The organism is Bacteroides sp. AM54-2NS, assembly GCF_003602935.1.
Classification (GTDB): Bacteria; Bacteroidota; Bacteroidia; order Bacteroidales; family Bacteroidaceae; genus Bacteroides; species Bacteroides xylanisolvens.
This window is the reverse complement of record NZ_QTMZ01000003.1, coordinates 1-57,671: the sequence shown is the minus strand read 5'-3', so window position 1 is coordinate 57,671 and position 57,671 is coordinate 1. Positions and strand designations below refer to the sequence as shown.

37 protein-coding genes, 11 pseudogenes and 3 riboswitches are annotated in these 57,671 nt (G+C 42.3%); of the genes and pseudogenes, 27 read left to right on the top strand and 21 right to left on the bottom strand.

From position 1 onward, the window contains the following. Positions 1 to 178: 178 nt before the first annotated feature. The 7 genes from DXA05_RS26925 to DXA05_RS02485 all read left to right on the top strand — a co-directional run bounded on the left by DXA05_RS26925 (position 179) and on the right by DXA05_RS02485 (position 3,239). Complete coding sequence (locus DXA05_RS26925) at positions 179 to 769, top strand: hypothetical protein (RefSeq protein ID WP_284515376.1); 591 nt, start codon at positions 179 to 181, stop codon at positions 767 to 769. Positions 770 to 782: 13 nt separating this feature from the next. Further along, a complete protein-coding gene (locus DXA05_RS02510) occupies positions 783 to 1,106 on the top strand; it encodes a hypothetical protein (protein WP_004303104.1) in 324 nt (107 codons plus the stop codon). After that, positions 1,103 to 1,369, top strand: a complete 267-nt coding sequence (locus DXA05_RS02505; RefSeq protein WP_128858719.1) for a hypothetical protein — start codon at positions 1,103 to 1,105, stop codon at positions 1,367 to 1,369. The genes DXA05_RS02510 and DXA05_RS02505 overlap by 4 nt, the downstream gene beginning before the upstream one ends. A 26-nt stretch (positions 1,370 to 1,395) precedes the next feature. Next, the gene (locus tag DXA05_RS02500) at positions 1,396 to 1,854 is read left to right on the top strand and encodes a phage holin family protein (protein ID WP_284515375.1); all 459 of its coding nucleotides are present in this window, start codon (positions 1,396 to 1,398) and stop codon (positions 1,852 to 1,854) included. Next, a complete protein-coding gene (locus tag DXA05_RS02495; RefSeq protein ID WP_128858717.1) occupies positions 1,851 to 2,345 on the top strand; it encodes an N-acetylmuramoyl-L-alanine amidase in 495 nt (164 codons plus the stop codon). The genes DXA05_RS02500 and DXA05_RS02495 overlap by 4 nt, the downstream gene beginning before the upstream one ends. Before the next feature lie 74 nt (positions 2,346 to 2,419). Next, positions 2,420 to 2,857, top strand: a complete 438-nt coding sequence (locus DXA05_RS02490) for a hypothetical protein (protein ID WP_128858716.1) — start codon at positions 2,420 to 2,422, stop codon at positions 2,855 to 2,857. Positions 2,858 to 3,053: 196 nt separating this feature from the next. Further along, positions 3,054 to 3,239 carry a hypothetical protein gene (locus tag DXA05_RS02485; RefSeq protein WP_128858715.1) on the top strand — a complete coding sequence of 62 codons (186 nt, stop codon included), beginning with the start codon at positions 3,054 to 3,056 and terminating at the stop codon, positions 3,237 to 3,239. Positions 3,240 to 4,131: 892 nt separating this feature from the next. On the opposite strand, the pseudogene DXA05_RS02480 reads toward DXA05_RS02485, so the two are convergent. The 3 genes and pseudogenes from DXA05_RS02480 to DXA05_RS02470 all read right to left on the bottom strand — a co-directional run bounded on the left by DXA05_RS02480 (position 4,132) and on the right by DXA05_RS02470 (position 8,635). Continuing rightward, positions 4,132 to 6,983, bottom strand: a pseudogene (locus DXA05_RS02480) (bifunctional fucokinase/fucose-1-phosphate guanylyltransferase). Between the two features lie 121 nt (positions 6,984 to 7,104). After that, positions 7,105 to 7,788, bottom strand: a complete 684-nt coding sequence (locus DXA05_RS02475; RefSeq protein WP_004299374.1) for an HAD family hydrolase — start codon at positions 7,786 to 7,788, stop codon at positions 7,105 to 7,107. A gap of 37 nt (positions 7,789 to 7,825) precedes the next feature. Beyond that, positions 7,826 to 8,635, bottom strand: a complete 810-nt coding sequence (locus tag DXA05_RS02470; protein ID WP_009038804.1) for a hypothetical protein — start codon at positions 8,633 to 8,635, stop codon at positions 7,826 to 7,828. Between the two features lie 247 nt (positions 8,636 to 8,882). Here DXA05_RS02470 and DXA05_RS02465 point away from each other — a divergent pair, with 247 nt between their 5' ends. Beyond that, positions 8,883 to 9,389 (top strand): DUF5035 domain-containing protein, encoded by a 507-nt coding sequence (locus DXA05_RS02465; RefSeq protein ID WP_004313491.1) that lies wholly within the window; start codon positions 8,883 to 8,885, stop codon positions 9,387 to 9,389. 179 nt (positions 9,390 to 9,568) lie between these two features. Here DXA05_RS02465 and DXA05_RS02455 read toward each other — a convergent pair whose 3' ends face one another. The 3 genes from DXA05_RS02455 to lysS form a co-directional block, all read right to left on the bottom strand. After that, positions 9,569 to 10,906, bottom strand: coding sequence for a glucose-6-phosphate isomerase (locus tag DXA05_RS02455; RefSeq protein WP_128858714.1), 1,338 nt, complete (start codon positions 10,904 to 10,906; stop codon positions 9,569 to 9,571). 114 nt (positions 10,907 to 11,020) lie between these two features. After that, positions 11,021 to 12,016 (bottom strand): NAD(P)H-dependent glycerol-3-phosphate dehydrogenase, encoded by a 996-nt coding sequence (locus tag DXA05_RS02450; RefSeq protein ID WP_008024959.1) that lies wholly within the window; start codon positions 12,014 to 12,016, stop codon positions 11,021 to 11,023. A gap of 26 nt (positions 12,017 to 12,042) precedes the next feature. After that, a complete protein-coding gene (gene lysS, locus DXA05_RS02445) occupies positions 12,043 to 13,770 on the bottom strand; it encodes a lysine--tRNA ligase (protein ID WP_004299379.1) in 1,728 nt (575 codons plus the stop codon). Between the two features lie 105 nt (positions 13,771 to 13,875). On the opposite strand from lysS, the pseudogene DXA05_RS02440 reads away from it, so the two are divergent. Then, positions 13,876 to 15,227: pseudogene (locus DXA05_RS02440) on the top strand (MATE family efflux transporter). Here the strand turns inward: DXA05_RS02440 and DXA05_RS02435 are convergent. Further along, on the bottom strand, positions 15,217 to 16,077 hold the full coding sequence (locus tag DXA05_RS02435; RefSeq protein ID WP_117683260.1) for a helix-turn-helix domain-containing protein: 861 nt from the start codon (positions 16,075 to 16,077) through the stop codon (positions 15,217 to 15,219). The pseudogene DXA05_RS02440 and the gene DXA05_RS02435 sit on opposite strands and share 11 nt — an antisense overlap. Before the next feature lie 179 nt (positions 16,078 to 16,256). Here DXA05_RS02435 and DXA05_RS02430 point away from each other — a divergent pair, with 179 nt between their 5' ends. From DXA05_RS02430 to DXA05_RS02420, 3 genes and pseudogenes are all read left to right on the top strand, one after another. After that, positions 16,257 to 17,327, top strand: coding sequence for an efflux RND transporter periplasmic adaptor subunit (locus tag DXA05_RS02430; RefSeq protein WP_022275942.1), 1,071 nt, complete (start codon positions 16,257 to 16,259; stop codon positions 17,325 to 17,327). Then, positions 17,324 to 20,460, top strand: a pseudogene (locus DXA05_RS02425) (efflux RND transporter permease subunit). Before DXA05_RS02430 ends, DXA05_RS02425 begins: the two are co-directional and overlap by 4 nt. Further along, complete coding sequence (locus tag DXA05_RS02420) at positions 20,457 to 21,827, top strand: TolC family protein (protein WP_044130663.1); 1,371 nt, start codon at positions 20,457 to 20,459, stop codon at positions 21,825 to 21,827. The pseudogene DXA05_RS02425 and the gene DXA05_RS02420 overlap by 4 nt, the downstream one beginning before the upstream one ends. Before the next feature lie 23 nt (positions 21,828 to 21,850). Here DXA05_RS02420 and DXA05_RS02415 read toward each other — a convergent pair. Together DXA05_RS02415 and DXA05_RS02410 are read right to left on the bottom strand one after the other, a co-directional pair. Beyond that, positions 21,851 to 22,095, bottom strand: a pseudogene (locus DXA05_RS02415) (DUF4248 domain-containing protein). 142 nt (positions 22,096 to 22,237) lie between these two features. Continuing rightward, on the bottom strand, positions 22,238 to 22,717 hold the full coding sequence (locus DXA05_RS02410) for an HU family DNA-binding protein (protein WP_004313515.1): 480 nt from the start codon (positions 22,715 to 22,717) through the stop codon (positions 22,238 to 22,240). Positions 22,718 to 23,046: 329 nt separating this feature from the next. Between DXA05_RS02410 and DXA05_RS02405 the strand changes: the two genes are divergently transcribed. Genes DXA05_RS02405 through DXA05_RS02395 form a run of 3 tightly spaced genes read left to right on the top strand, consistent with a single transcriptional unit; the run spans position 23,047 to position 23,668 of the window. After that, positions 23,047 to 23,313: a DUF3791 domain-containing protein gene (locus DXA05_RS02405; protein WP_004299387.1), complete on the top strand. Its 267-nt coding sequence runs from the start codon at positions 23,047 to 23,049 to the stop codon at positions 23,311 to 23,313. After that, positions 23,310 to 23,444, top strand: a complete 135-nt coding sequence (locus DXA05_RS02400; RefSeq protein WP_004299388.1) for a DUF3990 domain-containing protein — start codon at positions 23,310 to 23,312, stop codon at positions 23,442 to 23,444. The genes DXA05_RS02405 and DXA05_RS02400 overlap by 4 nt, the downstream gene beginning before the upstream one ends. 20 nt (positions 23,445 to 23,464) lie before the next feature. Then, the gene (locus DXA05_RS02395; protein ID WP_004299389.1) at positions 23,465 to 23,668 is read left to right on the top strand and encodes a DUF3791 domain-containing protein; all 204 of its coding nucleotides are present in this window, start codon (positions 23,465 to 23,467) and stop codon (positions 23,666 to 23,668) included. A gap of 35 nt (positions 23,669 to 23,703) precedes the next feature. Here DXA05_RS02395 and DXA05_RS02390 read toward each other — a convergent pair whose 3' ends face one another. After that, entirely contained in the window at positions 23,704 to 24,303 is a 600-nt protein-coding gene (locus DXA05_RS02390; RefSeq protein ID WP_008641083.1) for a DsbA family protein, read from the bottom strand. Positions 24,304 to 24,908: 605 nt separating this feature from the next. On the opposite strand from DXA05_RS02390, the gene DXA05_RS02380 reads away from it, so the two are divergent. Then, positions 24,909 to 25,706, top strand: coding sequence for a hypothetical protein (locus DXA05_RS02380; RefSeq protein ID WP_118050346.1), 798 nt, complete (start codon positions 24,909 to 24,911; stop codon positions 25,704 to 25,706). A 109-nt stretch (positions 25,707 to 25,815) separates the two neighbouring features. On the opposite strand, the gene DXA05_RS02375 is transcribed toward DXA05_RS02380, so the two are convergent. Further along, positions 25,816 to 26,544, bottom strand: coding sequence for a GntR family transcriptional regulator (locus tag DXA05_RS02375; RefSeq protein ID WP_004313528.1), 729 nt, complete (start codon positions 26,542 to 26,544; stop codon positions 25,816 to 25,818). 142 nt (positions 26,545 to 26,686) lie between these two features. On the opposite strand from DXA05_RS02375, the gene DXA05_RS02370 reads away from it, so the two are divergent. The 9 genes and pseudogenes from DXA05_RS02370 (at position 26,687) to DXA05_RS02330 (ending at position 41,480) form a co-directional block, all read left to right on the top strand. Beyond that, positions 26,687 to 28,417: a class I mannose-6-phosphate isomerase gene (locus tag DXA05_RS02370; protein ID WP_087317278.1), complete on the top strand. Its 1,731-nt coding sequence runs from the start codon at positions 26,687 to 26,689 to the stop codon at positions 28,415 to 28,417. Between the two features lie 33 nt (positions 28,418 to 28,450). Then, positions 28,451 to 29,549 (top strand): annotated as a pseudogene (locus tag DXA05_RS02365) (ROK family protein). Positions 29,550 to 29,588: 39 nt separating this feature from the next. Beyond that, a pseudogene (locus DXA05_RS02360) lies at positions 29,589 to 32,634 on the top strand (TonB-dependent receptor). 11 nt (positions 32,635 to 32,645) lie between these two features. Beyond that, positions 32,646 to 34,249: pseudogene (locus DXA05_RS02355) on the top strand (RagB/SusD family nutrient uptake outer membrane protein). Positions 34,250 to 34,278: 29 nt separating this feature from the next. Continuing rightward, positions 34,279 to 35,417: pseudogene (locus tag DXA05_RS02350) on the top strand (SusE domain-containing protein). A gap of 12 nt (positions 35,418 to 35,429) precedes the next feature. Then, positions 35,430 to 36,656, top strand: a complete 1,227-nt coding sequence (locus DXA05_RS02345; RefSeq protein WP_008024907.1) for a glycoside hydrolase family 76 protein — start codon at positions 35,430 to 35,432, stop codon at positions 36,654 to 36,656. A 3-nt stretch (positions 36,657 to 36,659) separates the two neighbouring features. After that, the gene (locus DXA05_RS02340; protein ID WP_008024905.1) at positions 36,660 to 37,856 is read left to right on the top strand and encodes a glycoside hydrolase family 76 protein; all 1,197 of its coding nucleotides are present in this window, start codon (positions 36,660 to 36,662) and stop codon (positions 37,854 to 37,856) included. Next, positions 37,857 to 40,232, top strand: a complete 2,376-nt coding sequence (locus DXA05_RS02335) for a GH92 family glycosyl hydrolase (RefSeq protein WP_008024904.1) — start codon at positions 37,857 to 37,859, stop codon at positions 40,230 to 40,232. Between the two features lie 78 nt (positions 40,233 to 40,310). Beyond that, positions 40,311 to 41,480 carry an MFS transporter gene (locus DXA05_RS02330; protein WP_008024903.1) on the top strand — a complete coding sequence of 390 codons (1,170 nt, stop codon included), beginning with the start codon at positions 40,311 to 40,313 and terminating at the stop codon, positions 41,478 to 41,480. Positions 41,481 to 41,482: 2 nt separating this feature from the next. Here DXA05_RS02330 and DXA05_RS02325 read toward each other — a convergent pair. The 10 genes and pseudogenes from DXA05_RS02325 to DXA05_RS02280 all read right to left on the bottom strand — a co-directional run bounded on the left by DXA05_RS02325 (position 41,483) and on the right by DXA05_RS02280 (position 55,715). Continuing rightward, positions 41,483 to 42,060 (bottom strand): annotated as a pseudogene (locus tag DXA05_RS02325) (Crp/Fnr family transcriptional regulator). 13 nt (positions 42,061 to 42,073) lie between these two features. Further along, positions 42,074 to 43,429 carry an MATE family efflux transporter gene (locus DXA05_RS02320; RefSeq protein ID WP_004312385.1) on the bottom strand — a complete coding sequence of 452 codons (1,356 nt, stop codon included), beginning with the start codon at positions 43,427 to 43,429 and terminating at the stop codon, positions 42,074 to 42,076. Between the two features lie 128 nt (positions 43,430 to 43,557). Further along, positions 43,558 to 45,270 (bottom strand): PKD-like domain-containing protein, encoded by a 1,713-nt coding sequence (locus DXA05_RS02315; protein ID WP_004312386.1) that lies wholly within the window; start codon positions 45,268 to 45,270, stop codon positions 43,558 to 43,560. Further along, complete coding sequence (locus DXA05_RS02310; RefSeq protein WP_128858713.1) at positions 45,270 to 46,889, bottom strand: PL29 family lyase N-terminal domain-containing protein; 1,620 nt, start codon at positions 46,887 to 46,889, stop codon at positions 45,270 to 45,272. Before DXA05_RS02310 ends, DXA05_RS02315 begins: the two co-directional genes overlap by 1 nt. A 34-nt stretch (positions 46,890 to 46,923) precedes the next feature. Continuing rightward, a pseudogene (locus DXA05_RS02305) lies at positions 46,924 to 48,080 on the bottom strand (DUF5074 domain-containing protein). Further along, a complete protein-coding gene (locus DXA05_RS02300) occupies positions 48,077 to 50,140 on the bottom strand; it encodes a TonB-dependent receptor (RefSeq protein WP_118220051.1) in 2,064 nt (687 codons plus the stop codon). The pseudogene DXA05_RS02305 and the gene DXA05_RS02300 overlap by 4 nt, the downstream one beginning before the upstream one ends. A gap of 136 nt (positions 50,141 to 50,276) precedes the next feature. Next, positions 50,277 to 50,495, bottom strand: a riboswitch (cobalamin riboswitch). 131 nt (positions 50,496 to 50,626) lie between these two features. Continuing rightward, complete coding sequence (locus DXA05_RS02295) at positions 50,627 to 52,312, bottom strand: putative transporter (protein WP_004312390.1); 1,686 nt, start codon at positions 52,310 to 52,312, stop codon at positions 50,627 to 50,629. A gap of 214 nt (positions 52,313 to 52,526) precedes the next feature. After that, positions 52,527 to 52,738: riboswitch (cobalamin riboswitch) on the bottom strand. A 78-nt stretch (positions 52,739 to 52,816) separates the two neighbouring features. Continuing rightward, the gene (locus tag DXA05_RS02290) at positions 52,817 to 53,572 is read right to left on the bottom strand and encodes an ABC transporter ATP-binding protein (protein WP_004299412.1); all 756 of its coding nucleotides are present in this window, start codon (positions 53,570 to 53,572) and stop codon (positions 52,817 to 52,819) included. Then, entirely contained in the window at positions 53,569 to 54,585 is a 1,017-nt protein-coding gene (locus DXA05_RS02285; protein ID WP_049702091.1) for an iron ABC transporter permease, read from the bottom strand. The genes DXA05_RS02290 and DXA05_RS02285 overlap by 4 nt, the downstream gene beginning before the upstream one ends. Continuing rightward, positions 54,582 to 55,715 (bottom strand): ABC transporter substrate-binding protein, encoded by a 1,134-nt coding sequence (locus DXA05_RS02280; RefSeq protein ID WP_164497218.1) that lies wholly within the window; start codon positions 55,713 to 55,715, stop codon positions 54,582 to 54,584. Before DXA05_RS02280 ends, DXA05_RS02285 begins: the two co-directional genes overlap by 4 nt. A 138-nt stretch (positions 55,716 to 55,853) precedes the next feature. Beyond that, positions 55,854 to 56,065: riboswitch (cobalamin riboswitch) on the top strand. Between the two features lie 63 nt (positions 56,066 to 56,128). On the opposite strand from DXA05_RS02280, the pseudogene DXA05_RS02275 reads away from it, so the two are divergent. After that, positions 56,129 to 57,312: pseudogene (locus tag DXA05_RS02275) on the top strand (ABC transporter substrate-binding protein). Between the two features lie 30 nt (positions 57,313 to 57,342). Next, positions 57,343 to 57,671 (top strand): iron chelate uptake ABC transporter family permease subunit (locus DXA05_RS02270; RefSeq protein ID WP_165861468.1); only part of this gene is annotated, 329 nt, incomplete at its 3' end.

Below are 57,671 nucleotides of genomic sequence, written 5' to 3'. Positions count from 1 at the left end.
AGCCGGATGGATTACCACAGCTGACGGTAATAAGATATATGCTTCTAAAGAGCTGGAAAACGGTAATACGCTTATATCTTATATCAACCAGGCGGCCGGAGAGACTACGATTCATTCATCTAAAATTAACCTTGAAGGTGCTGTTACAATCACCGCACTTCATAGTGATCTGCAGACAATGATTAATTCTAAGATTGATCGTGACGGATTGGGTAAGTTGGCATTTGAGGATGCGGTTGAATATGCGAAGTTAGGCACTACCATTGTGGTGGGCGGTTACCTAAATACTGACTTGATAAAAGTCCGTAGAATTGATGCAGAAGTAGGTTTTATTGGTGGCTTTACTATTGAGAGTGGCCGTCTTGTTTGGACACGTTCAGGGTACTTCGGTGGAACATCTCGCAGTTTGAAATTAGGCTCCGGAACATCAAAAGAAGGAGTTGTTAATGTCACTTTCAATGCAGAAACAGATGGGCGTTTTGGGGTCGCTGCTATCGGTTCAAACTCTGGTGGAGCTTGTATTTATGCCTCCAGGAATCTAAATGCATCAGATAGAAGCTATCCACAGGCAAATACAACGTATGCCGGCTTCTTTGATGGAGGTGTCTACGTGAAAGGAACATTGTCAAGTGAGTTGTGCTTAGCTGATAATTTTGGCTGTATTACATCTAGGGATGGAAATGGTGGGATTAACTATTACCAAGGTATTGATTTCGATTTTGGTAGTAATATGAAATTCAGAAAAGGGTTATTGGTATCAATCGCTTAATATATAAACAATTATGAAAATCAATTTAAACAGGCCTTTACTCGATTTTAAAGGCAATGAAGCTATTAAAGTAGTCAACGGTAAAGAGGTAAAGCAATATCTACGTGATATGGTTTCAGAGGCATTGTATGCAGCAGGTTCTAACCCTCAACAGGGTTTAGATATGTCGAAAAAATTGCGTGCGTATAAGATGTTACAACAGATTATTAACAATCGTGGCGTGCTTGATATAGAGACAGAAGATGCTACCTTATTGAAGGAAATTTGTGCAGACTTCTTTGTATCTGGTGCATACGGACAAATTTATGATTTAATAGAAGGAGGAAACAAAGAATGAACATTACAGCAACTAACAGCACCGCTGTAACTAAAGTTACAGAAAGTGTAAGTATCAAGTATAGAATGTCAACCCGTGGCACCGAAGCGGTGAAAGATATTACTGCCGAGATTGTCAGAGATGAAGCCACAGTAGGTTTCTTCAATACTTCGCGAAATGGAGTAACTGGTTTCTCGCTACATGAGGATCACGGGATGACTTCTGAAGAAGTGAAAAAGGTATTTCAGACAGCTATCGATGATTGTGGTGAGGTATTGAAATAAAGTATTAATATTTTAGATAAATGATTATGGAGTATTTTAAAAACTTACTTATTGGATTGGTTACCGGCATAGCTGCTTATCTCAATCCTATTTCTGGGGAGATCAAAAGTCTTATTGCTGTATTTGCCCTCAATTTCATTTGTGGGCTGCTTACTGCGCTCCTTATCAATCATGAAAGCTTTTCTTTTAAAAAGGCTTGGAGGTGCATTGTAGAAGCGACCATTTTCTTTGCCTTGGTTAGTTGTATCTATTTTATAGGTGAGCATAAAGGAAATCCGGAAGGTGCTCTGCAATGTGTCTCATTTATTACGTATAGCGTATTCTATTTTTACGGGGTAAATATTCTAAGGAATATCAAAGAGATTTTACCTAACTCTAGCAATGGTTATAAGGTAGTAGCCTTCTTGCATTATGTGCTAAGTGTCGAGTTTATAAAGAATATCCCTTACTTAACGAACTACTTACAAAAAGGAGGTGCAAAATGAAGGAAATTGATGCTATTATCATTCATTGTTCGGCTACAAAAGCCGGACAGGATTTGAGAGCTAAAGACATTGATCGGATGCACCGGGAAAGGGGATTCAACCAAATAGGTTATAACTTCGTCATTGACCTTGACGGAATGATAGAGAATGGTCGCCCGCTTTCCATCGACGGTGCACATTGTAACACTAAAGGTTTCTCGGAATCTTCGTATAACAGACACTCTATCGGCATTTGCTACATAGGTGGTTTGGATGCAAACGGAAAGCCCGCAGACACAAGAACGATCGCCCAAAAAGTGGCTTTGCGCGAGTTGGTTGCTAAACTCTGCAAAGAATATGAGATAATCGAGGTTCTCGGACATCGTGACACTTCGCCCGATCTGGACGGGTCCGGTGAAGTTGAACCGGCTGAATATATCAAGGCGTGCCCCTGTTTTGATGTTCGTTCCGAGTTTTCTAATTTCTTGCGTAATATAGTTGTCCGACCATGAGGCGGCTAGTTTATACTATCATATTGCTGACGTCAGCAATATGTTTCATATCCTGTGGCAGTCACCACTCGAACATGAAGCAGGATATTTCTACCGATCTTGCAGTTGTAAGCCATAAGAAAGATTCTACTTCTTCCGATAAGCAAGTAGAAATAATCGAAGCAGGCAAAGCTACTGAATCGGTTGAATCCTATGAAGTGAATTATGATACCGATAAACCTGTTGACCCAGTCACCGGTAAGCCACCAATAAAATCGGAGAAATGGGTAGGGGCAAAGAAAGAATCAGAGTTTCATAAGCAGGAGAATGTGGAACAAACTAATAATTCAGTTTCCAATGAATCAACGTCTTCCCGACAACAGGAAAACGTTCATCTGGAAGCTAGTAAACAAAAAGACGAATCAACCATATTAAAACAAATTGGATGGGCCGGAGTGGGAAGTGCTCTGCTTATTATATCTTGTATTATTGCCTGGTTAGTGTACAAGAGGAAAAAGAAGAAAGATAAATAACCAGACCTTCCGGGGGGGTGAAAGAAAAAGCCCCCAGCCGTTAGTAAAGTGCTCTAACCTACCTACTAACGCAACATGCGCTACCGCCACATGACTGGGGGCTAAAAGTCCTCTGCCATGACGGTAGCGCATTTGCGTTTTGTGTAGGAAGGTTAGAGACTACAAATATAGTTACTAACGGTAAACTTGCAAAATAATGAAGAGGAATAATGCCGACCGAGTATTAAATGAAAGACTTCGGGCAGGCGGAAAAGCATTAAAGTATGTACATAGTAAATTTGACGAGACGCAGACCTTTATTGGTAACTATTTGAAATTTCCTGAAATTCTGTCTCCTATGGATTTTATAGGTCAGATTTTAAAGAAAGATAATAATTTGTAGATTGTTGGGGTAATTTCTATCTTTGCACCAACACTGACGTCATAATCAGTGTTGCGTTAAATGAGCCGTCTGGGATGTGAATTTCGGACGGTTTTTCATTAAAGTTGCAAATGTTCTACTATTGTTCTACAAAGATGGTGTTAATAATATGTTAATCCATTTATTCATCGTAGATATAGCTGTATTTGATGTGAGATTCCGGTACCTCAGATAAGGGTTCGATTCCCTTCGGGTGTACTTTAAAGCCGTACTTGCAGAGAGTACGGCTTTTTATTATTGTATTTTCAGCCCATGTATGGTATATGATGTTACAGCACAGAGCTTTTTATCTTCGAATATTTTTATAGCATCCTTTTTAGTCATGACCTCTTGTATTTTGATTTTTTTCCTTGTTCAACCAGAATTGTCGCTTATGCAAATGTACAACTTTCACATGATATAAAAGCAGTAATAGATAAAATCTTGTGTTCCATATTATTATCCGTAGTTGCATAATTTAGTCTAAAGAGAATGAAAAGTTGTTTTAGATGATTGGAATCTCATAGAAAATGCTAACTTTGTAACGATGAAGAAGTAAAAAAAATGATGTTGATATAGTGTATTTATAGCTTTCCGGAAGTAGATATCTGACGATAAATTATATTAATCCCATAAATATAAATTAGAATGGAAGAAGCTAGAAAAAAGAAATGGGCTAGTGTGGCGCTGATTATCGGAGCTATTGGTTTTATCATTATTATGATTTACTTTACAGTTATTTCAAGTCTCAACATGTAAAACAGATCATTATGGCATTGAAAAATTGAAGCTTGGACATTTCGTTTGAATCTGTCCAAGCTTGTTTTTTGTGGTTCTGAATGAGATTGACCGGTAGTCTGGCAATGCCTCTTCTTTAGCTTCTTGAAACCTGAAGTCCCTTGTCAGAAAGCGTCATTTCTACAAAACGAGCGCGTGGGTTGGGAGCTTGTTCTGTCAATATCCGTCGGATTTGTCCGGCTGCTTGAGGGCCTTTGGCTACCATATATAAATAACCGCCACCACCTGCTCCGGGGAGTTTGTATCCTAGGGTATAATCCTTGATTTTCTCAATAATGGCTGCTACTGCCGGCGGATTGGTTCCGCAATCTAATGCCTGGTTTTGTATCCAGTTTTGCCGACCAATCGACCGAAACTATCGAAGTTGCTGCGCAGGATAGCTTCACTCATATCCATTGCATGGGCTTTCATCTCGGCTAGCAAACTTAGATGTGGACCGGAATTGAGGAACATGGAACTGACAATTTCCGCCAGAATACTTTTGGCAGTACGGGTAATTCCTGTATAATATAACAGATGGCAGTCGCGGTAGTCAGGATGAACAAAGAGTTGATCGGGCAACCAGCGCACTAATGGATGCTGTTCGAAACCTGCTTCGGATTGTAGTAGTTTAATGCCGGAAAACACACCGCCATATTGATCCTGCCAACCTCCTCCTGTGGTCAGTAGTTGTTCCAATATTAATGTGTAACTGCATATATCATTCTTATCCCAAGCCAGTCCGCAGAAATCATTGATTGCTCCGAGCACGGTGGAGGCCAGAATGGAACTGGTACCTAACCCCGAGCCAGCAGGAATAGCAGCCAACAGGGTAATTTCGATTCCCGAACCGAAGGCTTCCAGCTGTTTGGCTAAAGAAGGATAGGATTCTGTTGAGAATGCCGGCGCGAAACCTGCCAACGTAAGGGCGGCTTTGGGGATGGAAAATGGAGAACCCACTTTTTTGTAATCTTGCAGTTCCTCGTAATTTCGTATCACTTCCATTGCGCCCATATCAATGGAGCGAAGGGTAATATGATATTCTTTGCAGGGTTTAACGTATACTTGCAGCGGCGGTTGGCCGTTCAGTTCGATGGCAAGATTGACAACGCTTCCTCCTGAATAAAGAGAGTAGGGAGGGGTGTCCGTCCATCCTCCTGCCACATCAATGCGTACAGGGCTGCGGCTCCATACAATCTGATCGGAATAAACGTTGAGTGTGGGATGACTTTTACGTTCGTTCATCACTCCTAATAAACCGTCACGAAGCAGTTGGAAGGCTGCCTGTTCTTCTTTTGCGCAATCTTTGTCTTCACGTAGTTTCATGATGCGTGCACGAAGCATCCGGTTGTGTATCCGTAGCATGGGTGCGGCATCTTCTTGCAGGACATCGGGAGTATCCAGGTTGAAACGTACAAATTCGTTTGCGGCATCCAGTAAGTTAAGTTGATAGAATACGCTTTTTTCATAATTAGCCGCCAGTCCTTTCCAGTTCTCTTTACGGAAAGCGTTGCGCTGTTCATAAAGACGCTTGAGGTTGGCGCCTGCCGAGATTTCGTCGGCAGAAACTTTCTCTGCTTTGAGCCAACGTTTTTTCCCTTCTTCCAGTTGGGGTTCCGATGTCATCCAGCGCACTAATATGCCTAAATTTTCAACAGAAGTTACTTTGGGGAAGATAGATGCTGATTGTAAATCATCGGTGCGTCCTTTTATATCCTCCCAGGTAATTCCTCTTTCTTCCATCCAGCGGGTGAAAGGGATATTAAGATAGGTAGTCGTTGATTTGTCTAACGCTCCTTTGAACACATCATCCAATCCATACGGACGTGCAACAAAGTCATTGTCGCCGATAGGGATAATGTCGATGCAGACTCCATCCGGCAGGTTGATGTTCCATTGGTTTTCGGGAACTCCTGTTATTATTTGGCGGGAACCCAGTTTCCAGCCTTTTCCCACATGACTATTCTCAATCCATAAGTTGGCATTGTCTGCAGAAAGAGAAACTTGTGTGATAGAGTTCTGGATAAAGATAGCCGGATTCGGTTTTACTTTCCGGTGCATGATCCTTCTTTGATCGCGTACCTTGTCTTGTATGGCTAAAGTAGAAGAAATCAGTTCATGGCTTGTGCCATAATGATAGAATTCTCCACCGGGCAAAGGCAATATGGCTACGGATAACTGATTGATTTCTTCATCTTCCGTTTTGGGATGCTCTCCCAAAGCCAAGCCGTAGTCTGAGTATAAGTCATAATAATTAATATCATTGGTTCCTTCTTTTAATGACCGTTTCATCAATACTTCGATGGCGCGGTCACTCAAAATCCAGATACCGATGTCCATCAGGAAAAGATGAGTTTTCGATAATCCTTCTAACTCTTCAAGAGAAGGTTTCTGTAACATGAAGTCGAGAACCTCCGGCTTTTTCCGGTCGGAAACAAATACGCCATGATGGGTTGCCAAGGAAGGATTTACCCATAAGCCGTAGCACACTACGTCTGCATTCGGAATATCCTGGAGTGGCTTTTCCGAACGGATATATACATCTCCGCTTGCGATCAGCGTATTCAGACCGGCCGGAGCCTGATTCATAATCCTTTCATAGAGCGGGAGCTGCAATGATAATAGATTCTGTCCGAGTTTTTGTCCTCTTTCCCAACTGAAGATCGGGATCGGAGTCAATATTTTGCCGGAAGGTCCGTAGCTGGGCAGGCGACGGCTTTGTCCGCCTGCATGGAGCAATATTCTTTTTTCATCTCCTATCCAATTGCTGAAAGATTCTTGTGGCGCGAATGCCTGATGGCAGGCCTGCAATAACCATGTCGTTCCGCCGCCGGAGCCTAGTTTGCTCCCAATGGGGTCTGATGTACAAAACCAATCGGTATGGTTGACTTCTTCCAGTTCGTGGAAGCAATGGATCAAATTGGGTGGTAAGGATAATAACTTTTGCATAGTAGAATCTGCGTTGGCTAGATGGAATCTAAGTGAATTAAACTCCTGTAAAAATACGATTTATATTCCTTCTTTTCAATGTTTTTCTCCTGTTTTGAAGAATAAATTATCTTTTCAGCTTTTAGGTGTTCTTTTCAAACAGCGTATCCCAATGGTCGCTTAGTGCTTGCATGGATGGCAGTAGCAGATCGGCTCCGGCATCCAGCAATACTTGTCCGTCCAAAGGACCTGTATTTACAGCTATTGTAAAGATACCCGCATTGTGTCCGGCTTCCACTCCTAACGGAGCGTTTTCTACTACGATGGCTTCATCAGCTTTAAGTCCGCCTTTTTTCAATGCCATCAGATACGGTTCGGGATTGGGCTTACCATATTTTACATCGAACGCTGTAACCATCAATTCTTTACGAAACATTCCCGGATAGTTGTGCTCCAACCGTTCGAGCAGGGATAGTTGGCCGGAACCAGTGACCACCATCGGAATCAGTCCATCCTTTTTTACTTTTTGTAGCAACTCCCATGCACCGGGCATACGTTTTGCTTCGGGATACGAATTGAACAAAACACTTTTCTCCTGATAGATACTTTCTATTTCTTCTTGGGTAGCTTCTCTGCCCAGTTCACGTTGGAAAACAATATTAATAGTGGAGGCTCCTGTCCGTCCTTCGTGCATATATGCTTCTTCGCGACTAAGAGTGAGTCCGTGAGATTTCATTACTGTATGCCAGGCTTCCGAATGATAGGGCATAGAGTCAAAAAGTACGCCGTCCATGTCAAACAGGACGGCTTTCAGTTTCTTTTTCATACTTTGGTACGTTGCAGAATCTTTTTAAGATGATATTTTATTTTTCTATAAGCATTTTCTTTAGATCAGACAGAGGAATAATCACATCGTATTGCTGACCGGATTCCTTGCCGATATATCTGTAAGCTATGCTTTTATTGTTATCTATGCAGGTTTTGATGAATATCTGGGTGGCGGGATCGGTCTGACTTGCCAGTGTTGATACAATACCCTCTTTCACTTCTGCTGCGTTTTCTTCAATCTGGCTGATGGGACACAATTCTTCGTCCACACTGCATATATAAACAACCGATTCGCCTATGACCTCGATTTTTTCGACAATGACTTCTTCGCTGGCTTGCATCGGGAATTGCAGGTTCGCCATTTTCAGTTGTGCTTCAAGCTTTGTTTGTCCGCTTTGTGCCGGGTCGGCATTTGTATTAATCACTTCTTTCAGTTCTTCGGCGGTAAGTTCGCAAACCGCTTGTTCGCCCGACTTATTCCCTACAAATATCATGTGTAATCCAGAATTACATTTTGCCATCAACTTGAGCATCTCTTTTACATCTGCTGCCGGATTTTGAAACATCATTGTGATAGATGATTTCATGCTTTCCGGATTGTCTTTCAATATCTTTATATTGGTAATCTCTTCGTTCATGTTCAGCGTGTACACTACGTTATTCCCGTCGTAGATGATGCTGGTGATCGTGCCGACTGCTCCCATGTCTATCGGACACTGTTTGTTGGCTACTCCGATCACTGTCTTGAGTTTGGCTTCCTGGCAACCGGTCATTACGAGCATTAGCAATGATATGCTACATAATAATATGAATCCACTGGATTTCTTTAATAAATTTCCTGTCATTTTATTTGTTCTTTTTAGTTTGATTCGCTTAATCTACAGTTGTATACGAGGCAAAGATAACGATAAAAAACGAGAGATAAGTTAGAACGGGGAGATAGTTTAGTGATTACTTGCCATGTGGTATGTACTGCCAACTCTTGTCGCATAGACTGTTCGGCACTACTGAATTGCGGTGTATTACTTGTATAATTATTTGTTGTTTAGAAGAATATGTGTATTTTTGTAACGTTATAAACTCGACGATAGCATGAAAAAGAGAGTATTATTGTTGCTACCATTGTTTTTAGGCGCCTGCTCTGATAGTGGGGAAAGTCCTGTTATCAAGATAGAAAAGCTTTATGCAAAGGTTGAATCGGAGGATGAAAGTTCCGGTTCCGGTGAAAAAGACTATGCGAATCAGAGGGACGAATTGCCGGCCTTGAAGGTGGGGGACGAAGTGAAAGCTCTTCTGCTTTTGGATGGAAATGGAGCTGAACTGAAAACCTTTAGACTTCAGAATGATGATGAAGTGGATACTAAACTCATCTTTGAGAAAACAGAAGTATCTACAGAGGGAAATCTGACAGATGTGGAAAAGGGGCAGCTTCGTTTTAAGGATGGTGTGTCAAAAGCTAAAATTATGGTGATTGCAACCATCAAACAAGTAGATAAGAACGGCGATGTAAAATTAGAGTTCTATCTTTCTTCCAAAGCCGAATGTGAAGGAGCACAGGAAGAAATCGGTTTGAAGACGAAAGCGGAGGATGATAAGTGAAAATTGACGAGTGGTAGCAACTAGCAAAGTAAGTCGGTAAATTGTAACTAAATAGGGACATTTAGGAATGTCTCCATTTTGGATTTCAATGAATAATGAACGGTGAACAAATCTATGCATATAGCATAGTTGTTCACCGTTCATTGTTTATAGTTCACCGTTTATAAAAACGTTCTTGATTACAGTTTTGCACGGATTGCTTTAGATTCTTCTTCATAACCCGGTTTGTCAAGCAAGGCAAACATATTTTTCTTGTATGCTTCCACACCCGGTTGGTTGAATGGATTCACGCCCAGCAAGTAACCGCTGATACCGCAAGCCTTTTCGAAGAAATAGAACAGGCCACCGATGTTGTATTCGTTCAATTCCGGAAGTACGATACGCATATTAGGTACACCACCGTCTACATGAGCCAACTGTGTTCCCAATTCGGCCATCTTGTTTACTTCATCCACACGTTTGCCGGCTAAGAAATTCAAGCCGTCCAGATTTGCTTCATCAGAAGGAACTTCCAGTTTGTGGTTAACCTTCTCTACTGAAATCACCGTTTCAAAGATAGAACGTTCGCCTTCCTGAATCCATTGACCCATAGAGTGGAGGTCTGTTGAGAAATCTACCGATGCAGGGAAGATACCTTTATTGTCTTTTCCTTCAGATTCTCCGTAAAGCTGTTTCCACCATTCGCTTACATAGTGCAGTTTCGGGCAGAAGTTAACGAGGATTTCGATCTTCTTACCGTTTCTGTACAACTCGTTGCGGGTAGCAGCGTAGATAGCAGCAGGGTTTTCAGCAAATGCAACGTCCGAACCGCATACTTTTTCCATGTCGGCAGCACCGGCAACCAGTTTGTCGATATCGAATCCCGCCACTGCGATTGGCAGCAAACCAACCGGAGTCAGGACAGAGAAACGTCCGCCTACGTTATCGGGGATGATGAATGTTTTGTATCCTTCTTTGTCGGCTGTTACACGGGCAGCACCTTTCTTGGCATCCGTCACGGCAACGATTACTTTCTTTGCAGTTTCTTTGCCGCGCTGATCTTCACATTGCTTCTTCAGCAAACGGAAAGCAAGCGCTGTTTCAGTTGTAGTTCCTGATTTGGAGATATTGATGACACCGAATTTCTTGTCTTTCAGATATTCAGTCAGTTCGTACAGATAATCTTCGCTGATATTGTGTCCTGCATAGATCATGACAGGAGCTGTTTTCTTTTCCTGCAACCAAGTGAAGCTGTTAGACAAAGCTTCGATGACGGCACGGGCACCCAGATAGCTACCACCGATACCGGCTACGATTACTACTTCACAATTGTCTCTTAATACTTTTGCAGTAGCGTTCAGGTCGGCCAGGTGTTCTTTAGTGATAGAAGAAGGCAAATGCAACCATCCTAAAAAGTCGTTACCTTTGCCTGTACCTTTTTCAAGCATTTCCTGTGCGGCTTTTACTTCAGCTTCGTAAGCAAAAACCTTTTCTTTGGAGATGAATCCAAATGTTTTTTCAATGTTTAAACTAATCATATATTTTAAGTATTAAGTTTTAAGTATTAAGTATTAGTCATCAAGTATGGATTGTCAAGTATGAGTACCTGCGGGTAATACTTAAGTGCCTAATACTTAATACTTAATATTTTTTTATCTAAAAGAGTCAGTCAGCAGTTTAATCTCGATCATTGGTGAGATACGTTCGTACAGAATGTTGTACACTGCGTCCAGTATCGGCATATTGACATGATGATGTTTATTGATTTCTTTGATACATTTCGTACCATAGTAACCTTCCGCAATCATTTCCATTTCAATTTGCGCACTCTTAACGGAATACCCTTTACCTATCATCGTTCCGAAAGTTCGGTTGCGGCTGAAGTTGGAGTAACCGGTCACCAATAAATCCCCTAGATAAACAGATTCATCCACGTTTCTGTTCAACGGATGCACCGTATTCAAGAAACGGTTCATCTCCTGAATGGCGTTGGAGATCAGTACAGCCTGGAAGTTGTCGCCATATTTCAGACCGCTACAGATACCGGCAGCGATGGCATATACGTTTTTGAGTACCGAACTGTATTCGATACCCGCTACGTCATCACTGACAGATGTTTTGATGAAGCTGCTTCCCAGACGACGTGCGAAGATACGTGCTTTGTCTTTGTCAGGGCAGGCGATAGTCAGGTAGGAGAGGCGTTCCAAGGCTACTTCTTCTGCGTGGCAGGGGCCTGCAAGGACTGCTATATTTTCTGGTGGTACACCATATTCTTTTGTGAAGTATTCCGATACAATAACGTTGTCATCGGGTACGATTCCTTTGATAGCGGTGATGATAAACTTATCTTTTATCTTGGTTTTCAGTTTTTTCAGATGCGCCTTCAGATAAGGAGAGGGAGTGACGAAGATCAGTGTATCCGATTCTTTCACCACATCGTTGATGTTGGAACTGAATGAGATGCGTTTTGTATCAAATTTCACTCCTGTCAGATAAGCCGGATTGTGCCCTAATCGTTTAAAATCGGCAATGCGGTCGTCTCGCCGCATATACCAATTGATAGAGTCTTCCTGGGCCAGACACATCTTTGCGATGGCTGTAGCCCAACTTCCTCCGCCCATTATCGCTATCTTGCCGGGTAATTTCATTTGTATGGATTTGGATGAAGAACTTATTAAATTTTCTGTATCCACTCAGTTACGTCGTTTACCGACGGATTGGTCAGTTCTAATTTATATTTCTTGTTAATGCCACAGATGTCCTGGTGCAACTTCTGCGGATTGACATCTTTCATGTCAGCTACAGTGTTGTAACCGGCTTTTTGGATCACCGGAACCCAGTCTTCTGCGATTCCCAATTCCATATATTTAGCGGCAGCGTCTTTTTTCACTACTTTTTCCGGGCGCATTTGCGGGAAGAATAATACTTCCTGAATAGTGGTCTGTCCGGTCATTAACATTACCAGGCGGTCGATACCGATACCGATACCCGATGTAGGAGGCATACCATATTGTAAAGCACGCAAGAAGTCCTGATCGATAATCATCGCTTCGTCGTCTCCCTTGTCGGCCAAACGCATCTGCTCTTTGAAACGTTCTTCCTGATCCAACGGGTCATTCAATTCCGAGTAAGCATTAGCCAGCTCTTTACCGTTCACCATTAACTCGAAACGTTCGGTCAGTCCCGGTTTAGAACGATGCATCTTGGTCAGCGGAGACATTTCAACCGGATAATCGGTGATGAAAGTTGGCTGGATATACGTACCTTCGCAGAATTCTCCGAAGATTTCATCAATCAGCTTGCCTTTACCCATTGTCTCGTCGATTTCCTCCATTTTCAATTCCTTGCAAACTTGGCGGATTTCTTCTTCGCTCTTGCCGTTCAGGTCGTATCCTGTCTTTTCTTTGATAGCGTCCAGGATAGGCAGGCGGCGGTAAGGAGCTTTGAAACTGATCGTTTTTCCGTCGACAACGCTTTCCGTACAGCCGTTTACAGCGATACAGATACGTTCCAGCAGTTTTTCGGTGAAATTCATCATCCAGTTGTAATCCTTGTACTGAACATAAAGTTCCATACAGGTAAATTCCGGATTGTGAGTTTTATCCATGCCCTCGTTACGGAAGTTCTTACCTATTTCATATACACCTTCAAAACCACCTACGATCAGTCGTTTCAGATAAAGCTCTGTTGCGATACGTAGGTAAAGGTCTATATCCAATGAGTTATGGTGAGTGATGAACGGGCGTGCACTGGCTCCACCGGCAATAGATTGCAGGATAGGAGTTTCCACTTCCGTGTAACCAGCCTCATCCAAAACATTGCGCAAAGTTTTCACTACAGTGGCGCGTTTCAGGAATGTTTCTTTGATGCCGTCATTTACTACCAGGTCCACATAGCGTTGGCGATAACGGAGTTCGGGATCTTCAAAAGAGTCGTAAGCTACTCCGTCTTTGTATTTAACGATTGGCAACGGTTTGATAGACTTTGCAAGTACAGTCAGTTTCTTTGCATGGATGCTGATTTCACCCATTTGTGTGCGGAACACGAAACCTTCGATACCGATAAAGTCACCTAAGTCGAGCAGGCGTTTGAATACAGCGTTGTACAGTTCCTTGTCTTCTCCCGGACAGATATCATCACGGGTGATGTACACCTGGATGCGACCTTTAGAGTCCTGCAATTCGATGAAAGATGCTTTACCCATCACGCGGCGGCTCATGATACGACCGGCTACGGAAACCTGGCGTGGCTCTTCGTCGTCTTTAAATTCAGCTTTAATATCTGTAGAGAAAGCATTGGTTACATACTCTGCTGCAGGGTATGGATCAATACCCATTGCACGAAGCTCATTCAGACTGTTACGTCGAATAATTTCCTGTTCACTTAGTTCTAATATATTCATTTCGTTACGTATTAACTCAATTTTGTGGGCAAAAATACGAAACTTTTCTCATATATCCTGTAATCCGTCTCTTTTTTGTATCTTTGCACCCTCAAACTAATAGGTATGACAGGACAAAAGACACCCACTGCGTTGGGTACGGAAAAGATTGGAAAGCTTTTAATGCAGTATGCCATTCCGGCAATTATCGCCATGACGGCGTCTTCTCTTTATAATATGGTAGATAGTATTTTCATTGGTCATGGAGTAGGGGCGATGGCTATCTCCGGGTTGGCATTAACCTTTCCGCTAATGAATCTTGCCGCGGCTTTTGGCTCTCTGGTAGGGGTAGGTGCGGCTACATTGATTTCTGTGAAGTTGGGCCAGAAAGATTATGATACCGCACAGCGGGTTTTGGGAAATGTGTTTGTATTAAACCTTATTATAGGTATCTCTTTTACGCTGGTCGTTCTGCCTTTTCTTGATCCGATACTTTATTTTTTCGGCGGAAGTGATGAGACTGTCAAATATGCCGCGAATTTATGCAGGTTATTCTGCTGGGAAATGTGGTAACTCATTTATATTTGGGGCTGAATGCAGTGCTTCGTGCCTCGGGACATCCGCAGAAAGCGATGGTGGCAACCATCACGACCGTGTTAATCAATGTATTACTTGCACCTTTGTTTATTTTTGTATTCGACTGGGGAATTCGCGGGGCGGCCACAGCTACGGTTTGTGCGCAGTTGATCGCTTTGGTCTGGCAGCTTCATCTGTTCTGTCGCAAAGACGAACTGATACGATTGAAAAAAGGTATTTTCCGTTTGAAACGGAAGATCGTGTTGGATTCATTGGCTATCGGTATGTCTCCCTTCCTGATGAATATGGCGTCTTGCTTTATTGTGATTCTGATTAATCAGGGATTAAAAGAGCATGGAGGTGATTTGGCGATCGGTGCATTCGGTATTGTTAATCGTATTGTTTTTGTCTTTATTATGATTGTATTGGGACTGAACCAGGGGATGCAGCCCATTGCGGGATATAATTTTGGTGCGAAGCTCTATCCTCGTGTGACGGAAGTACTGAAAGTAACCATTTATTGTGCAACTGTAGTGACAACGATTGGTTTCCTGATAGGTATGTTCATTCCGGAAATCGTATCTTCCATTTTTACTTCGGACGCAGAATTAATCAGTATTGCGTCTAAGGGATTTCGTGTAGTGGTGTTCTTCTATCCGATTGTAGGTTTCTAGATGGTAGCTTCCAATTTCTTCCAGAGTATCGGAATGGCAAGTAAAGCCATTTTCTTGTCGCTGACCCGACAGATGTTATTCTTAGTGCCCTGTTTATTGATTCTACCTCATTATTATGGACAAATGGGTGTTTGGGCCAGTATGCCTGTGGCAGATTTGGCGGCTAGTCTTATATCCGGAGGTATGTTGTGGTGGCAGTTCCGGCAGTTTAAGAAAGTTACTGTTTGATAAGTTTGTTCCGATATTCTTTAGGAGATATGCCGACATACTGCTTGAAATATTTCCCGAAGAATGATTGTGTGGGGAAGTTGAGCTTGGTCGCTATTTCCTTAATACTTAAATCGGTATTATCGAGCAGATATTTGGCTTCTGTAATGACATTCTGTATAATCCACTGCAAAGCACTACTCCCTGATTTCTCCTTGATGACAGAAGAAAAATATCGGGCGGACAGACATTGCTTGTTTGCATAGAAAGTAACATCCCGTTCCTGATGATAATATCGATAGAGGGTAATCATGAAATTTTGGAAAATCTTATCCTTTTTGTCCTGTGGTAGTGGTGTTTGCGGTTCGTTGTTGAAATAGATGTTTAATAACTCATAGCATATCACTTGTCCCCAGGATTTGATTAATTCAGAAATTAAATGTTGTTTCTGTCGGGAACTGTTACAGATATTCTCCCTATTAATTCGTTTTTCTACAGATTTGAGCAAGTTCTCTACAAATGTATATTGCTCTTCGGAAAGCGACAGACAGGGATTTTCCCGCAAATAAAGCAAGTTTTCCGAGTTGGCTACTTTGTTTACTATCGGTATGACATAATCCAGATCGACCTCTATCATGATTCCTTTCAGGTCTGCGCTTCTTTGGCGTATCTGTAGAAGGTTGGCTGCAGTATATATGAAAAGATTCCTTTTGTTAATCTGATATGGTCTACCTCCCAGCAGGATTTCCGCCTGTCCTTTCTGGCAGAGGAAAAGTCCGCATTGGTTGAATTCGGAAATAATGCATCCTTCTTTCATGGAAGTATCTTCCGGAGATATTATAACATACTTGAATGGCATCAGTGGTTCCATATTCCTTTTCGTTGAAATGAATTTCCTTACAAAGTAACAAACAAATAAATACAAATAGCAAACTATTTCGGCTTTTTATCTTAGCTAACGTACAAATAGAACAATGTTTCGTCTAAATCAACCTTTCTCCTCATGTTTGCTTGGGATACTTTTGTGACAACTAACTAATAAGTGAAAATATGAGACGATTAGACTTCTTATTAACAGGATTTTTAGCAGTTCTATTGACTTCGTGTGGGCAACGTGTACAAAACACAGACAGTAAGCCGGCAGTGAAGATTGATACCGTACTTTCTGCCGACAGACAAATAGCTTTGCAGTTTCCGGGACGGGTGAAAGCGGCACAGGACATAAGTCTGTCTTTCCGGGTGAGTGGTACTATTCAGTATATGCATGTAAATGACGGTGCCTATGTGCGTAAAGGGCAATTACTGGCAGAATTAGATCCGACAGACTATCAGATTCAGCTGGATGCGGCAGAAGCAGAATATCAAAGTGTGAAAGCGGAGGCGGAACGGGTGATGGCACTTTATAAGGAAAATGTGACAACACCGGATGCTAACGATAAGGCCGTGTACGGATTGAGACAGATTACCGCCAAATATAACCATGCTAAAGATCAGTTGGCATACACCCGTTTGTATGCTCCTTTTAGCGGATATGTGCAGAAACGTCTTTTTGATTCCCATGAGACGGTAGCTGCCGGTATGCCCGTCGTTTCCATCATCAGTGAGGGAAGCCCGGAGGTAGAGATTAATCTTCCGGCAGTGGAATATATTCGTCGACAGCAGTTTACCCGCTATTATTGTACATTCGATATTTATCCTCATCAAAGATATGCTTTGGAACTGATTAGTGTCACCCCTAAGGCAAATGCCAATCAGTTGTACACCATGCGGCTTCAACTGAAGAAAGAAGATAAACAGGCAGTTCCATCGCCCGGCATGAATACAATGGTAACTATCGAATGTAGTGAAGGAGATGTGCGTAACCTGTCGGTTCCCGGTGGAGCGATTCTTCGTGAGAACGGGCGTACGAGTATCTTTCTTTATGATGCTTCCAGTCACGCTATTCGCCGTTGTGATGTGACAGTAACCCGTCTGCTTAGTGACGGCAGATGTCTGATTACTTCAGGAGAAGTGAATCCCGGTGACTTGGTTGTCGCTTCGGGGGTACATCATGTAAAAGAGGGAGAACAGGTGGAGCCGCTTCTTCCGGCTACTGAAACCAATGTGGGAGGACTGCTATGATTGATATTAGTAAATGGGCATTTGAGAACAAGAAGTTGATCTACTTCCTGATTGCCGTACTGATTGTAGGAGGAGCTTATTCCAGTTATGAAATGAGTAAACTGGAGGATCCCGAAATAACGGTAAAGCTCGCTATGGTAGTCACTACCTATCCCGGTGCGTCTGCACATCAGGTAGAGTTGGAAGTGACGGATGTGCTGGAGAAAAATATCCGCTCCATGGGGAATATAGATAATGTGGAAAGTTATTCCTACAATGATCTCTCTTTGATTCAGGTAGAACTGAAAACGACTGTCAAAGAGACGGATGTAGAGCAATGCTGGGATTTGTTGCGTCGTAAGGTGGCGAACGCACAGGCAGAACTTCCCGAAGGTGCCAGCCTTCTATTGTAAAAGATGATTTTGGAAATGTTTACGGAATGTTTTTCGCTTTGACGGGTGACGGACTTTCCGACAGGGAACTGTCTGATTATTCAGAACTGGTGAAACGTGAAGTCAGTGAATTGGATGGGGTGGAGCGCGTTGACTTATACGGTAAACGTCCCGAATGTATTAACATCTCTCTCCTGCAAGACCGGATGGCCAACTTGGGTGTGAAACCCGCCGAAGTGCTAGCTACATTGAACGGACAGAACCAAACTACTTATACTGGTTATTATGATAATGGCGATAATCGTATCCGGGTGACAGTCAGTGATAAGTTTAAGACGGTGGAGGACATCGGTCGTATGCTGATTCAGGGACATGATGCCGATCAGTTGCGGTTGAGTGACATTGCCCGTATTGAGAAAGATTATGAAGACCCTACCCGCAACGAATTGTTTTATGACCGCCAGCGTGCGATAGGAATCATGGTGGCTGCTTCTTCGGATGCCGACATTATCAAAGTGGGGCATCGAGTGGAAAAGAAACTGGAGCAACTAAAGGCTGAACGCCTTCCGGCAGGAGTAGAGTGTCATAAGGTTTTCTATCAGCCGGAACGCGTAGGTACTTCGTTAGGGACGTTCATTCTTAATCTGATAGAATCTGTGATTATCGTAGTCGTTATCCTGATGATTGCTATGGGATTCAAGAGCGGGGTGATTATCGGTATCAGCCTGGTAGTGACGGTATTCGGTTCCTTCCTGTTCCTTTATTTTATGGATGGTACGATGCAGCGTGTTTCATTGGCCTCGTTCGTGCTTGCGATGGGGATGCTGGTGGATAACGCGATTGTTATCATCGACGGTATTTTGGTAGATTTGAAAGCCGGGAAGAGCCGGATGGAAGCAATGACTGCTATCGGACGGCAGACAGCAATGCCTTTGCTGGGAGCTACTCTGATTGCCATCATCGCTTTTCTTCCTATCTTTATGTCGCCTGATACGGCAGGCGTCTATACGCGCGATTTGTTTATCGTACTCGCAGTTTCCCTGTTGCTTAGCTGGGTGCTGGCCTTAGTGCACGTTCCGTTGATGGCCGACCGGATTTTGCATCCGGAAATCTCTGCGACAACTGCTGCCGGAAAGCGTGTGTATGAAGGAAAGATTTATGCCGTGCTCCGTTCATTGTTGACATTCAGTCTGGCGCATCGTTGGAGCTTTGTGTTTACAATGATCGCTTTGGTATTACTTTCAGCTTTCAGTTACCGTTTCATGAAGCAGGGCTTTTTCCCGGATATGGTCTACGACCAGCTTTATATGGAATATAAATTGCCGGAAGGAACTAACTCCACTCGCGTGGCGCGTGACTTGGAGGAAATCGAAGCTTACTTGAAAAAGCGTCCGGAAGTCACACACGTCACTGCTTCTATCGGTGGTACTCCTGCCCGTTATAACTTGGTGCGTAACGTAGCCAATCCTTCCTTATCTTACGGTGAACTGATTATCGACTTCACCTCTCCGGACGATTTGGTGGATAACATGGCGGAAATTCAACAATATCTTTCGCAACATTATCCGGATGCTTACGTAAAGATGAACCGCTACAACCTGATGTTCAAAAAATACCCTATTGAAGCGCAGTTTACCGGTCCTGACCCTGCTGTTTTGCATCAGTTGGCGGATAGTGCCCGCAAGATTATGGAGAATTGTCCGGATGTTTACCTGATTACTACGGACTGGGAACCACAGATCCCGGTGCTGACTATTGAGTATGACCAGCCTACGGCACGTGCTATCGGATTGAGCCGGAACGATGTAAGCCTTTCTTTATTGACAGCTACCAGCGGCATCCCTATCGGGTCTTTCTATGAAGGTATTCACAAAGATAATATCTACTTGCGTTGCTTAGACGAACACGGAAATCCGATTGAGAACCTGGACAATACGCAGATATTCTCGTCTCTTCCTTCTCTGAACGGTTTGCTGACACAGGAAATGATGATGAAGCTGAAGACAGGAACACTATCAAAAGAAGAACTGGTGGAAACGTTGATGGGAACAACTCCGTTGAAACAAATCAGTAAGCGGATCGATGTGAAGTGGGAAGATCCGGTGGTTCCCCGTTATAACGGGCAGCGTAGCCAACGGGTGCAATGCTCCCCTGTTCCGGGGGTAGAAACGGAGAAGGCGCGGCAATCCATTGCCACGCAGATTGAGCAGATTCCGCTGCCTGACGGATATCGGCTTCAATGGCAAGGCGAGAGGAACGCCAGTACAAAGTCAATGCAATATCTGTTCAAGAACTTTCCGTTTGCTATCATTCTGATGATTTCTATTTTGATTATGCTGTTCAAAGATTACCGGAAACCGATTATCATCTTTTGTACTATTCCGCTGGTATTTGTCGGTGTGGTTGCCGTAATGCTGCTTACCGGGAAGACATTCAACTTTGTGGCTATCGTCGGTACATTAGGGTTGATCGGTATGATTATTAAGAACGGTATTGTCTTGATGGATGAGATCACTTTGCAAATAAATCAGGGAGTAGAACCTGTGACGGCATTGATAGACAGTTCGCAAAGTCGTCTCCGTCCCGTGATGATGGCTTCGCTGACTACGATTTTGGGAATGATTCCATTGTTGCCGGATGCTATGTTCGGTTCGTTGGCGGCTTCTATCATGGGTGGGTTGCTGTTCGGCACGTTGATAACGTTGCTTTTTATCCCGATTTTGTATGCATTATTCTTTCATATAAAAAAGACAGACAAATGAAAAAAGAAATTCTTGTAGCCATTAGTGTAGCGGGTGTATTGTTCGGCCTGTCGGTTTCTCTTGCCGCGCAAGAAAAACTAAGTCTGGCGCAATGCCGTGAAATGGCACTGAAATATAATAAGGATATGGCTGCCGCTAATAAGCAGACGGAAGCAGCCCGATTGATGTCTCTTAGTTATAAAGCCAATTTCTTCCCTAATTTTACAGCCAACGGAACGGGTATTTATAGCACAGCGGATGGAAGTCTCGGAGTTCCGGGAGGAAACCTTCCGGTTTTCCTGCCCAATCCTGCTACCGGAGAACTGGTATCGAGCGGTTTCGCTTATTTTCCCGGACTGAATCTGGACTATAAGGTCGGAACTGTTTACTCGGGCGGTATACAAGTGGAGCAACCTCTTTATATGGGAGGAAAAATCCGTGCCGCCTATAAAATGTCACTACTGGGAAAAGAAATGGCACACTTGAACGAAGCCTTAACTACTTCGGAAGTTATTCTGAATACAGATAAAGCATACGTGCAGTTAGTGAAAGCCAAGGAAATGAGAAAAGTGGCGGAAAAATATCACGCCTTACTGACGGAACTTTTCAAAAATGTGAAGAGTGCTCACCGGCATGGCATGAAACCGCAGAATGATGTACTGAAAGTGCAGGTGAAGCTCAACGAGAGTGAACTTTCTTTGCGAAAGGCTGATAACGCCCTCCGTCTTGCGGGTATGAATCTCTGTCATTACATCGGACGCCCTTTGACAGCACAGATTGATATATCTGATGATTTTCCGGAAGTGGAGCAGGAATGGAAAGTGCAGGTTTCTGATATTACCGCCCGTCCTGAATATGGAATCTTGAACAAACAAATAGCCATTGCCGAGCAGGAAGTAAAGCTGAATCGTAGTGAACTATTGCCGCGTATCGGTGTCAGAGGTAGTTATGATTATCTTCACGGATTGGAAGTCAATGATGAAACTTTGATGAAAAAGGGTGCTTTTTCCGTATTCCTGAATGTCTCTGTCCCTCTGTTTCATTTTGGCGAACGTACCAATAAAGTAAAGTCTGCCAAAGTGAAGTTGGAACAAGCTCGTCTTGAACAGGAAAATGTCAATGAAAAGATGTTGCTGGAGTTGATGCAAGCTGCCAATAATCTGGATGAGGCCCGGTTGGAAACGGAGCTTTCCGAACGTTCGCTGGAACAGGCAGAGGAGAATATGAAAGTCAGTGGTAAGCAATATGAAGTGGGACTGGAAACTCTTTCGGATTATCTGGAAGCACAAGTGCTTTGGCAGCAGGCTTATCAGACGAAAGTGGATGCCTATTTCCAATTGTATGTGAATTATGTGGCTTATTTGAAAGCGGCGGGACAACTGCAATGATAAAACCAGTATTCTGGACATCCTTATGGAATGTCCAGAATACTGGTGATGATTTGTACCTGTCGGGGAGTAAAAGTTCGTGTACGCGGATGATAACCTGTGGAGTCAATAACCGGAGCAGTTCTTTATTTATTTTAATCCATTTGGTGAATATGCGTATGGCGCAACGGGGGGTAATGTTCGGATTGTACATACAAGCCAATTCCTTTTTCTTATAAGTTTTAATGCGAAACGGAATTTCTTCCTCTTCTGATGGCAATTCTTTCATGTTGATATTTTAATGTTTTAAGATGTTGTAAAGATACAAAATAAAAAAGGCGTTGTCAAGTCTTTTACAGGAATACTTTGGGAAACAGTATCCGCCCGTAGGCGGGTACTGTTTTCCTGCTTTTAAAGGCTGATGATTAATCTTATGCTGCCGGGTCCGGTGCTTCTCCTTTGCCGTCATCCGGGTTTGGATTCGGGTTGGGATCCGGTTGCTCCGGGCTGATGGAACCATCATCGGAAGCCACCGCTTTTTGAACACTGACTTTACTTAGCATCTCTTTGAATTTGTAGCCCGGAGTGAAAATGATTTTCACTCTGCGTATCGTATCGCTATCTACCTCTTTTTCAGTATCCTGACTTTCGCAATTCATACCAGGACGGAAGCATCCGAAATCTCCTAATTGAACAGAGATGCCTTTTCTAAGGTTGAGATTTAATGTATCGATCAAAGCATCAAGTACAAATTTTACCGCTCCACTGGGGACCATTCCTACTTTGGTGATTTCCTCGCACAAATCTCTGAAATCCACCGTATTGGTGATTACATTTTGTGCTACATACTTTTCAGCTTTAGTTTTATCAAAGCCGAATGTTCTTTTTTTAATGACGTATCTAAGTGCCATAATTTTTTGTTTTTTAAATTAGTTACTTTATTTATCAATTCTCTTTGTGATCACGATGCAAAGATACTATGGGCACTTTCCGGGGAGGTGCTTTAACGGTCCTAGATGTACGTACTTTGATTCACTTTTATTTATTTTGTTTGTATGATTCTGATTTATAGATCCTTATATATTCTGCTTTAATAGCCATTTCCAAATAGGGAATATTTCAATCAGTTTCACGATACTCAAATGTTCTTGATAATCATAAAATATGCCGAAAAACGATGAACGTTGCAAGAATAAACACTATATTTGTACATATTACACTAAGATAATAGAGGTATAGTATGCTACATTCAAGCCAATCAGCCCCCGTTGTTGATGGCAAAGTCATGGAGTTTGTGATTTTTGCCATTGAGAGTGCCGCCCAGAAGTTGGGTATTCCGGCTCCTACTCTCTATAACCGTTTGGAAAAACTGAATCTTATCCGTCAATACCTGATAAGTGGATATGACATGCTTCACACCCAGAGTCGTGAGTACATAGCCGATACGTTGGTAGAAGCTCTTGAAAACTGGGAAGCCCATTATAAAGAAAAAGGAGAATCTGTATGAAGGTCTATCATGGTAGTACGCAGGCCGTAGAGTATCCTTTGGTCGGTGTCGGACGCGAAAACCTCGACTTTGGTAAAGGATTCTCAATCAACGTCTCATTGACGAGTGTCTCTCTTTCAAAGAATATGTAACAATAAAATAAACTGCGTTTATGATAGATGTATTAGTATGGAATAAATACACTCGTGTGGTGATGCAATTAGCGGAGCGTTTGAATATTTCTCCCGAAAAAGCATTGCACTTGTTCTATAATAGTAAGGTATATGCATTGCTTCTTAATAAACAATATCCGCTTATAACGTTGAGTGATGCCTACATCACTGATGAAATCATACTTGAGTTACAACAGCAATAATCTTGTTGTGGCTCTTAATTCTGTGTTCCAAGAGTTTATACCTTTATATATACAGTCAACTTTCCAACCCCTTCTTTCCGTATTATTCCGTCAGTGATAAAGGAATTTAATTCTTCAATAGCTACTTTTTTATTTCGTCCTGTCAGATGGCTATAATCTGTCCGGCTGATGAATAGGTGATTTTCCAAATATGTGTTGAGGCGCTCGCGACACGTCTCACGGGAGATACTATTTTTCTTAGGGCGTGTGATAGATTCTCCTCGTTGCAGCCTCATTTTGTCGCCTACTTCTTTCTTGAATGGACGACTTGCGCGGAAATTAATATTTTTCATTTGGACAGACGCTGCCCGAATTTCTTTTTTATCTTTAACCGGCGGACATTGCAACGATGTAGAGAAGAATCCGAAGTTTCCCATTTCTACATTCCAGCCGTCGGCTAGTAAATCCCGTGCTTCATTGGCAAAGGCTTCCATGGCTCCTGCCAATAAACTTCTGCTGATACCGGTAAATTTGTGGACACGATCCAGAAACTCTTCTTTATCTACGGTTCCTTTGGAGACAATACGGGCATGTAGCGGTTGTTTCTCTTCTTTGTTTGGACTAGGAGTCTCAAATAAGTCATATATTGCACTCATATACTAATGTTTAGTGGTTTTATAGTTACTGTTAAATCGTTCTACAGCTGTTGACTTTTAGTTCCACAGTTGTTTCCCTTTAGTTCCACATCTGTTATTGTTTCGTTCCATATTTGTGGAACGAATTGATGTGTGCTACAAAAGTAGCTAGTTTATACAAGAGAGAGGTGCTTTAATTGTAGAGTGGTTTCTTATATGAATAAGATAACTAATTGAAGCCTGTCTATTTATATACATACGCTTTAATTATACAATCATCATTCGTTTTCTTTCCTAAACATTATACCTCTCTCTTGTTATTTTCCGAAAAGTATTTGTACCTTTGTCATTGGAACGTAGCACGCCTTTGTGGTGTGCGATTGTGCGTTTCCTCGGCTAGTAGGAAATTGTAACGGATTTTTTAATGCATGCTGGGAAGACGCCTGTACTTCTATGACTTCTCATAGGGTACGGGCTGTCTGCCCGTATGCATTGGGTAGCCGTTACTACCTCCTACTAGCGGGATGTGACAGCTCCGTACTCTTTTATAATAAAAGGTACGGGACTAGTTAATATTATTAATCTAGTTCCGTTTTTTTATGTCAAATTGGCTCACAACAAAACAGATGTCTGAAAGACACGGCATCCAGGAGACGATTCTTAGAAATTGGGCAAATCTTGGATACATTACGAGTTCCCGAATCAACGATCAGTTGTTTTTGGATGATGAGAGTTTGGATGCTTATCTGGAAGCTCACAAAAGACTTGGTTTAGAAGCAGGTTACCTTTCTAAAATCGTAGAAGAAAAGAAACTGGAACGGGACTTTATCATTTCCAAATACGATGATCTACTATATGTATTGAGAACACAGACGACTTGTAAACCGCTATATGAAATAATCATTCGTGAACTGTCAGCATTGATTCTTCACCCTGTTACCCGCGATATCTTCTATTCAATTTCTACAGGAGAATCAGTAGCGAAAGTGGCTGATCGGCATCGAATTACCTATGGGAAGACATTGCAAATGTATAACTCTATACTTAAAGGGTTGAAACTGAAAAAAGATATATTGGCTACTTATCGAAAGCGTGCTATCGATGCTCGTTTTTTATCTTTGGCAGACAATAATAAGAATATAAATGTTGGGCAGGAGGAGTGGATACTTCAATTGCCTGTTTGTAAAGTAGCTGATACTCGGTTGGCTAATGTCTTGTATAATCAAGATGTTCGAACAGTAAAAGATTTATTGGAAATCGTATCGGGAAGAGGGTGGAAAAGTCTGTTGAGAATAGAAGGAGTAGGAAAAACTTCTTACTATCATTTATTATCCAAACTTCAGATGATAGGTGTTGTGGATGAAAGTCTGGATCGGATTCTTGCCGGATGCTCTAATGGTAGTTCGATAATAAATGACGGGTAGGACATGATTATGGAAAGAGAGATGATATAAAGAGGTTATTTTAAAGGAAAGATAGAGATTTCAACTTCTAAAATAGCCTCCTTATATTATATATGTATGAACATACCGTCTATCTCTCTGCCTCTATTGTATAAGTAAAGCTGTCTGCCCGGTAATATCCGACGTTGTATTCAATAGGTACTCCGTTCACATCATAAACAAATCTTTTCCTTATTAATATAGGGTCATTGGATTTTATCTCCAGTTTCTCTGCAATAAATTCCCCTGCAAGTCTGGCTGAAATCTCCTCCTTGCTGGTTTTTACCACTATATTATATTGGGTTTCCAGCATTTCGTATAATGGACGTGTATAATCTTCTTCTCCGGTCAGTGGAATATTGGGGTTGAAATAAGAGATGAAGTAAACAAACGGATATTCTTTTTTTCCTCTGACGCGCTCCATCACTACACAGCGAGTGTCGGGACTGGAACCTAAATCAAAGAACGTACCGATTTCTTCGGTTGCACGCTTTAAACTGATATGTAGCTCGAAATTGCGAATCTCTATACCTAACATCTTCATTTCCTGTGAGAAACTAAGCCAGTTCTTTACTCCGCCTACGATACCTTTCTTTACTACCTTCGTGCCGTAGCCTTTCTTGCGCACCAAAAGCCCCTCAAACACGAGTTTGTTGATAGCTTGTCTCAATGTGTTCCTTGAAATATGTAATTGTTCAGACAATTCGACCTCATTGGGAAATAGCTTCCCGTTTTTGTACTCTTCAGATTCTATGAGTCTTCTTAGTATCTCTTCTGCCTGAATATGAAGCGGTTTATCACTATTATGATCTAATTTCATATCTATCCTGATTGGTTTATTTTCAGCAAATATAAGATTTATCAAAAAATAATCCAAGTTTTGTTTGGAATAAAAATAAAATCTATATATTTGCACAATTGAAAGTATGTATGAACATATAAAATTTAAAAACGCTATAAACATGAGAAAAGCTAATTATGATAAATTTCCTTCTACGAAGCTGACGGGGATGCTTGTTCAGGGTTGGGATTCTATCATTTCTATGTTAAAAGAGAAAATGGATGCAAGAAAAGTGCTGGCTGTGGATTTATATACAGGAGTATATGAAGAAGAAGTGCTGGGTGCTTTTTCAAAAGAATTCTCCGGAAGAGTGATGAATGTACGTGATTTGATGAAACCGGAAAAAGAAATTCAAGCGTTGACAGAACGCTTCATGACTGAAGATGTATTATTCGGCTATGTCACCAATTTGAAGCTGGAAGATTATTTGGATGCGGATAAGGTGGCTGCTGCACGGAAGCAAATCAGTGAAGCAAAAGAAACCATTGTAATCATAGGTACGGGTGCTGCTGTTGTTGCTCCACAGGACGCAATGGTGGTTTATGTGGATATGGCACGTTGGGAAATCCAACAACGTTTCCGCCGGCATGAGGTAAAAGCTTTAGGTATAGACAATCGGAACGATGCTGTTTCTTTGCAATACAAGAGAGGGTATTTCAACGATTGGAGAGTATGTGATAGGTATAAGGAAAGATTGTTTGACAGGGTAGAATTCTGGATTGACACCCATGTGGCCGGGACACCGAAGATGATTGATAAGGATACTTTCTTTAAAGGGGTAGAGGCAACGGTGAACACACCGTTCCGGGTAGTTCCTTTCTTCGATCCGGCTCCCTGGGGTGGTCAATGGATGAAAGAGGTTTGCGATCTGGATCGTGAACGCGAAAATTTCGGCTGGTGCTTTGACTGTGTACCTGAAGAGAACAGCCTTTATTTTGAAGTGAACGGAGTGCGCTTTGAACTGCCTTCGGTTGATTTGGTTTTGCTGAAAAGTAAAGAGTTGCTTGGTGAACCGGTGGAGGCACGCTTTGGAAAAGACTTCCCTATTCGTTTCGACTTTTTGGATACGATGGGCGGAGGTAATTTGAGTTTGCAGGTGCATCCTACTACTCAATTTATCCGTGACAGTTTCGGTATGTACTACACGCAGGATGAAAGTTACTACATGGTAGACGCGGAAGAAGATGCCGTCGTTTATCTGGGAGTAAAGACAGGAGTGGACAAAGGAGCGATGATCGGCGATTTGCGTAAAGCACAAAAAGGTGAATTGGTGTTTGACGCAGAAAAGTACGTAAATAAGATTCCGACAAAGAAACACGATCACTTCCTGATTCCGGGAGGAACTGTTCATTGTTCTGGTGCCAACAGTATGGTGCTTGAAATCAGCTCGACTCCGAACCTCTTTACTTTCAAACTATGGGACTGGCAACGCTTGGGACTGGATGGAAAACCGCGTCCGATCAATGTGGAACGTGGTAAATGCGTTATCAACTGGAATCGCGATACGGAATATGTAAATGAACACCTTCGCAATCAGTTTACGGAAGTCGCTTCCGGAGAAGGTTGGGTAGAAGAACGTACCGGACTGCATCCGAACGAATTTATCGAAACTCGTCGCCACCGTTTCTCATCACCGGTGTTGCATCACACAAACGATAGTGTAAATGTACTGAATCTGTTGGAGGGAGAAGAGGCCGTAGTTGAGAGTCCTACTCATGCTTTTGAACCTTTCGTGGTGCATTATGCCGAAACATTTATTATTCCTGCCGGGGTGAAAGAATATACCATTGCCCCGTATGGTAAATCTGCAGGAAAAGAATGTGTAACGATCAAAGCTTACGTACGCTTTTAATAATGAAATAAATCATCTAATATCTTGAGAACTATGTATGAACATGATGAACGAATCGTAATGACGCTCGATGCGGGAGGCACTAATTTCGTGTTTTCAGCCATACAAGGCTGTCGCGAAATAGTGGAACCTATTTGCCTTCCGGCAGCGTCCGACGACTTGGAGCGTTGCTTGTCTGTTCTTGTAGAAGGTTTCCTGGAAGTTGAAAAACGATTGCCGAAACTTCCGGTAGCTATCAGTTTTGCTTTCCCCGGGCCTGCTGACTATGAGCATGGAATTATTGGTGACTTGCCCAACTTCCCGGCCTCAGGGGAGGAGTGGCACTTGGACCTTATTTGAGGGAACAGTTTGGTATTCCGGTTTTTATTAATAATGACGGTAATTTGTTTGCTTATGGCGAAGCCTTGGCAGGCACTTTGCCCGAAGTGAATAAACGCCTGAAAGAAGCAGGCAGCAGTAAGGTATATAAGAACCTGCTCGGAATAACGCTGGGTACCGGGTTTGGTGCCGGAGTGGTGATTGACAGCCGGTTACTGACCGGAGACAACGGTTGCGGCGGCGACGTCTGGATTATGCGGAATAAGAAATATCCCGAAATGATCGCGGAAGAAAGTGTCAGCATCAGGCTGTCAGGCGAGTATATCAGGAATTGACCGGAAAGGATGCTTCTTCTTTGACTCCCAAAGATATATATGATATTGCCGAAGGGATCGCAGAGGGAGATCAGCAGGCTGCTGTCCGGAGTTTTAACGAACTGGGAGAAATGGCTGGTGATGCTATCATCCGTGCATTGAATATTGTTGATGGTTTGGTGGTGATTGGCGGAGGAGTGGCCGGAGCGGCTAAATACATACTTCCGGGAATTATGAATGAGATGAATCGGCAGATCGGTACATTTGCAGGAGCTTCTTTCCCTTGTTTGCAGATGGAGGTGTTCAATCTGTCCGAAAAAGAGGCATTTGATAAATTTCTGGAGGAAAAAGACAAGATGGTGAAAATACCATTTTCGGAGAGAGAGGTGCATTATGCCTGTCACAAGAAAATAGGCATTGCTGTTTCTACATTAGGAGCAAGCAGAGCCGTTGCTTTAGGGGCTTATTCCTTTGCTTTGTCCCAACTTAATATCTTATAATATATGATAACTCTTCTATTAATTCAAATATAAAATGTTATGAAACAATCTAATCTATTGAACGCGCAATTTGCCCGCCGGCTTTTCAGAACGGCATTTTCGAGTTGGCAATTATTGGCTGTTATGTTGATTGTTTGTATGAATGTGGCTGTTGGTTCCAAACTGTATGCGCAATCTAATACAATCGCAGTGAAAGGTAAAGTAATGGCAGACGGGGAACCCGTGATTGGGGCTACCGTGCTGGTGAAAGGTGTATCTACGGGTACGGCTACGGATATGGATGGAAATTTTTCACTGAATGTTGCTTCAAAAGCGGTATTGGTAGTTTCCTCAATTGGATATGAAACACAGGAAGTTCCGGTGAACGGCCGCCAGTTTATCAATGTGGTGTTGAAGTCGGATGTGGTTACTTTGAAAGATGTGGTAGTGGTAGGCTACGGCGTGCAGAAGAAAGTCAACCTGACAGGAGCTGTGTCTTCTGTTTCTACGGATGAATTGGAAGGAAAGCCGATTTCCAATGTATTGGAAGCGATGCAGGGAACGACTCCCGGTTTGGTTATTCAGCAGGGAAGTTCTACTCCGGGTAGTGTTCCTTCTATTAATATCCGTGGATTGAATACGATGAACAACAATGATCCGTTGGTGATTATTGACGGAATTGAAGGATCGCTGGGCAATTTGAATCCGGCTGATATTGAGCAGATTTCTATTTTGAAAGATGCTTCTTCTACTGCTATTTATGGTTCACGTGCTTCCAATGGTGTGGTACTTGTTACTACCAAGAAAGGAAAAGCCGGTAAGGTGGAAATCTCTTATGATTTTATGTATGGTGTTCAGCAGCCTACTTCATTGCCTAAGATAGCAGACTCGTGGGTATATGCTGAACTGTATAATGAAGCGGCTGTTAATTCGGGAAGAGCTGCAAAATTCACTCCCGAGCAGATTGCGCAATTTAGAAATGGCGGTCCGAATGTAAATTGGGTGAAAGAACTGTATCACCGTAATTCTCCTCAAAGTTCACACAATGTTTCGATGACAGGAGGTAACGACCAGTTGTCTTACATGGCTTCTTTGGGTTATATGGATCAGAACAGTATGTTCAAGGGACCTGATTATGGTTATAAACGCTACAATGCACGTCTGAATGTAAGCCATAAGGTGACGAATAACTTTACATTGAATTTGACTTCTCAATTTGCCCGTAATGATATTAAAGAACATGCTTACTGGACGGAATGGATTATTGAGCAGGCAAACCGTATGCCACCGATTTACCCGATCAAGAATGAGGATGGCAGTTATAATTATCCTGCCGGAAGTAACTCAAACGGTTTGCAGCGTTTGGAAGAAGGCGGTTATCGCCAGAATGTGAATGATGAATTATTGGGAACCATACAAGCCGAATGGGAAGTATATAAAGGACTGAAACTGATCGGAAGTGCCGGTGGACGTGTTTGGAATAATAATTTGCATGAGAACCGGAAGGCCTCGAAGGTACGGGAGATAGTGAAAATAAGTTGACCGAGCAATTCTATCGTTCTAAGAATATCACTACCAATCTTATGGTGACTTATAATACGAAAATAGGGAAACACTCTATCGGTGGATTATTAGGATATGCTTATGAGGGTTTCTCTGAAAAGCAGTTCTCTACCAGTCGTTTGACGGAGGATTCTAAATATGATATTTTTGTAGGTGATTTGAGTGGGGATAAAGTTAGCAATGGTGGTTCGGCAAGTGACTGGGCTATCTATTCCGGTTTTGCAAGGGCCACTTATAATTATGATGAGAAATATCTGCTGGAATTTAATATCCGTAATGACTATTCTTCTTATTTTGCGAAAGGAAACCGTTCGGGAGTCTTCCCGTCTTTCTCGGCAGGATGGCGTATCTCGGAAGAAAAATTCTGGTCTGTACTGAAACCGTATGTTCCTTCTCTAAAAATCAGAGGTTCATGGGGATTGGTTGGTAATAACCGCATTGGTGCTTATCAATACATGCAGACGGTGTCTGTAAAGAACGGTATCAGTTTCGGCGACAAGCTGGCGCAGACGGCTGAATTTGCTTCTACAAATCCTGATCTCAAATGGGAAACTACCCGTATGGCTAATATCGGCTTCGAATTGGGATTGTTGAATAATGATTTGAATATTACTTTTGATTGCTTCAATAATCGTACAAAAGATATTTTGGTAAATTTACCGGTTCCCGGATTGTTTGGTAATGGTGCCCCGATTCAGAACGCTGGTAAGGTAGAGACGAGAGGATGGGAATTATCAGTAAGTTATCGTTTGAAGACCGGTCCGGTAGTGCATAACTTCGCCGGAAATATTTCGGATAGCTTTAATGAAGTAATAGATACACGCGGTACGGAAATTATCGGTGGCTCGGATGTACAGACAATTATCAAGGAAGGTTATCCGTTGTACTCTTACTATGCATATCGTTCGGATGGATTTTTCCAGAATGAGGAAGAATGTCAGAAAGGACCGCACTTGGAAGGTATTACACCGAAACCGGGAGATATTCGTTATTTGGATAAGAACGGCGATGGTGTGATTAAACCGGACGATGACCGTTTTATTGTTGGTAATGACTTCCCAAGATATACTTTCGGCTTCACCTATGGTTTGGAATATAAAGGTTTTGATTTCTCGATGATGTGGCAAGGAGTAGGAAAACGTAACAAGTGGATGCGTGGTGAATCTGTAGAGGCTTTCCATAATAACAATGAGGTCCTGTAATGGATTTCCATCAAGATCGCTGGACTCCGAATAATCCGGATGCTACTTATCCCCGTCTGACAATGGGTGCGGAATCTGCTAATAATGCAGCGAAATCAGATTTCTGGATTCAGGATGCTAAATACTTGCGTTTGAAAAATGCGCAGATTGGATATACTTTCTCGCAACAATGGATGAAAAAACTCTATGTCAAGAATTTAAGAATCTTTGCCAGTGTGCAGAATCCGTTGACTTTCACAAAGATGAAAGGCGGATGGGACCCGGAATATACCGGAGACGGCAGTGGTCGTTCTTATCCTGTGGCAAGAGTATATTCATTTGGACTTAATGTTAAATTTTAAACTGTACCGTGATGAAAACAACTATAAAGAATTTGATTTTATCTGCTGTCTTGGTAGTGGGCGGTGCCTCTTGTGTTGACTTGGATACGGCACCGTATGACAGAGAAACGGACTTGACTTATTGGGAAGAGGATCCTGAAGCAGCTGTCAAGGCGTTGAATACTTGCTATACCTATTTGGGAAATATGGACGAACAGCTTTATTGTGAAGCAATGACGGACAATGCTTATACCAAGCAACCGAACGATGCTACACAGAATATCGGTAATGGTTCATATTCTACAGCAGACCCTTACGTGAAAAAGGTTTGGGACGGACGTTATACGGGGATTCGTATGTGTAATGAACTATTGGAGAATATTGATCGCGTACCGGATTTGGATCCTGAATTGAAGAAACGTTATATTGGCGAGGCAAAAGTGCTTCGTGCTTATAATTATTATGAGTTGTATACGAAATTCGGAGATGTTCCTTATACTACCAAAGTGCTTTCTATTAAAGAAAGTATGTCTATTGCACGTACGGCCAAAGCCACTGTAATAGCAAATGTTTTGGCCGATCTGGATGAAGTGATTAATGGTAACTATTTGCCGACTTCTTATGATGCGGATAATAAAGGTCGGATTACCCGTTGGGCGGCAATGGCGATTAAAGCTAAAATCTATTTGTTTGAAGGTAATTGGACGCAAGTGAAAAATATCACTTCTACCATTATGACAGAGGGAGGCTTTAAACTCTTTGGAAGTTATGCAGGATTGTTTGAGATCGCTAATGAATACAACTCTGAAGTAATTTTGGATGCACAGTATCGTCCGACCAGTCGTGAACATCAGATGATGTATGTTTTCCTGCCGCCCACTTTGGGTGGATATTCCCAGCTTTCTCCTTTGCAGGAGTTGGTAGACAGTTATATTATGCTGGATGGAAAAACAATTAAGGAAACAGGAACATCGTTTGATGAAAGTCATCCGTATGCTAATCGTGACCCACGTTTGAAGGCAACGGTGATGTACACTGGAACTCATATACGTTGGCCGACGGAACAGAAGTTGTTATCAACTGTGAGAAAGGTGAAGGCAAAGATGGTTATGGGGTAGGTTCAGACTGTTCGGCTACCGGTTACTATATTAAGAAATATTGGGATAACACTTATCGTGCTACTCTTTATTCTGGTTTGAATCCGATTCTGATTCGTTATGCTGATATTTTATTGATGAATGCGGAAGCATTGGCAGAATTAGGAGAACTGGATAAGACGGCTTGGGATGCAACTATTAAACCAATTCGTGATAGGGCCGGATTTACACTTGCTTCAGCACTGGAATTCCCGGAAGGAGCTTCTAAAGATAAACTGATTGAGATTGTACGAAACGAACGTCGTTCGGAATTGGCATTGGAAGGACATCGCCATAAAGATATTATCCGTTGGAGAATTGCGGACAATGTATTGAATGGATGGTGTCACGGACTAAAGACAAATGATGTGGTAGGTACGGATGATGGATACGTTCGGGTTGAAAACAGAACCTTTAATGCAAATAAACATTATTTGTGGCCTATACCACAGGCTGAACGTGACTTGAATGGTAATTTGGAGCAGAATCCGAATTGGTAATTGGTTAAACGACTCAAAAAGGAATGATTATGAAAAAGATATTATGGATATGTTCAGTACTTCTGGCAATGGTTTCATGTCAGGAAGATTATGAATTGAACACGGATTTTGCAGTCCCTACAGAATTAAGTTCCCCTGCTTCTATCCAGTTGAATGTGTCATCTCCAACGCCTGTTGTGTTGTCGTGGTCAGGAGGTGGTGCGGCAGATGGCGGAATTGTATTGTACGAGGTGCTGTTTGATAAGGCAGACGGTGATTTTTCAAAGCCGCTGGCTACGGTGAAAAGTGATTTGGGAGCTGCGACCAGTTTGTCAATCACTCATGCAGCTATTAATACGATTGCCAGAAATGCAGGCATTTATCCTTTGGAAACCGGAGATATAAAATGGACGGTAAATGCTTCGAAAGGTGGAGTGGTGAAGAGAACCGACAAGGTGGCTACCATCACAGTAACTCGTGGAGAGGGAATTGATAATATTCCGGCTGAATTGTATTTATATGGTTCGGCTACGGAGAACAGTGGACAGGGGGGAATTCCGTTCCGTTGTGTAGAAGAGGGCGTTTTCCAGATTTATACGAAGTTATCTGCAGGAAATATATCATTTAAGTCTGCTACTACAGGTGAAACATTCAGCTATTATATTGATGATAGCTCGAAGTTAAGAGAAGGGGAGGGCGAAACGGCAGTCGCTGCTTCCGAAGAAGTAACCCGTCTGACTGTGAACTTTAATACAATGGCAATGACCACGGAAAAAATCGGTTCTTCTGTTCGTTGTATTTGGGGAGCAACATTTGGAGATATAGCTGTATTAGAGTATGCGGGTGATGGTAAATTTGTGGGAGAGGGTGATATCCGATTCCTTGATCCGTCCAAACCGGAAACCGGTGCTCCTGATTGGTTAAGTTGGATAGAAGAACGTTACTACTTTTTAGCAAAAGTAAATGGTGGTGATATGTGTTGGGGTAGAGGTGATGGCGTGAGTGCGAACGTCCGGTAGGTGGAGAACCTGCTTCTTTCTATGCTTTGTATGAATTCCAATGGAGTCAGTGGGATCATCTTTGGAAAATGAAAGGTAGTCTGGATTATACGCATGCGACTATCACTATCGATACGAATTCGGATGGATTGATGATACATACATTTACTAATGTGACTCCGATTAATTAATAAAACTAAGTTATGAAAAAGATAAAGACTATTTTAGCTATTCTTCCGGCACTATTATTCTCCTGTGCCGGAGATGACGTAGAGAAATATATCCCGCCTACACCGATTGCTCCGTCAGAACCCGGAGAGGAGGTCGTTTATCATAAACGTGCCAAAGAGCAGTTTGACTTGATTAATCAGTGCTACCGGATCAATAGTGGGGCAACAGAAGGACTGTATAATGAAAATTATCCTAAGAAAGACGGGGATAATTCCGCTTCTTTCTTGTGGCCGTATGACGGACTGGTTTCCGGAGCAGCAGCTTTGCATGCCTTAGGTTATGATGTGAATTATGCAGATATGGTAGACCAGTTTGAAGTTTATTATCGTACTCCTAGTGGAACTGTGGGTGGTTATGGTTCTCAAACCAATGGTACTACCGGTAGTGGAACACGTTTTTATGATGATAATTCTATTGTGGGGATTGAACTGGTAGAGGCTTTTAATTTGCTAAATAATCAAGATTATTTAACGAAAGCTAAAAGAATCGTTGAGTTCCTGCAAGCTGGTGAAGATGATATGTTTGGAGGAGGTCTTTGGTGGAATGAGGACCAGAAAGGACAGCAGGGAGTTGGTGATTCGAATAAACCGACATGCGCTAATGGATATGCAACGCTATTCTTGCTTGAATATTATTCTGTATGTCCTCAAGAGGAAAAAGCGGATGTGTTGGCTCTGGCAAAACGTTTATATGCTTGGACGTTGACTAACTTGCGTGATCCGGAGGATGGCTGTTACTGGAATGATAAACAAGCAGACGGATCCATTAATAAAACAAAATGGACTTACAATACAGGTGTAATGATTTCTAACGGAGTCCGTCTATACAAAATAACAGGTGAGCAGACTTATCTGGACAGTGCCATTGCTTCTTCCGAAGGTGCGTATAATTATTTTGTACGTCCGCTTAATGGGTTGGCGTTGGCTTATCCTGATCATGACCCTTGGTTTACAACCAAATTAGTTCGTGCATTTATTGATATTGAACCTTATTACAAAAATGCAGGCAATTATATCAAAACATTCATCAACTTCCTGGATTATGCATACGAAAATGCCCGTTTATCAAACGGACTGTTCTATGAAGACTGGACAGGAGCAACTCCAAAACGTGCTGAACAGTTGTTGATGCAGGATGCTGCGCTTGAATCTTTGGGAATGATTGCTTTGTACAAAGGAGAAACAGTGACAGAGGAATAGGATATGAATAGTAAAATTAGAAATATAGTTTTATTTGTATCGACGGTATTCGTGCTTCTTTCTTGTGCCGGAGAATCAAAAACGACTCCGAATAAAGATAAGGCAGAAGAAATGTTTCAGCGTGTTTGGGAACTCTACCGGGTTCCCAAATACGGCCTCTTCTCTGAATATTACCCAAGCAGTCATCGTCCTGATCTGACTTATTTTAATGATTCCACCCGGCAAGCGCAGGAAGTTTCTTATCTGTGGCCTATGAGTGGTGTCTTTTCTTCGGCAGTGTTGATGGCTGCTATCGAACCGGAGAAATATACGGTTTATGTCGATTCGATGGTGATGGCAATGGAGCGTTACTATGATACAACGCGTGTTCCTTTTGGTTATCAGGCTTACCCTGTTCAGTTTGGAAAGGTAGACCGCTATTATGATGACAATGGTTTGGTGGGGATTGATTATATTGATTCTTATTTGGTAACTAAAAATCCTCATTATCTGGAGAAAGCGAAACAGGTATTGACCTTTATTTTAAGTGGCTGGGATGAGAACTTTGAAGGAGCTGTTTCTTGGTTGGAAGGAGTGAAAGATCAGAAACCTGCCTGTTCTAACGGAAAAGCGATGGTGTTGGCTTTAAAACTTTATGAAGCAACTAAAGATGAGTATTATCTGGAGGTGGGAAAGAAGTTCTATCATTGGATTGATAAATATCTGAAAGATCCGGAAAGAGGAGTCGTTTGGAATTCATGGTTAACAACGACTTCGGCAGTATGCCCGGATTTGTATACTTACAATACTGGTACTTTGTTACAAGCAGCTGTAGCTTTATATAATTATACGGGTGAGCAGGCGTATCTGGATAATGCTAAATTTCTGGCAGAAGGAAGCTACAAAGTATTTTTTAAGTATACGGAAGACGGTATTCCTTATATTGCAGATTTGCCTTGGTTTAATTTGGTTTTGTTTAGAGGTTATCACGATCTGTACAATGTTACGGGGGATTCAAAATATGTGGATACGATGATAAAAGGACTGGATTATGCTTGGGAGCATGCACGTGACCAGGCGGGACTGATGTATCATGACTGGACAGGGCGGACTGATGAAAAACGTAAGCCGAAATGGTTATTGGATGCTTCGTGTGTACCGGAGTATTATGCACGTGTGGCGATGATTAAAGGAGAAGTTACAAACAGAAAAAATAAATAAATGATGAAATTAAAATGGATAGGTAGCCTGTTGATTCTGGCAGGTGTTGTAGGGTGCAAAACACCTGATCGTCCCAATTTGGTAGAATATGTAAATCCTAATATCGGAACTGTACATAGTCGTTGGTTTTTTTATACTCCGGCTGCGGAGCCTTTCGGAATGGCTAAACTGGGAGCTTCTACCAATGGAACTTACGGTAATAATCAAGGATGGGAAGCTATTGGTTATGAAGATAATCATACTTCGATTGATGGCTTTCCTTGCTTACATGAGTTTCAGATAGGAGGAATTTCACTGATGCCTGTAACGGGAGAAGTAAAAACAAATCCCGGAAAACTGGAAGACCCCGATAAAGGGTTCCGTTCCCGTTTTGATAAGAAAGATGAAACGGCGCGTCCGGGATATTACTCTGTATTATTAAAGGATTACCAGGTAAAGGCAGAACTTACTGCCACTGCTCGTGTCGGATTCCAGCGATATACTTTCCCGGAGACGGAAGCTGCTCATATTCTTTTGAATATTGGAAATCGTCAGGGAGAAAGTGGAGCTGTGCGTGATGCATATATCAAACAGATAGATGGAAATACTATTGAAGGTTACGTGATTACGGAACCGGAATATGTGAAGAAATATCAAGCGGGTTCATCAGTAGCTATGTATTTTTATGCAAAACTAGATCGTATTCCTGAATCGGTAGAGGTTTTTTATCAAGATAGTACTCTGAAAGCGGGAAATGAAATCAAAGGTGCAGGAGCTATTATGTGCCTGAATTATAAAACGAAAAAAGATGATGTAGTAAATGTAAAGATCGGTTTGTCATATACTTCCATTGAAAATGCTAAACTGAATCTGGAAACGGAAGCGAAAGACTTGACTTTTAATGAAGCTTTACAGTCAACTACGGATAAATGGAATGAATCCTTGGGACGTATTCTGGTTTCAGGAGGTACGGATGAAAGCAAAATCAAATTTTATACAGGATTGTATCACGCTTTGTTGGGCAGAGGACTTGCTAGCGATGTTAATGGAGCTTATCCCAAAAATGATGGAACAGTAGGGCAGATACCTTTGGGAAAAGAAGGTAAGCCGATATATAATCATTATAATACGGATGCAGTTTGGGGGGCTTACTGGAACTTGACTTCTCTTTGGGCACTAGCTTATCCGGAATACTACAATGGATTAGTTAACAGTCAGTTGCTGGTATACAAAGATGCTGGCTGGTTAGGTGATGGTATTGCTGCCAGTAGATATGTTTCGGGCGTAGGGACAAATATGGTGAGTATTACCCTGGCAGGTGCATACAATAGTGGTATTCGTGATTTTGATGTTGAAACGGCTTATCAGGCAGCTTTAAAGAATGAATTAGGCTGGGAAGGCCGCATTGAGGGGGCAGGTAAGATGGATGTGAAGCAGTTTGTAGAAAGAGGATATGTACCTTATGAGAACAGTGTTCATTATGGCACACATCCGGATGGCTCTACCTTTTCTGTTTCTCATACATTGGAATATTGCTTTAGTGCTTATGCTGTGGCGCAGTGGGCGAAAGCATTGGGGCATACGGATGATTACAACCGTTTGATGGAATTATCAAGAGGATGGGAAAAACTATTTGATGATTCATTGAAACTGGTTCGTCCCAGAGTTCCTAACGGTGAGTTTATTGATAACTTTAATCCGCTGGAGTCATGGAGAGGATTTCAGGAAGGAAATGCTGTACAATATACATTTTTTGTTCCTCAACATCCATATCGTTTGATTGAAAAAGTGGGTAAAGAGGAGGTTAATAATCGGTTGGATTCTATATTTACCGAAGCGCGTAAATCTATTTTTGGTGGCGGTAAGATAACTTATGCTTTTGCAGGTGTGGAGAGTCCTTACAATCATGGTAATCAGCCAAGTCTTCATATTCCTTGGTTGTTCAATTTCTCCGGTAAACCTTACCTGACACAGAAATGGACGCGCTTGATTTGTGATGAGTTTTACGGAACAAACGGAGAGCATGGTTATGGCTACGGTCAGGATGAAGATCAGGGACAGTTGGGAGCCTGGTATGTGATGGCGGCAATGGGATTGTTCGATGTACAGGGCGGTTCTTGTGAACGACCGACTTTCCAGATTGGCAGTCCGTTGTTTGATAAGATTGAAATCAAACTTAGTCCGATGAATGCGACGGGAAAAACGTTTGTGATTGAAACGACTGGTAATACACCGGATGCCTATTATGTACAATCTGCTACGCTGAATGGCAAACCATTGGAACAGTGCTGGTTGTACCGGGATGAACTCTATAAAGGTGGGACATTGAAACTCACAATGGGAAATCAACCGAATGAGAAATGGGGAGTGGAAAATCCGCCTCATTGTTCTGAATAAACAGCTTATTTTCCTCGGTGTCGATGTTGCTTGACAGGACACCGGGGATTTTACATTTTATAATATAGTGGGTTAAACATGAAAACACAAAATTCTATTTATGCCGCCCTTCCCGTTCTTTTCGGGTTCTTTGTAATGGGCTTCTGTGACATAGTCGGTATTTCGTCCGATTATGTTCAACGTACTTTCGACTGGTCTCCCGTGATGACGGGATTTGTTCCTTCATTGGTTTTTATCTGGTTCCTGTTTTTAGGTATTCCTGTTGGAAATCAGATGAACAAATGGGGACGTAAAAATACGGTTTTACTTAGTATGGGAATAACGGTAGTGGGTATGCTGCTGCCATTAGTCGTTTATAACAGTGCGACTTGTATGATAGCTTATGCTCTTTTGGGAATTGGCAATGCCATTTTACAGGTTTCATTGAATCCGTTATTGAGTAATGTGGTAACCAGCCAACGTTTGCTGACAAGTAGTTTGACAGCAGGACAAGTGATTAAAGCTGTGTCTTCTCTCGTCGGGCCGGAGATTGTGTTGCTGGCTGTAGCACATTTTGGAGATGACAAATGGTATTATTGTTTTCCTATATTAGGCTTTATCACGTTATTGTCTGCCATTTGGCTGATGGCTACACCTGTTAAACGGGAAGCTTCCAGTGCCGCAACCCAACAACTTTCTATCAGTGATACTTTTTCTTTGTTGAAGGATAAAACGATTCTGTTGTTGTTTCTGGGTATCTTTTTTATTGTGGGAGTAGATGTTGCTACCAACTTTATTAGCTCCAAACTGATGGCGGAACGATTTGACTGGACGGCAGAACAAGTGAAGTTTGCCCCACAGGTTTATTTTTTAAGCCGTACGGTAGGTGCTTTGCTGGGTGCTTTCTTGTTAGCCCGTATTGCTGAAATGAAATATTTCCGTGTGAATATTGTTGCCTGTATTTTCTCTTTGCTTATTCTGGCCTTTGTAAAAAATGATATGGTGAATCTGATTTGTATCGGTGCTGTCGGCTTCTTTGCCTCATCCGTATTTTCTATCATTTATTCGATGGCTTTACAGGCAAGGCCGGAAAAAGCAAACCAAATTTCAGGATTGATGATTACTGCTGTTGCCGGTGGCGGAGTAGTTACCCCGGTGATTGGGTTTGCAATAGGAACAGTAGGTGTTATTGGAGGCGTTTTTGTTACTTTAGCTTGTGTGTGTTATTTGACTTATTGTGCTTTTGGGGTGAAGACCGCGAAAGCGTAGTATTATTGCGGAGAAGATGCTATCTTCGCCCGAATCCTACTTAGCGACTGCGGAGTTATCCACAAGTAAGATGCTATATGTTTTAAAGGTACATATTGCAATAATTCCGGAGTCTCTTTGATAAGGTTGAGATAGCGTTCTTTAGCCCGTGGGCTTCCCGAGCTGATAAGCCAGTTCTCCTGTTGAAGAAACTGATGATCCATGAGGCGGAGCCCCAAATTAGCGAGTCCGATGGATGAGGCGAATAGCTGATTCAGAGCTGTTCGGGAAATACAATAGGCCACACTGTCACACATGACCTCAATATTTATTAATGAGTAGGCATTATCTACATAGCCCCAGACGAGAAAGCAGCTTCTCCGTCTGAAGCAAACCAGATGGTAGTATCCACTCCGTCTTTATGATAATAGGCTCGCAATATTCCTGTCTTGATAAAATAAAGATTACAGTTCTTTGTCCCCTCGCGTACTATTAAATCTCTCTTTTTGAAATGTACCTCTTCCATACAGTTCAGTAGAGACTGTACATCGGTTTCTGATACCTTGTATCTATCGCAAAGTTTTTCAATGAATGTTCTCATATTGCAAAGATACTTATCGTCGGCAGACAATGAAACGATCTTTCAAATAAATTCCGAAAATATAGAAAGTGGTTAATAACTCTGCCAATGGTACGGCTAGCCAGATACCCGGTATACCCAATACCGGAGGGAGCGCAAAGAATCCGATCAACATAAATACGACTCCCCGGAGAAGAGTGATAATTGTTGCCCGCTGACCTCTTTCGACACTCTGATAATAACCAATGCCAATCATGTTGACGGCAAAGAAAATGAATCCTACTTCGAAATAAGGAAGCCCGTTTACTGCTATATCAAATGCAGCGTAGCTGCGGTCAATGAATAACGAAACAATGTCCTGACAGCATAGTGCGGTAAGAATGAAAAAGCTGATACCGCAGATTAAAGCGGTCCGAATGGCGAGATGCAGTGTCTTTCGTACACGCTCGGGTTGTCCGGCTCCGAAGTTATAGCTGATAATCGGCTGTGCGGATTGTGCAATGGCATTATAGACCATGAAGATGATAGGGAAGAAGTAACAGGCAATACTGAATGCTGCCACTCCGTCTTCACCGAGATGGCGGATGAAAACGTAGTTCCCCAGAAACATCATACAGGCAATGGAGGCTTCACTGATAAAAGCAGAACTTCCCAGTTTAATCATATAACCGATGTTGCGAAGAGTCAGTAACAGACTTTTGATACTTAACTTTATCCGGCATAGATGGAGGGTACGAGAGAAACGGAGTAAGTAAATCAGTGTCATCAACCCTCCCACGACAGTTCCCAGACTGGTGGCAAAAGCTGCTCCCATTATTCCCCAACCAAGTTCGAAGATGAATATATAATCCAGTATGATATTGAGTATGGCTGCAACCGCATTACACATCATGGCATAGGTGGGTGAACCGTCCAGACGGATGCAGAACATACCTATATTTAAGACTTCGTAGAATACGAGAAAAGGAATGTACCATGCCATATATTCTACAGCTAACGGCAACAATCGGTCCGAACTACCTAATAATCTGGCTAATGGCTCTATAAAATAAAGGCACAGAGCAGACAGGATAAGTATGAGCAATGTGGAAAAAGCAATTGCCTGAGTGATATTAATACTTGCTACTTTGCGTTTTCCCTGAGATAAATGAATGGAAGCCACCACCGAAGCTCCCACTCCGAACATCAGTCCGATACCCGCTGCGATCATAAAAAGCGGTGCAGTGATATTTACTGCCGCCAGCGCGTCACTGCCAATTCCTTTTCCTACAAATATCCCGTCCGTAATAACGAACAGAGCCGAGAATACCATCCCAAGTACCGTAGGAATTAGTAACTTACGGAACAACGTGGAGATGTTCATACTGCCGAAATCAATACTATCTTTCATAACTTTCTACCTTTGTCGTTGAAAATGGCGACAAAGGTAGGGTTATGGGAGGAGATAAAAATTACCAAATGGTAATTTTTATCTCTATATTTAATAGGGAAAAGAATCTCTTATGTATATTCTATCAATTATTTGAGCATGTTGAAATCCTTTATTCCAAAAACTTCAGTGGATATTTCACCCAACCAACCGCTTTTACTATTAACACCCACTTGTACTTTGATAAAATCAACGTACTTCAGGTTTGCATCCTTACCGTCGAAAGTTACAGCATGGGATATCTTGAAATGATTGTCAGACGGTCCGGCATTATAGTTGTCATCATCTGTCAGACGATCAATGGCGCTGAAATTATCAGCATATCCCCATTCATAACTATCATTTACCCAATAAGTACCATTACCGGATTGATCGTAATTACGCTCTTTCAGGCGAGTACCTCGCAAAGTATATTGTTTTTCCTTTACCCAGGCGGGATAATAATAATCTTGCCGGTGAAAAGCACCCAGATAATCAATAGACCCACTTTGACCATGATTGTCTGTCCATGGGGTGGGAAGCTGAATACCAGTTGGTTTATGATAGGTGACGGCATAGTCCTGCCAGGTTTCGGCTTTCCCATATTCGGATCCGCGCAATTCATACCAAGTGTCATTAGGTAACCCATCACCATTTTCGTCCTGCATTACCCATACAATTCCCGGTTCTGACGAACCATCAAAAGCGTTTCCTGTAATAGCAATGTTGTAATCTCCATCATTCACGATACTATGATCGAATCCAACGATGATGTATCCACCGAATCCGCCTAGGGAAACATAAGCCGTCTGATTGATTCGTTCTTCTGCATAGGTGCAGGCTTCTGCCATAGTTGTTGTGTTATGATTCTCATTGATGAATTGACCGGGAGCCGGTAAATATTCATATACTTTGTTCATTGACGCAGAACTTGTGGCGCTAATCTTCCGCTGGTATGTTCCTGCGGGAGGGCAAACATTGACTTTTAATGTTTGCGTAGCGAGTATATATGAGTTCTTCATTTCGACCTTTACCGTGTGTTCTCCCTGCTGCTCGGATGTAAACAGATAAGTATCATTTTCTCCGGATTGCACTTGTTCATTGTCCACGGTCCATGTATAGACTGCATCCAGTGCATTATTCACGTCAACCGGTTTGATACGGATAGTTCTGCCGGCTGACATGTTATATTCCGTTTGCAGGAATGTCCAGTTGAAATCTACTTGATCCGGTGAACAAACTTCTACTTTGAAAGTTACTTCGTCATCGCCATCTTCATTGTGAGTAGCAAAACGAACTTGATATTCGCCAAGCTCGATTGTGGGGAGAGTACAGGTTAATTCGTTCGAAATATCTTCACCGTTTATTTGCCAGGAGTAACTGGTTTCCAGAAAAGAATCTACTATAGGTGTAATGGTTAGTTCAGAGCCTTGAAGCACTTTGAAACCTTTGTCGGCATCCGCAATAGAGATAGTCGGTACATCAAGTTGAAAGACATCGATACGTATCTCCTTTTCTGTTGTCCCTCCGGCATTGGTGGCAGAAATCAGAATGAAATACCTGCCTGCTTCATCGGCTGAAAATGTCAGGGTGGAAGTGGTACAGATACTCTTTCCATCTATTGTCCAGTTAAAGGTCGTTTCCGAATCGGTATTTTCATAAACAGGAGCGATGGTTATCTCCCGACCAATTTTTGTTTTATAGATGGGGGATTCTTCTTTCAAGGTAATGACAGGAGCGGAAAGAAGAGGAGAGTCCTCCTCTTCTTTCACGCATGATATTAATGCTAACAGAACAAATAAAAAAAGTATAATATGTTTCATTAGAATCTCACTGCTACATCATCATAAGCAAAATAGGCAGGTTGGCTGAAACCATATCCGTTATCATTACTTCCAGTGACATTAAAGTCTATTTTGACCACTTTGCCTAATGCGGATAAATCCCATTTTGTCCATTCAAGTATATTACCCTCGGCTCCAACCAAATAAAATTCCGGACGTGTAGCTACTTCTTTTCCATCTTCATCATAACCGATAGCAACCAGTTTCACCCAATCATCTTTGCCTGCGGGTGCGGTCAAACCGTTACCGTTGGCCACACAGTTGGCTAGGTAGGTCGTCGTAGTCACATACATATGGTCAACTACACGAGCAACTCCGTCTCCAAAGTAAATATAGGGTAATGGACCGTTGGCATATCCGGAATTGTCTGCATAGCCGTAATGTACGCAGAAGTTTTTGGAACCATTATGTCCTCCAAAACCAGTTTTTGCATCCTGATAATAAACGGCTAGTTGGTGCTGGAAGTCTCCATGAGTAAGATCCATATCCAGATAATTGGAAATTGCGTGTCCGCCACCCCAGTATTGGTAATCACCCCATCCGTTAGGAAGTTCGGAAGCAAGAAAAGTGTTGTTTGCATCACTCCAGTTATAGAGTTGGTTATTCTTAGGATAAAGTAGTGGGCCACCATATTGTTGGCTGTCAATTAATGATGACCAGTTTCTTTCTCCTACCATGTTAGCATCACCTTTATAATCAACATCCTCGAATGTCAAGAAGTGTGCTTCACGCACTGCTCTTAATTGCATTTTTATTACTTTACCGAAAGCTTTGGACGGAGTGACAAGTATTTTAAGTTCACCATCTTTGACATCATCACCTGAAACTGCCGGAGCTGTGATTCTTAAGTCTTTATCATTAAGAACCGCTGTCCATCCTTGCGGAATAGCAATTAATGTTGCGTCGTCTATATTGGCAGTTGTAAGAAGATACGTCCTTGTTTCATTAGACGAGAACAAGGTATAATCCCTATTGGCAATGTCAAATGTATATGTTTCCCCTTTGGGCAATGTGAACGACGTTCCATCTGCAAGAGTAACTAGTACATGATTGTCATTAACTGTAACAGATTTGAAGAAAGAGTCTCCGTCTTGTCCTTCCGCTTTCACAGGTTTTCCGTCTGTTCCGTTAATACGTTTGGCTCCTTCGCCTGTATCAACGGTCCAGTATCCGTCACTGTCAACTCCCATAACTGGAGTTGTACCTGTCACTTTTAACTTGTTAGTTGCATCCGGCAGCCATTCTGTAGTACCGTTGGTAGTAATGGTCCAGTAATATATTCCGTCTTCGTCAGCTTTCACTCCAATCACAGGAGCATCTGTACCATTCTTTCCATTTTTGATAGATACGGTGCTTCCATCACTGAAAGTTAATGTGTAGCCATCAGATGTCTGTTCCGTGTTGGTGATTACTTTCCCTTGATTTAATGCGTCTACCAAACTCTGTAAAGTTGTAATTTCAGAGTTCATTTTCTTGACTGTTGTTTCTAGTGTTTCTACTCGTCCGTCGAGATCATTGACTTTATCCCAGAGATCATCGTCATTGTAGCAACTGCATACTGTAACGACAGTGAGCAGTAAAAATAGAATTTTCTTCATTGCTTTTGTTTTTAATTATTAATAGAATTGTGAATTATTGAATCTCTTTTAGTTTCTTATCTGTAAAGGCAATATGTGCCGGAATGTCCCCCGTGATGACTGACCATTTCTTTTTTCCATCCCGGGAGAAACAGTATAATGTGCCGGGAGTCACATAGTCTTTGGCATCGGTGACGAAGAATTCACCTGTTTCCGGATTGATTGCTATTCCGTAAGGTATCTTGATAGATTTTTCCGTACCATCTGTAATAAAATTGCGGGTATCAGTTTTCTTTGTTTTTGTATTATAGATGGCGTAAGAGACTGTCCAACTGTTGGTGTAATAACTCCATTCTGTACTGTATACATACAGTGAATCTCTGCAAATAGCCATTTCTGTATTGGGAAGAAGCGGTAATTCTTCGATTACTTTATCGGTATTGGAATCTATTACAAATGTTTCGGAGTAAGTGTCATAATAATCTCCCCGGGATGAGACATAAATATTTCCGTATTGGTCTAATTCCATTCTATGCAAATTGATTCCCACATCAATGGTTTTGATAACTTTGAATGTGTTCAAGTCGATGACGGATACCGTGCGGTCATAATTAGGTACGCGATACCCGCCGGAGTTGGCTACATAGAGTTTGTTGCCCACAATCACCATTTCTTCCGGCTGGTAGCCGACCACACAGGTATCTTTGACAGTCAGTGTGGTAGTGTCAACACGTGCTACATACCCCAGTCTGGCGTTGGGATCTATTTTGACAGGGCCTGCATACGAACTGACGTATGCATATTTATCTTTAAAGACGATATAACGGCAATTAGGTATGGAAATTTGCGTGATGTGTTTTGCTGTTTCTACATTCATCACTCTACGAAATGAGAACAGTTGATGATGGCATATAACTTATTTCCATAGATTTGGATATCATTTCCCACATCCCCCAATTCTTGTACGACTCCCGGGTTCCGTTCCGCATAGATATTCTTATGATAGATACCGGTTTCGTAATCAAAGTAATCAAGGGTAGCCTTGTTGCTTCCCATATTTCCTTCATTGAGTAGAAAGAAACCTTTGACAGAGGTACCGCTTACTCCGGGAGTAACTTGGTTGGGAGTTGACGGAATAATGCGTTCATCTTCGCGACAAGAAGTCGATAGAAGAACAAAACAGATAATGATGGATAGAACAGATATTCTCATAACATGACGTTTAATTTGATTTTAAAACTTGTACCGGGCATAGGATAGCATTGCACTACTTCATATTGCTGATTGAAGATATTATTAATTTCTGCCGTTACACGTATTCCCGTTTTCCCCCATTGAAAAGTTTTGGATAGGGAAAAATCGTGGGTATACCAGGGCTGTGCGTAGTTCTCCGGGATATTGGCGACTGCTTCATAACGTTCACCTGTATAAATGAAACTATAGTTGCAAGACCATGTTTGATAACTTCCATTGAGGATGATGGAACCTCCATGCCAAGGTATATAAGGAATCTGGCCTCCATACCATTCACTGGTAGGATCGGTAAAATCCTGTGCCTTTTGATAGGTGTAATTGAATAGAGTGCTAAGTTCCACCTTTCCGAAACCCCATTCTCCTCGTATGGCTGCGTCTAATCCCCGAATTTCCACATGTCCGAGATTTATCATAGTCCAACGGAACTGGTTGGAGGTAGGCATGGCAATGATTTTATCATCTACTTCATTATAGTAACCATCTATTTGTAAGTCCAGGCTTTTCAGCCAATGGTTATTCCAGGTGTGAGAGAAAGTGATACCCACATCGTATTGGGTGGTATATTCTGGTTTTAAGTCCTTATTGCCTATAAAAGTATAATACAAATCATTGAGAGTCGGCATGCGAAAGACTTTCTTATAAAAGGCCCGTACATTCAGAGGGAGCTTGGTCAATGGTTGCCAGGTGGCTATGACAGACGGAGTGTATTTGTTTTTGGTGCCTGCATTGGCTCCTTTGGTACGTGTATTGTCGTCGACATGAGTATATAACAGGCTCGCCTGCAACATGAGGCGGTTGAAGTCAAAGGACGTGGCGGCAGAAGTCAGGATTGTATTACGGGTTGGATAGACAAAATCTATGAGATCGGCCCGTAATGTATTCCATTGAAAATCGTTGGATAATGACATACTCCACCAGGGATAGATGGTGAATAAATGGGCGGCCGAAGCATAGATTTCTTGCTGTCGGTAGTGATTGTCTACATACATGGTGGTGACATCCAGTCTGGGATCGGATAAATAGTGGAGATAGTCATAAGCATATTTTCCGTTGGCTAGCAGACTGTACCAAGGCTTAAAATAGTTTTGAAAAGAGCCTTGCACAAACAGATTGGTATCCCACTGCCGGTCCTGATGGCGAAATTTACCCGGTTCTTCTCTTACCGCAGCTCCGGGGTATCCCCGTTCCGAATTGTATAGGTATGCTTTGGCTTTCCATTCTCCTTTGGGGATTTTTCCGAAGAATGCATTCTCCAAACGTAACATTCTTACGTCTCCATTTTGACGGACAGCTGTTGTGTCGTAACCATCTTTCTTGGCGTATGTGAATTTATATCGTCCTGATGTATACATATACTCCGTACTGATGGAACTGCTTATTCGTTCGTTGAAACGATGTTCCCAAAGTAGTGACGGATTGATGGTAGAGAATGAACCGCCTTTCACCCCGATGTTCAGATTGTTTTTCTTTTCCCCTTTGAATAGGGGTTTTCGTGTCTGCATATATATGGCACTTGCGGAACTATAATCTTTGGCAGGTTGGAAGATGGCACTTTTTTGACCATTATATAGTGAAATGACTTCCATATTATCTAATGAAAAACGGCCTAGATCGACAACTCCATTTTGCGCATTTCCTAATTCAATACCATCATAAAATACTCCGACATGATGACTGCCCATACTTCGTATATTGACGGTTTTTAGTCCTCCAATACCTCCGTAATCTTTTATCTGTACTCCGGAAAAGTAGCGCAAAGCATCGGCAACGGAGTAAACATTGAGCTTCTCAAGTTCTTTGCCGGACAGAATCTGTACAGGAGACATCTTTTTTTGCATCCGATTACTGTAGATAGTAACTTCTTTGAGTTTGAGAAGTGTATCAGACAGAGAAGTCTGATGCCGAACCTTGGATTGGGAAATGGCCGGTAATGTGGTAAATAAAGATAGAATCAAACATAATATCCACCGTAAATGGATACAATGCTTATTGTATGAATGGACTTGAATAGAAAGCATGTCTTTTATTTTATAGGTATAAAAAATCCGTTTGTTCAGATCTGAATTCAATCTACACAAACGGACATATAGCTATTATACCAAATAAAAGATAATTGCTTATTTTCTATTTGACTACTACCCGAAATCCCGCAGGTGTAAATCAGAGCATCAAGGCAGGTCTTCTGACTCATCCCATTTTGCAACGCCTTCCCAGATAAACTATCCAGTGACTTTCGTGTTGCAATTTTGCTCTCTGATTACAAGGAGCGGAGATTTACAGCAGCAGGTTCTGTTGCCGGTTTACACGGCATTCCCTTTTAATTCCTTAACAACGCAAAAGTTGTTCAAGGAAACCTTAACGGCACAAAGTTAGAAAGTTTTTATTAATTAGTTTGTTTTATTCTAAAAAAATATCCCATTGACCAATAACAAATATTCCGGCATCTGATCCTATTCTCTCCATTTGTTAGTAATCAATTGGATGGAAAAGGATATATTAATATGTTATCCCAACGACAGAATCAATATTTGTGCCGTCAATACTCGCAGAAACATGGTGAGCGGATACACCGTAGCGTAGCCGACGGCAGGCGCATCACAGGAGGTCAGGTCATTGGAGTAAGCCAATGCCGGCGGATTGGTGGTAGAACCAGCCAGAACTCCGATAAGCGTGAAATAATTCAGCTTGCAATAATACCGTCCTATCAATCCCGTAATCAGAAGTGGCAGGATGGTTATGATTACTCCGTAGCCTACCCATATATATCCTCCGCCATGAATGACTGTGTCTACAAAGCCTTCGCCTGCTCCTAAACCTACGCAAGCGAGGAAGATGGAAATACCGATTTCACGAAGCATCAGGTTGGCACTCATGGTGGTATAAGTAATCAGCTTGTATTTCGGACCGAAACGGCTAATCAGGATAGAAACGATGAGCGGACCGCCTGCCAATCCTAGTTTCACAGGTTGCGGAATTCCGGGAAATGCGAAAGGAAGACTTCCCAGAATACATCCTAAAGCGATACCTATAAAGATAGGAATCAGGTTCGGATGATTTAAGCGTTTCATGGAGTTGCCAAGTACTTTCTCTGCATGGGCAACAGCCAGTTCGGAACCTACAATGGTGACACGGTCTCCCATTTGTAACTGTAATTGTGGAGAGGCTACCAAGTCTACTCCCGAACGATTGACGCGGGTGATGTTTGCTCCGAAGTTATTTCTGATTTTGAGTTGTGAAAGCGTTTTCCCGTTCAATTCCGGTTTAGTAATCAGGATACGGCGTGAAATGAGCTCTTTGTTCAGTTGTTCCCATTCCATTTTGATTTCCTTTCCGAAGAATATAGTGATTGCTTCCACGTCAATCGGGGTAGAGATCACTAATATGATATCCCCTACATGTAGAATTGTTTCGGAATTGACCAATTCGGTTTCTCCACCCTCGCGGTGTTTGATGCGGGAAATGACAAACTTACGGTTCAGTAACGGGCGGAGTTCTTTAATCCTGATGCCGTCTACCGATTCGTTTCTCACTTCAATGGAGATAGGGCGTACGGTAAGTTCCTGGAGATGTCCCAGACCGACTTCTGCTTCTTTTTCTTCTTGAGCAGTATTGATGCGAAGGAGATATTTCAAAGCAAGCAGGGAAAGGATGATACCTACTACACCCAGCGGATAGCTGACTGCATATCCTAAAGCAATTTCGGGAGCATCTATGCCATTCAAATCACTGTTGGCCTGTTGTGCGGCTCCCAGTCCCGGAGTATTGGTGACGGCTCCGGACAAAATACCTACCATTGTGGTAATCGGAGTTCCGGTGGTGAAGTGCAGGATAATAGTAATGGTTACTCCTAATACTACTACGAGCATAGCTAGCATATTCAGGGTAAAGCCCCCCTTTTTGAATGCTGAAAAAAAGCCGGGTCCTACCTGCAAACCAATTGAGTAAACAAACAGAATCAATCCGAATTCTTTTAGAAAGTGGAGCAGGTGTTCGTCCAGATTCATGTTGAAATGACCGAATACGATTCCGACAAAGAGTATCCAGGTAACTCCCAGAGATACTCCCCGCACTTTGATTTTTGCAAGGATGATTCCAAACGCTATGGTTAGTGACAGAATCAGTACGGAGTGTGCCACTCCGCCGCCCCAAAGATTGGGGTAACCTTCAAATAAATTTCTTAGAACTTCCATTGTGATTATTATATGATGATATTTAGTTTAGCTAAAAGTACCCCCGGAGAAATCACTTCTGCGGGGATACGCACACATTGAGCATGACGGTCTAATGCCGTCCTTTTGATATTTTAGCTAGAGAGAATTTATCCTCCTTCAATCATTTCCGATGTCATGACTACTCGATTATTTTTTTTACAGTCTGCCATTTTCCTATCCCACGAGTAAAAACAGCTATAAAGGTATGAATGGCAGGTCTTCTGACTGACTCCCTTCCTGATTCCTTCCCGACCTTGACTATCTATACCCGGTCAGTGGTAAAAGTAAATATCAAGAAGTTGAATAGAGTTTCACAGCAGCGGGACTGTCCGGGATTTACACCCGATTCCCTTTTAATTCAGATAGTTGATATGGCTATCTGAAACCAATTCGGGGGCAAAGATAGCGAATTTATATAGAACCCAAATGAATGCTACCTATTTATTTTATACACAGTCTGATTCTTGTCGGATATCTGTTTGTTTATTTGATGCGTACTCTCATCTCCTGCACATCAAACGTGACGGATTCATTTCGGAAAAGTCTTTCTATATGTCCGCTGGCCACCATTTCCGGAGTAGGCAGCGTGTACATCTGCGGATTATCTATGAGCATGATGGAGTCGCAAAGCGATAAGGCGATGTCGAGGTCATGAGTGGAGAATAAGACACATTTTTTTTCTTCCTGTGCCAATTTCTTTAAAAGCAAACAGAGCTCGTAGCGGTTGGGTAAGTCCAGGAAGGCGGTCGGCTCATCAAGCAGGATGACAGGAGTATCCTGTGCAAGGGCACGGGCAATCATGATTCGCTGACATTCGCCATCGGACATTTTATCCATTGTCTTTTCTGCATAACCGGACATACCGACTAGTTGCATAGCGTCGTCCACTCGCTTTTGGTCTTCCGGTTGCAGTTGGCCGATCCAGTTGGTATAGGGAGCACGCCCTAAGGCTACTACATCTTTACAGCGGAGATTAGCGATGCGTACTTTATCGGTGGTGACAAAGCTGATATTCCGGGCTAATTTTTCCGGTTTCAATGAAGCTATGTTTTTTCCTTGCAGAGTAATTTCTCCTGATTGAGGCTTTTCCAGTCCCATCATGGCACGGAGCAGGGTACTCTTTCCCGTTCCGTTACGTCCTAACAGGGCAACGAGTTGTCCGCCTGTGATTCGGGCATTTACCGTTTCCAACAGCGTGCGCTGTCCATATCCTAATGTCAGTTCTTTAAGCTCTATCATTTGAATCTACGCAAGTTTTTAGCAATTACCCATAAAATAACCGGAACACCTAGCAAGGCGGTGATGCAGTTAACCGGAAGCAGAAACTTCTTGGCGATGATGTCGCAGAGAAGCATGCTGATAAGCCCTGTCAGCATGGTGCCGGGGACCAGTATCCGGTGGTCGGCGTTGTTGAACAGCAGTCGTGTGACGTGCGGTACTGCCAGGCCGATAAATCCTACCGGACCACAGAAAGCGGTGACCGTTCCTGTCAGCAGTGCGGTAGAAACGAAGATGAACGTGCGTGAACGTTTAATGTTCATTCCCATCGTTCGTGCATAATTTTCACCGAGCAGTAGCAGGTTCAGCGATTTGATACAGGCTACGGAAATCAGTAAGCCGATACATAGCATTGGTATCATGATTCCCAATTGGGTGACTGTGATATGGCTAAGAGATCCCATTGACCAGAGTGTGAACATTTTCAGTTGTTCGGCCGAACTTAGGTATTGGAGTATCTGAATGATAGCGCCTGCTACGTAGCCTATCATAACTCCCATGATCAATACACCGAGAATGTTTTTTACTTTCCGGCTGATAATGGCTACTCCCAATAAGATTACGGCAGTTCCTATCCAGCCCGAACCTACGATACCCAGCGACTGAAGAATTGGAAACTCCGCCCATCCAAGTAATGGAGCACCTAGTATGAACAGAGCTACGCCCAGTCCTGCACCGGAACTTACTCCCAGCAGGTAAGGATCTGCCAACGGATTCTGGAATACTGTTTGCATCTGTAAACCGCTAACGGAGAGTGCTATTCCTATCAAAGCCGCTACCACTACCCGTATGAAACGGATAGAAAGGAGAATATTCCGTGTCATTTCGTCACATTCGCCTCCGGTGAGTACAGCCCATACCTTGGTGATAGGAATATATGTATCTCCCGTTGCCATGTCTATCAGTAATAACAGTATGGCAACTATACCCAGTGTAATGAATAAAAAGGGAGTACGTTTATCAGGCTGTTTCATTCCAGGTGTCTGTAATAGTAAAGTGAATCGGATACGAGTTCGGGGTGAAAGATATGAATCAGGTCACGCAATACGACGTCGGGACGTACTACTGCAGATTCCCAGTAGTCATTACCTCCTGTCGGTGTTGTTCGTAAATTGTTGTTGTAAACAGTTTTTTCGCGTACAGCTTTGGCGTCTACAAATTTAGGATTGACCGTCTTTAGTTCATCCAACGTAGAAGCCATGCCTACATTAATCCAGTAGTCGGCCTTTTGTATCAGTTTGTAAGCCGTTTCCAGTCCGATGGGAGTGGAACTGTTAGAATTGTTTTCTTTGTAGATGTAATCCGCACCCGCATCAGTTACCAATTGTGCCATGTAACTTTGTGTGGAAGGCATCACCCAACTGTCGTTCCACGGGGTATTGAGCATAACGGTAGGACGTTGCTCTACCGATTCGGTGAGCGCTTTCAAAACTTGATAACGTTTAGGGATTTCACGGAATATCTCGATGCCTTTTTTCCTGCTGTCTGTTAATTCGGAAAGAGCTACCAGCCATTCGGCTTTACCAAGCGGTGATTCCTCCAAATATTCTCCTACATACATATAAGGTATAAACAGTTCTTTCAGTTTGTCTGTTACGGCAGTTTGCGCATCTCCGATACCGTATAACAGGACAACATCCGGTTTCAGTCCCAATAATAACTCATAATTCATTTCGGGTCCCATGTCCTTGATAGAATTTTTATGTGCGAGAATATATGGATTGGATACATAGTCGATGCCCGATACTCCGACAATTTTGTCCACTTGACCTAGAGCGTCGAACATGGCGATGTAGGAAGAAGCCATACATACGATACGTTTCGCTCCGGCAGGGATGGTAGGTCCGTTGAATCCGGCAGGCGCTTGTTCACCGTTGCGGGAAATGAAATAAGACATTTTCACGTCTTTGGCTCCCTGCCATGGATTGGAAACCTGAATAAGTGTGCTGGCGGTATTGTCCGCACCCATAATCTTGAATCCGGTAGCATATTCAGGTGTATAGACATCCTGTTTGAAAGCCTCGAGAGAAGTCTTCTTGTTGGATATACAACTAGCCAGGAAGAGAAGACATAGCCATGTGAGGATTGAAATAGGAGATTTCATCTTTATTCGTGTATCTTTTAAATGAATAAATAATTTTCGGTGTCTGAAGATTGACATTGTGGGGCAAAGATAAGTATCTTTGGAGATATTCTTTCTTTTTTTATTGCATTTTCTCCGAAATCATTCCTATTTATGTATCTTTGCAAGGTGAATTTTGGTGTCACTTTTCCGATGCTACGGAAAGAGTGGTGAAAAGGGAATCAGGTGAAAATCCTGAACAGACCCGCTGCTGTAGCTCCGCTGAAGTTTTCCTGCAATACTCAAATCCACTGTCTCGATCATGAAGAGGCGGGAAGGGCGTCAGGAAAATGGAGTAAGTCAGAAGACCTGCCAGAATGAAGTTTTCGATACTTTCCGGGAGTAAGGTTCGAAAAATACTTGAATAATCTGAAGATTAATCTTATAGATAAAATATGAGCAGATATAATAGTATGCGGCTGAAAGGAAAATGCTGGCCGGTTGTTTGCCTTTTGTTATTTCTCGTTTCTTGTGGACAGAAAAGTAAAAACAATACGCAGGCAGTCGGAGTGGCGGTTAGCACCTCTGATTCCTCCCGGATCATTCTTCCGGAATATGCTGAAGGTTTCGAAGTGCAATATGTAGAGGGAGGGTGTCTGGTGACCATTCAGGACCCGCAGAAAGAAAAGGGTAAAGGGGAAATTTATCAGTATGCGTTTGTCAGGGATAAGGAAGCCTTTGCGAAAAATAAAGTATCCACTGATTATGTAGTGCAGTCCGTTCCGATTAAGAATATCATTTGTATGACTTCGTTGCAACTATCCAATTTTATAAAACTGGATGAGTTGGATCATGTGGTAGGTATCACAAGTACCCGCCATTTGTTTAATGAGGAAGTAAAACGCCGGTTGAAAGAGAAGAAAATTCGTAAGATAGGGATAGAGGGGAACTTTGATAATGAAGTCATTATCTCCATGAATCCCGATCTGATTCTGATTTCTCCTTTCAAACGGGGAGGATATGACGCATTGAAAGAGGTAGGTATTCCTTTGATTCCGCATTTGGGATATAAAGAGAATTCTCCCTCGGGCAGGCAGAATGGATTAAGTTTATCGGTCTGCTGATTGGAGAAGAGGAGAAAGCAAATGTAATCTTTGATTCGATTAAGGCTGAATATAATACATTGAAGCAGCTGACGGCAAAGATTGAGAAAAAGCCGGTTGTTTTTAGTGGTGAGCTGCGTGGCGGCAACTGGTACGCCGTAGGAGGACGTAATTTCCTCGCACAACTTTTTCGGGATGCCGGTGCAGATTATTTCCTAAAAGATGATCCGAATACAGGTGGAGTGACTTTAGACTTTGAGACTGTTTACAGTCGCGCGGAAAGTGCTGATTATTGGCGGATATTGAACAGCCATAACGGCACGTTCACTTACGACGCCTTGAAAGCACAGGATTCCCGGTATGCTGATTTCCGGGCATTCAAAGATAAAGGAGTGATTTATTGTAATCTCAAGGAGAAACCTTATTATGAGAATGTTCCCACTCATCCGGAAGTGCTGCTGAAAGATTTGATTAAAGTATTTCATCCGGAACTGCTACCGGAGTATACTCCTGTTTTTTATGAGCTTTTAAAATGAGAAGGGTATGAAACTCCTGTCTGGTTGTTGATGCTTCTGTTGGTTGGATTGATTTTTTTTCTTTTCTTCCTGAATCTCGTATTGGGTTCTGTATCTATACCGTTTCGTGCTGTATGGGATATTTGCCTGTGGGGAGATCATGAGAACCACATCTGGACGAATATTATCTGGAAATCGAGAATGCCCCAGGCAGTCACTGCGTTGGTTGCCGGAGCAGGGTTGTCCGTCAGCGGATTGCAGATGCAGACAGTTTTCAGAAACCCGTTGGCAGGGCCTTCAGTGTTAGGGATTAGTTCCGGAGCAAGTATGGGAGTGGCTTTTGTCGTTTTATTGTCAGGCAGTCTCGGGGGAGTGGCGTT

Excerpts from the sequence above, each read along its gene's own strand:
- DXA05_RS26925 (WP_284515376.1), top strand. The coding sequence starts at position 179 with ATGATTAATTCTAAGATTGATCGTGACGGATTGGGTAAGTTGGCATTT.
- DXA05_RS02510 (WP_004303104.1), top strand. The coding sequence starts at position 783 with ATGAAAATCAATTTAAACAGGCCTTTACTCGATTTTAAAGGCAATGAA.
- DXA05_RS02505 (WP_128858719.1), top strand. The coding sequence starts at position 1,103 with ATGAACATTACAGCAACTAACAGCACCGCTGTAACTAAAGTTACAGAA.
- DXA05_RS02500 (WP_284515375.1), top strand. The coding sequence starts at position 1,396 with ATGGAGTATTTTAAAAACTTACTTATTGGATTGGTTACCGGCATAGCT.
- DXA05_RS02495 (WP_128858717.1), top strand. The coding sequence starts at position 1,851 with ATGAAGGAAATTGATGCTATTATCATTCATTGTTCGGCTACAAAAGCC.
- DXA05_RS02490 (WP_128858716.1), top strand. The coding sequence starts at position 2,420 with ATGAAGCAGGATATTTCTACCGATCTTGCAGTTGTAAGCCATAAGAAA.
- DXA05_RS02485 (WP_128858715.1), top strand. The coding sequence starts at position 3,054 with ATGAAGAGGAATAATGCCGACCGAGTATTAAATGAAAGACTTCGGGCA.
- DXA05_RS02475 (WP_004299374.1), bottom strand. The coding sequence starts at position 7,788 with ATGAAAAAGAAACTGAAAGCCGTCCTGTTTGACATGGACGGCGTACTT.
- DXA05_RS02470 (WP_009038804.1), bottom strand. The coding sequence starts at position 8,635 with ATGACAGGAAATTTATTAAAGAAATCCAGTGGATTCATATTATTATGT.
- DXA05_RS02465 (WP_004313491.1), top strand. The coding sequence starts at position 8,883 with ATGAAAAAGAGAGTATTATTGTTGCTACCATTGTTTTTAGGCGCCTGC.
- DXA05_RS02455 (WP_128858714.1), bottom strand. The coding sequence starts at position 10,906 with ATGATTAGTTTAAACATTGAAAAAACATTTGGATTCATCTCCAAAGAA.
- DXA05_RS02450 (WP_008024959.1), bottom strand. The coding sequence starts at position 12,016 with ATGAAATTACCCGGCAAGATAGCGATAATGGGCGGAGGAAGTTGGGCT.
- lysS (WP_004299379.1), bottom strand. The coding sequence starts at position 13,770 with ATGAATATATTAGAACTAAGTGAACAGGAAATTATTCGACGTAACAGT.
- DXA05_RS02435 (WP_117683260.1), bottom strand. The coding sequence starts at position 16,077 with ATGGAACCACTGATGCCATTCAAGTATGTTATAATATCTCCGGAAGAT.
- DXA05_RS02430 (WP_022275942.1), top strand. The coding sequence starts at position 16,257 with ATGAGACGATTAGACTTCTTATTAACAGGATTTTTAGCAGTTCTATTG.
- DXA05_RS02420 (WP_044130663.1), top strand. The coding sequence starts at position 20,457 with ATGAAAAAAGAAATTCTTGTAGCCATTAGTGTAGCGGGTGTATTGTTC.
- DXA05_RS02410 (WP_004313515.1), bottom strand. The coding sequence starts at position 22,717 with ATGGCACTTAGATACGTCATTAAAAAAAGAACATTCGGCTTTGATAAA.
- DXA05_RS02405 (WP_004299387.1), top strand. The coding sequence starts at position 23,047 with ATGCTACATTCAAGCCAATCAGCCCCCGTTGTTGATGGCAAAGTCATG.
- DXA05_RS02400 (WP_004299388.1), top strand. The coding sequence starts at position 23,310 with ATGAAGGTCTATCATGGTAGTACGCAGGCCGTAGAGTATCCTTTGGTC.
- DXA05_RS02395 (WP_004299389.1), top strand. The coding sequence starts at position 23,465 with ATGATAGATGTATTAGTATGGAATAAATACACTCGTGTGGTGATGCAA.
- DXA05_RS02390 (WP_008641083.1), bottom strand. The coding sequence starts at position 24,303 with ATGAGTGCAATATATGACTTATTTGAGACTCCTAGTCCAAACAAAGAA.
- DXA05_RS02380 (WP_118050346.1), top strand. The coding sequence starts at position 24,909 with ATGTCTGAAAGACACGGCATCCAGGAGACGATTCTTAGAAATTGGGCA.
- DXA05_RS02375 (WP_004313528.1), bottom strand. The coding sequence starts at position 26,544 with ATGAAATTAGATCATAATAGTGATAAACCGCTTCATATTCAGGCAGAA.
- DXA05_RS02370 (WP_087317278.1), top strand. The coding sequence starts at position 26,687 with ATGAGAAAAGCTAATTATGATAAATTTCCTTCTACGAAGCTGACGGGG.
- DXA05_RS02345 (WP_008024907.1), top strand. The coding sequence starts at position 35,430 with ATGAAAAAGATAAAGACTATTTTAGCTATTCTTCCGGCACTATTATTC.
- DXA05_RS02340 (WP_008024905.1), top strand. The coding sequence starts at position 36,660 with ATGAATAGTAAAATTAGAAATATAGTTTTATTTGTATCGACGGTATTC.
- DXA05_RS02335 (WP_008024904.1), top strand. The coding sequence starts at position 37,857 with ATGATGAAATTAAAATGGATAGGTAGCCTGTTGATTCTGGCAGGTGTT.
- DXA05_RS02330 (WP_008024903.1), top strand. The coding sequence starts at position 40,311 with ATGAAAACACAAAATTCTATTTATGCCGCCCTTCCCGTTCTTTTCGGG.
- DXA05_RS02320 (WP_004312385.1), bottom strand. The coding sequence starts at position 43,429 with ATGAAAGATAGTATTGATTTCGGCAGTATGAACATCTCCACGTTGTTC.
- DXA05_RS02315 (WP_004312386.1), bottom strand. The coding sequence starts at position 45,270 with ATGAAACATATTATACTTTTTTTATTTGTTCTGTTAGCATTAATATCA.
- DXA05_RS02310 (WP_128858713.1), bottom strand. The coding sequence starts at position 46,889 with ATGAAGAAAATTCTATTTTTACTGCTCACTGTCGTTACAGTATGCAGT.
- DXA05_RS02300 (WP_118220051.1), bottom strand. The coding sequence starts at position 50,140 with ATGCTTTCTATTCAAGTCCATTCATACAATAAGCATTGTATCCATTTA.
- DXA05_RS02295 (WP_004312390.1), bottom strand. The coding sequence starts at position 52,312 with ATGGAAGTTCTAAGAAATTTATTTGAAGGTTACCCCAATCTTTGGGGC.
- DXA05_RS02290 (WP_004299412.1), bottom strand. The coding sequence starts at position 53,572 with ATGATAGAGCTTAAAGAACTGACATTAGGATATGGACAGCGCACGCTG.
- DXA05_RS02285 (WP_049702091.1), bottom strand. The coding sequence starts at position 54,585 with ATGAAACAGCCTGATAAACGTACTCCCTTTTTATTCATTACACTGGGT.
- DXA05_RS02280 (WP_164497218.1), bottom strand. The coding sequence starts at position 55,715 with ATGAAATCTCCTATTTCAATCCTCACATGGCTATGTCTTCTCTTCCTG.